This is a genomic window from Ruegeria sp. S84 (genome assembly GCF_056583445.1).
This window is the reverse complement of record NZ_JBWPVF010000001.1, coordinates 57,672-115,342: the sequence shown is the minus strand read 5'-3', so window position 1 is coordinate 115,342 and position 57,671 is coordinate 57,672. Positions and strand designations below refer to the sequence as shown.

Genomic DNA, 57,671 nt, shown 5'->3' with positions numbered 1-57,671 from the left:
TCGCCTCTTATGCCACCCATTCCGAAACCGGTGCAGCGGCCTCGTGAAGCGGTTGTGAGTAAATGTCGACCAATGTCGGGCCATCATGCTCGATAGCCAGTTTCAGAACTTTGGACAGGTCTTCGGGATCTTTGACAGTCCATGATTTCACACCAAAGGCGCTCGCAACAGCGGCGTGGTCGGTGCGGTTGAAATCAACATTGTAGTATCTCTGCCCAAACCCTGCGTCCTGTCCGGCCTTGATCCAGCCAAAGACCGAGTTCGAGAATACAATTGAGGTGATCGGCATGTTGTGCCGCACCATGGTTTCGAACTCACCACAGGCAAAGCCGAATGAGCCGTCTCCCATCACCGACAAGGTCTTGACCGAAGGCCGTCCAACATGTGCACCCATTGCGGCACCCAAGGAATATCCCAGCGCCCCATGCGCCCGGTTGGTGATGAAATGCCGCCCCGGTGTCCGCCAGCGGTAATGCGCGCTGAAATAGGGACAAGGCGTGCCGGGATCAGCGACAACAATCGCATCGTCATCAAGGATATCCATCAACGAGGCCATGACAGCCTCGGGCCGGATCGGCGTTTCGCGGCTGACCGCAAGCGGGGCAAACGCGGCCATCTTGGCCGCCCATGCTGCGCTTGATTTGGCCGTGCCACCCAGGCTGGGCAGGTCTTGGCGTGCCGCCAATGCGACCGCCAAGGCTTCCAGCGCGAGACGCGCGTCGGCACAAATAGCGACTTCGGTCGGATAGTTGGCTCCGATCACCATCGGGTCACTGTCGATATGAATGATGGTGGCATCGCGCGCAGGGCTTCTCCAGCGCTCGGTCGTGACGGATCCTGCGCGACATCCGATGAACAGAACGACATCCGCCGCATCTACCACAGCGCGGGTGGCAGGCACCCCGCCATTCGATCCGACAACACCAAGCGCGAGCGAGTCTGTCTCGGCAATCGAGCCCTGCCCCGACACGGTCGTGGCGACAGGCATATCCAACAGTCCCGCAACCCGGCGCAGTGCGTCGCTTGCCCCTGATAGAACGGGTCCACCGCCACAAACGGCTACGGCGGATTTAGACTTTGAAAGTATCTCTGCTGCCGCCTCGACCGCATCCATGTCGGGGCCTGCACGTTCCGCCGGATAGCTGCGATGTCTTGCATCCGCCCAGATCTCTGCCTCGTCCACCGGCGCTTTCTGAGTATCGAAGGGCAAGGCAAGATGTGTGGCCCCAGGTGTACCGGTGGTCATTGCACGGAATGCCGCACGAACCATGGCCGGCAATCGCGTGGCATCATCCAGCGACGCATTCCACTTGGCCAGCGGCTTGAACAGCGCGGGTTGGTCCAATTCGGTCAGCGGGTACTTTCCCCGGCTGGTTGTCGCCACATCCGAGGTGATCGCAAGAATAGGAACCGAGCTTTCGTTGGCTTCGACCACGCCAGGTAGAATATAGGTCGCCCCGCCTCCAGACGGGCCTTCGCAGACACCCGGCTTACCTGTCACCCTTGCATAACCATCCGCCATGTAGGCCGCATGACGTTCATCCCGCGTCAGAATGTGCTGAATACCGTGATCCATCCGAGATAGCGCATCATAGAATGGCAAGGTTGTATCACCACATAGGCCAAACATGTGCTTCACGCCATGCGCCTCAAGCATACGGACCATTGCCTCGGCTCCGGTCAGGTAATTCGTTCCTGTCATGGTCGGCGACTCCCTTAAACCAATCTGCACACAGACCTGTATACAGTTTTGTATATTGATTTCAAGACTGGCCTGTGGCACCTGTGGGGCAACGACCAAAAGGCAGTACCAATGGCAGGTCCACGCGTTGATGATATCTACGATCAGGTGAAGGCCATGGCGGTTTCATTCCGCCTGCGTCCCGGCGATCGTTTGAACGAGGTCGCCCTGTCGAAAGAGCTGGGCGTCAGCCGCACCCCTTTGCGCGAAGCACTGAACCGGCTGGTCGCCGAACGTTTATTCGACTTCCGCCCGGGACAGGGTTTCTTTTGCCGCCCATTGGATGCCCAAAGCATTTTTGACCTGTTCGAGCTGCGCCAAATCATCGAAACCGCCGCCGTCCGCGCAGCGTGCACCAAGGCCACCACAGAACAACTGCAGGCGCTTCACGACGAACTTTATGCGACGGGTATCGATATCACCGGGCTTACCGTTGAAGAGGCCGTCACGCGAGATGAAGCGTTTCATCTGGGCATCGCCCGGCTGTCTGGCAACATGGAATTGCTGCAAACCCTGATGCGGATTAATGAGCGCATTCGCTATATCCGATGGATTTCCATGAGTCTGGACCGGGTCCAACGCTCAAAAGACGAACATAAGCGCGTCATGCAGGCCTTGATGAACCGCGACGCTGATGAGGCCGCGCAGGCTTTGGGCACCCATATCAACAAGCGGATTGATCAGGTGCAGGACGCGGTGCGCCATGGGATATCAAGCATCTATATGGAAGGGTCCGACGATATCTCGACCCGCATCATTCAGGAGGCGCAGTCATGATCGCGCAGGGCGGAAAATCCATATACGGCGCATCTGTCGGCATCCTGATGTTGGACGCACAGTTTCCACGTATTCCCGGTGACATGGGCAACGCTCGGACATGGCCGTTTCCCGTGCTCTATCGCATCGTGCGCAACGCCTCGCCTGATCTGGTGGTCCGACAAGGTGCTGAAGGAATGCTTGGAGCGTTCATCGATGCCGCACGGGAACTTGTCAAAGACGGGGTAGACGGGATCACCACCAATTGCGGCTTTCTTTCGCTGTTTCAGGATGAACTGGCCGAGGCGGTTCCTGTTCCGGTCGCGACGTCCTCGATGATGCAGGTCGATATGGTGAACCGTATCCTTCCTGCAGGAAAGCGTGCCGGCATTCTAACCATCTCCGCCTCAACACTTACGGATGAGCACCTGCGAAAGGCACAGGTCCCCGACGGAACTCCAATTGGCACCACCGAAAGCGGCAGCGAATTCACAACCGCTATTCTCGAAAACGCATTGACGCTGGATGTGGACAAAGCCCGCGACGACAATGTCGAAGCAGCGCTTGCGCTGCAAGCGGGCAATCCCGACCTTGGTGCAATTGTACTGGAATGTACAAACATGTGCCCTTACGCGGCGGACATACAGCAGGCGACTGGTTTGCCAGTGTTTTCTATTGTTACTTTCATCAACTGGTTTCAGGCCGGGCTGACCCCGCCAAGGTTCTGATCGAGTGACCCCGTAAGTCCAGAGTAGCCGCCTCCTATAGCCAGATGGCGATTCTGGACCTATCGGCAACAGCTTGACGGTGAACCAGAACCAAGCAATCAAGAAACGAAATCGGAACAGCGCCAAAACGATCATCGTTAACCTCAAGGCACCTGTTCTGACACCGATTAACTACAGTTCAGGAACCGAGACGCATGACGAAAACACCGATCGAGTTGTTGGCGGCCAGTGCCTCGGAAACCCGCCCAGTTGTAGCGCTGAGCGAAGGCACCGATCCCCGCATTGTTGCCGGAGGATTAGCCGCCCATAAGGCTGGTCTGGCCGATATTATACTCGTTGGACCTGAGGCCGACGTTATAGCCGCGCTAGAGGCAGAGGGTGGCTCTGCCGGGGATGGTATTGCCATCCATGATCCTGCGCATTCGGAACTGACTGACGCTTTTGCGGCCGAGTATCATTCTCTGCGCAGACACAAAGGTGTCGACGAAGCCAAGGCACGCAAGGCCGCAGAAACTCCGCTGGTCTATGCAGCGATGCTGGTACGGCTGGGCCACGCAACCGGGACCGTGGGCGGCGCAGTCCATACCACGGGCGATGTCGTCAGAACTGCCATCCAAGTCATCGGGATGAAGCCCGATGCTGGAATGGTATCCTCGTTCTTCCTGATGTACCCACCCGAGGCCGCCGCTGTGGGCGCTCGCGCCATGCTCTATTCAGATTGCGGCTTGGTGATCGATCCGACATCCGAAGAACTGGCAAACATTGCGGCCGCTTCAGCGGTGTCCGCGCGGGCATTGCTGCAGGAAGAGCCAAAGATCGCGATGTTGAGTTTCTCAACAAAAGGCAGCGCCCAACACCCAGCGGTGGACAAGGTCGTCAACGCGACAGAAATTCTGCGGGCGAAACACCCAGAGTTGAATGTGGATGGAGAGCTGCAATTTGATGCCGCCTTCGTGCCGTCGATTGGTGAGCGAAAATCCCCCGGGTCCTCGGTCGCGGGTCAGTCGAACGTCAAGATTTTCCCAAATCTGGATGCCGGAAATATCGGGTACAAGATGACTCAACGGCTGGGCGGTTATCTGGCGATCGGTCCGGTTTTGCAGGGGCTCGCCAAACCGGCCAATGATCTATCGCGCGGATGCAGCGCGGAAGATGTGACGCAGATCATCGCGGTGACCATCCTGCAGGCGCGCGAACCCTAAACTCGGCAGCCCGCCTGCTTTATCGCGCAGGCCCGCGACCCATTCATTACAAACAAAGGACCATCCGTTATGGCGTCCGCCGATCCCTCAGCCCTATCCCTCACCGAGCGGAGCAAGGAGCGTGTTCGCACGCTCTTTCCCGGCGTCATGATTGCCGTAACCGTTGCCGTCGCCGCCAAGTTCCTGTCCGAGCATTACGCGACCCCGGCCATGCTGCTTGCCCTTCTTCTAGGGATTGCGGTCAGCTTTCTGGGCGAAGAAGGAAAAACCGTTGAGGGGATCGGATTCGCCGCACGCACACTTCTGCGCCTTGGCGTGGCCTTGTTGGGTGTGCGCGTGTCGATGACCCTGATGCTGGGTCTGGGCTGGGACCTGATTGCCCTTGTGATCGTCGGAGTGCTGTTGACCATAGGTTTTGGCCTGTCCGTAGCTCGTTTTTTTGGCCACAAATGGCGCTTTGCCTTTCTGACCGCCGGTTCGGTCGCAATTTGCGGTGCATCGGCGGCAATGGCGATCAGTGCAATCCTGCCCAAGGACGAACGCTCGGAAGAGCGTCTGATTTTCACGGTCATGGGCGTGACCGTTTTGTCCACCATCGCCATGATCGCCTATCCGATCCTCGTTCGCTCATTAGGGATGAACGATATTGCGGGCGGTGTGTTTCTGGGTGGCACCATCCATGATGTGGCTCAGGTTGTCGGCGCGGGATTTTCGATCTCGGAACAAACCGGAGATACAGCGACGCTGGTCAAATTGTTCCGCGTGGCGATGCTGGCACCGGTGGTTTTGGTCGCTTCACTGATTATTCGTGGCTTTGCTGAAATGGACGCAGACGGGAAACGCCCACCGCTGTTGCCGGGATTCGTGTTAGGATTTCTGGTTCTCGCTGCGGCATCCTCATTCGGATTGATCCCGCCAGCGATTTCAGAATTTCTAAGCCAATGCTCTCGATGGTTGTTGCTTGTTGCGATCGCAGCTGTTGGGATGAAGACAAACCTTAAACAGATCCTGTCGGTCGGTGCAGCCGCAATCGCCCTCATCATAGTGGAGACGTTGTTCATCGCCGTGGTAATTCTGGCCGGGATTAACCTATTAACCTGAAGCAGTTACCAAGAGTTTCCGCCGACTGCGACGGCTGAACGGCAACCCCTGACATTCCTGTGCGGGTTTGCCGATTGCCTTCGTGCGCGGTGTTTGGTTCATTGGCGACTGGCGCTTTGCAGCGCTTTTTCGTTCGATTCCGAATGGTCCCTCAAGCGAGATGAAGAATATGGACAACACCTTGCCTCTGCCACCCGGCCCGCATTCCGAACCGGGCTTTTGGCTTGATACATCTGAACACCGCACGTGGTTGAAAGATCAGGCTATGCGACAGTTGGCGTTTTTCAGCGCAAGTTGTCGGACCGAGCCAGGATTTTTCATCCTCGACCATGATGGCAGCCCGCTGCCAAACACATTGCAGGAACTGCACACGACTACACGCCTAGTGCATTCTTACGCTCTGGGGCATCTGATTGAATTTCAAGGCGCAGAGCGGATCATTGATCACGGTATGGCCTACCTCAACAGCCACCACAAAGACCGGGATCACGCCGGTTACCTTTGGGCTTTGGATGGCGACAACATCAAGGATGATCGCAAACTTGCCTACGGGCATGTCTTTGTTCTGCTCGCTGCCTCAAGCGCAAAACAGATAGGGCACCCGGAAGCTGACAAACTGCTGACCGAAGTCCGGGATATCCTTGATACACATTTCTGGGATGATGAGACCGGGTTGTTCCGCGACGAATGGAACCGCGATTGGACGCCGTTTTCCACATATCGCGGAATGAACGCGAATATGCACGGAGTTGAGGCACTGCTTGCAGCTTTTGAGGCGACAGGCGACGAAATCTATCTTACCCGCGCCGGTCGTATTCTGGATTTCTTTATCGGCCGGATCGCTCCTGCTGAAAACTGGCGCTTGCCCGAGCATTTCACCTCAGATTGGCAGATTGACCGGGGCTATGCCGGTGACCCGATGTTCCGTCCCGCAGGCACGACCCCGGGCCATTCGTTCGAGCTTGGGCGACTTCAGCTGCAGCATTGGGATTTATCAGGCCGACCAAACTCGGGCGCGCCCGAGTCATCGCGACGATTGATTGAGCAGGCCCTCAAGGATGCATGGCTGCCCGGCGGCGGCATGGCATATACGCTGGATTTTGGGGGTCGGGTCGCAAATGCGTCGCGGTTCTGGTGGCCAGTAGCTGAAGCCATTGGTGCGGTTGGAGCCCTGATCGCACTGGATAAAAGGCAAGAGGATGAAATTTGGTACAGAAAACTCTGGACCTTTGCGAATGAAACGTTCGTGGATCACCAACATGGCGGCTGGTTCCCGGCGGTGGATGAATCCGGTGACATCGTGACATCCATCTTTGACGGCAAACCGGATATCTATCATTCATTGCAGGCTTGCCTGTTCCCGCTATCGGGGCGCTTATCGCGGATGGTGCCGCTTTAGCGCGCGGATTCAAGCAAAGCGAGACCCGCATCGAGCCGGCTCAATTGAAGAGTCGGGGTAAATCTGCTATGTTAAATACATTCAACACCATCCGACGACCTGCGAATTCGGATGCGTTTCTTGACGAACGGATAGGAGAGTTGAATGGCAAATCAAGCACGTGGAAAGCGAACGACCCGAAAGGGCACACTTGAGGTGAGACCACAACCATCGGCCCATTCCGCCCTGAGCGAACGGGCCGGGGCGTCAGGCCTCATGACCCCGCAAATGCTGAGCGAACGCGATGAGCGCGTCTCAAAAACTCGCAAAAAGGGCGGGCCTGCTTTGGAAGAAGATAATTCGGATCAATCCGGCAATGACGCTGATCCGACGGAACTGGATTACTAATCAATTAAGCACATTTTTTTGACATGAATAGATTACGGAGGCTGCTATGCCCTCGACCCATCAGCCAAGGATTTTCAACACAATAAACCTTACGGATTTCGATACTAACGGCCAAACCTCTACTGTGGGCGAGCCGACAGTTTCCAGCAACGGAGGTCAGATTCTGGCCACTGGCAACTGGTATGCAAGTCGGTCACTGGACGGCGGCCAAAGCTGGTCTCACATGAGTCCTTTCACGTTGTTCCCACCAGTTGACGGGGGGTTTTGCTGCGACCAGACCACGATTTACGACCCAAGCCGGGATCTGCTTATCTGGCTGCTTCAATATATCGAACAGGGGGGCACCAACACACTGCGGGTTGCGGTCAAACAAGGGCGCACCTTGGGGAACGACACATGGAACATTTGGGATTTCACCCCCGCCGGGCTTGATCCCGCGTGGAACAATGAGTGGTTCGACTATAATCACGTTTCGTTGTCCGAAAACTATATGTATGCGGGCACCAATGTGTTCTCGGCCGGGGCTAACCAGTTTACCCGCTCGGTCATTCTGCGGATTTCACTGGACGAACTGGCGACCGCGGCAACGCTATCATTCGACATATTCGAAACAGAAGACAACTTCTCTCTGCGCTGCGTACAAGGCGCACGCGGCGCGATGTACTTTGCCAGCCACAACACGAACTCGCAGATCCGCGTATTCAGATGGGCCGAGAACGCCTCGGACGTAGATGAATTCGACATCGATGTCACGCCTTGGTCCGCAGGCAATTATTCCGCGCAGACCACCGGTGGCGACTGGATGTCGCGCACTGATCCACGCATTATGGCTGGTTGGCTGGGACGCGGCGTTCTGGGCTTTATGTGGACAGCTAATCGTCAGACCAACAGGCCACTCCCTTTCGTCAGGACCGTCCGCATTGACGAAGCAACCATGTCATTGATTGACGAACCGGATATCTGGAACAGTCAGATCGCGTTCGCCTACCCCTCAACAGCTGTAAACCGGGTTGGTGATGTAGGGCTTTCGGTCTTTGCGGGTGGTGGGAATTTGCATCCGAGCCATGTTGTTGGCTCATACGACGATATCGATCTGACTTGGCGGCTGGCCCTCGCTCGACGTGGCACAGACACTCCGGGTCTGGGAAAATGGGGCGACTACACCAACTGTGCCGAGGTTGCCGATGATGGCTTCACCTGGCTGGCAGCCGGGTACACGCTGCAGGGCGGGAACACCCAAACTGACATCGAACCAACCATGACCTGGTTCGCACAACAGCGCTATGACGCACCACGTCGCCATCCGCCCGTTATCGTCTAAAACATTATAACCATTTATAATTCAGGGATCTACATCATGCACAGAGCGATTAAATCACAAGGCGTAAAGTCATTCTTGCGGCAGGAAGCCCCCTGGCTACTTATCGCCTTTGTTATTGCTGACCTATTCTACAAATGGGGGTCATTCGCCCTGGAATGCGTCGGCTTTCTGTTGACTTGGTACGTCCTGAGCCTTCTAGCCAGCCTGGTGTCACGTATGCTGTGGGGGGAAAACTCAGCTGTCGGAGATTGAACCATCGATCAATCTTTTTAAGCTTGCGGACTATTGGTTTGCCTCCCGCCCTGGTACATTACGAGTTTGTTGCGCGTAGGTCTGAAATCACTTCGGACAACAGCTCAATCCCTTTTCGGATAGAACCGGGTTGGATTGACGAGACGCCAAGACGAAAGTGGTATCTCCCTGCGGTTTTATTTGAAAAACAGGGCCCGATCGGCTCCACAATAACACCGCGTTTTAGGGCGGCTTGACATATCGTCATGGCATCCAACCGGGCCTCGGGATCAGAAAGCACAAAAACCGTTCCGCCAAATTCGCCCGTTTTCAGGAAATGGGGTAGCTTTTCACGGATCGTCGTATCAGCCAGATGCCAGCGCAGCTCATAATTCTGGCGAACCCTGCGCAACAAGCCATCATAGTACCCCAAGTTGATAAACGCTGCAGCAGTGTGCTGAAGGATCATCGGCGGATGGCGCATCATCATGCCCCGGCAATCGCGCGCGGCGTCAATAAATTCTGGCGCAGCCGCCAGGTACCCCAGGCGCAAACCTGGTGAAAGACCTTTGGAAAGGCTGCCCAAATAGATCAGTCGATCCGTGTCATCCAGACTGCGCAGCGGCAGCAAAGTAGAATGCCGGTAATCCACATCGCATTCGTAATCGTCTTCGACGATGTAAAAATCATACTCTTCAGCGGCCTGCAGCAAGGCCTTGCGGCGGCGCTCGGACATCGTAACGGTGGTTGGGTGCTGGCGATTGGGGGTTACGAATACCAGGTCAGCCTCGCGCAGAAGTTCATCGACGATCAAACCCTCGCTATCAATGGGTTGAAACCTTACATTCCCAAAATTTGCCTGAAGGATCTTGCGTGCATCCGGATATCCCGGATCCTCCATAACCGCAGTTTTATCGCGCCCGCCGAACAACAGGCTGGTGATAAACAACCCGTTTTGCGAACCCAATGTGATCAGGATTGAATCGCTGGGTTCAAAAATACCGCGACGGGGCAGGATGCGCTGCCGGACCTGCTCGATAAGTTCAAAGCAATCCTCGTACAGCCCGTCTGCAGACCAGATTTTCAGATGCTTTCGATTCATGGCCAACCGAGTGCATTCGCGCCAATCCGCAACCGGGAATGCGCCATCATCGATTTGGTTGCACACAAACGGATAGTCGTACTTGTACCAGTCATTTGGGCGCTGGATGGTTTCGATCTCCTCGGTGCGGCGCAGTTTGTTCAGTTTCTGGCCAATCGATGTGCGCTGTCTGGTGCTGGTTCGCCCAATCGCATCACCGTCCGTGCGAATCCCTACGTCAGAGCAGACATAATAACCCGAGCGGGGCCGGGCCTCGATCAGTTGCTCTTCTTCAAGCTTTCGATAAGCCGCGACGACCGTATTGATCGAAACATCGAGATCCCGCGCCAACCCCCGACATGAGGCAAGCTTTAGTCCAGACGGCATCAAACCTTCAAAAATGAGTCGTGAAATCTGCGAGACGATCTGATCTCGCAAACCGCTGGACTGAGTTTTGTCGATGCTCAACCGTTGTGTCATGTCCTGTCGGGCTCTAGTCGCAAATTCTGCGACGCGATTTGCAAACTGTATCCATGTTTTCAAGTGCTCCATGCAAAGTGGAAACGACGCCAAATTCCCAAATTCTGTGCTGGCAATGCTGAAAGCAATAGCGCTCTTACTAAAAGCGGGTTGATGATAACTCAAAAAAGAGGCTTCAGCCAACGCTATGTTTTTAAATACTTATACCGACCTGAGATGTGCTTAAGCAACCTGCGCTGCCATTGTTGAACTTGTAACATCTTAACGCTCGGGACTGAATCGCGGCATCGAACAGTCACTTGGCGCGATGAAATCTGTACCCATTATTACAAACAACTGTATCTTTCTCAGTCGAACTCCTTCGCGTTTGCTGTAGCGATCCGGGAAGTTCCATGTCGAAATTAGGGATCACCCGGGCCGTTCGATGCGACTAGGGAGGGAGACCGTTCGCATGGTTTTGCAGGAGTGGGATATGCGTCGACTCTGTGAACAGCGATTCAGCAAACGTTTCTCTGATGTCCGTCCGGACCCCGACGCGAAGGGTCAAGTACATCAATTCAGCGCACAGATTTCTTGAGGGAGAACCAGATCCATGAAAAACACAACGAGGTTGGCATGCTGATGCGCGGTCTGGAAAAGCTGACAAGCGCAATCTCAGAAGTCATGGGCCGCATCGGCTGGTTTCTCATCTTGTATTGCATGGCGTTTGGCGTGTCGGACGTATTCATGCGCTATGTACTGAACGCGCCCTCCCAGTGGATCGGCACCACATTGCAAGCTGCGATGGTGTTGTTGGCCTGCACCGGCGGCGTCTATGCGTTGCAGCATGACAGTTTCGTCAAACTCGACCTGTTTTATGCAAACGCCAGCAAGCGGTCAAAGGCGATTTTGGATGTCCTGACGGCACCGATTGCAATCCTGTTTCTGGTCGCATTGATCTGGAAGGGTTACGAAGCCGCATCGCTGTCTCTGATGCTTAATCAGAAGACCCCCACATCCATTCCGATCCCGATTTATCCGATCAAATTTGCGATCCCACTCAGCGGAGCAATGGTTCTCTTGGTGGTCCTGAAACACTTGCTCCGCGACCTGCAAACGATCTTCGGGCGCAGTTAGGCACGCTGGCCTGGGCGCCTGCAAATACAAACGAAAATAGACTGATCCACTAACGAGGAGGAATTAACATGAAACCAAACAGGTTTGTGCACACAACCATGTGGGCAGGCGCCATAGCCGTGACCGCAAGCATTGCCGTCGCACAAGATGGGCCGCCGGATGAAGTAACCGAGTGGACCTTCCAGCCCGCATTTGACCAGACCGATGCCGGCTGGGACAATGGCCTGATCCCTTGGGTTGAAGCAGTTGAAAAAGCGACTGAAGGCACGGTCAAAATCCGTGTTGAGCCCGCAGGGGCGCTGGTCAGTGGTGCAGAGGCCTTTGGCGCAGCGGCTGCTGGTCTGACCGATGGCTACGCGGGCTGGGGTTCAGTCTATGGTGGCGACATGCCCGAAGGCATGCTGGCGTTTGGCATGGCCATGGGCGCCGACAACACCGAAGAAGCGTGGGAAGTGATGTGGGGCAACCCCGACTACCGCGTTGGGGACATCGTGCAAGAGGCCGCCAACGCGCGGAACCTGCAATGGGCAGGCTGGACCAACCAGGGACCGAACGCAATGTTCACCAAGTTCCGCGTCGAAAAACTGGAAGATCTGGAAGGCCGCAAGATGCGCGCCGGTGGACCCCAGGCCATCTTCCACTCGACCATGGGCGGCGCGCCGGTCTCGATGAACGGTGGTGAGATTTACACCGCAATCAAACTGGGCACCATCGAAGGCACCTACTGGGATACAGGCGGCATCGATGACATGTCGTTCCAGGAAGTTATCGACTATGCGATTATGCCCGGCTGGAACCCTGCTCAGCACCAGGAGATCTTCATCAACCTGCAGAGCTGGAACGCCCTGACCGACTGGCAGCGCGAAAAGATCAACGGTGTTTTCGAAGAAACCTATTTCGAAACCAGCCGCATGCATGCGGAAGGTGTCGAAGAAGCGCTTCAAATCCTGCGCGATGCCGGTGGTGAAGTAATCGAGCTGAGCGATGAAGAAGTTGCTCGTATGCGCGAGAAATCCATTGCCGAAGTGTGGCCGCAGGTTGCAGCCGCATCCGAGGGCAACGCCAAAGGCGTGGAAATCTTCAAGAGGTTCCTGGAAGACAAGGCGAACGCGCAATAATCCCGCGCAATGTCATCTTTCCAATATAGCTAAAACTCTTTCGCTGGCCTGATCGTCGGGCCAGCGGACCAGACGGGCGCATGTCAGTGTTAAAAGCACTGCTGACACACAACCCGGCAAAGACCGCGCGAACGGCCACTAGGTAGGGAAACTAAAGATCATGAGCCTCGAACTAATTACAGCGCTGTATTTCTTAATACTGTTTGGGATCCTTTTCATGGGGCTGCCGGTTGCGTTCGGCTTGGGCGGAACAGCGGTTCTATTTGCCCTGGTTTTCGAACCTCGCGCGCTGTTGTCCGTGCCCAGTGCATTCTATTCAACGCCTTGGAATTCGGTACTGGTCACAGTGCCATTGTTCTTGTTCATGGGCTCACTCATAAGATTTTCGGGGATAGCCGAAACGGCCTATGACGCCGTTTACAAGCTGATCGGCCACATTCATGGTGGTCTCGCGATGGGTACAGTTCAGGTCTGTACTGTTTTTGCTGCAATCACCGGCATCACACCACCGGCGACCACCACGATGGGTCAGATCGCCTATCCTTCGATGATGCGCTACAAATATGATCGCCGTATCGCGATCGGTTGTATCGCGGCAGGCGGTGCGTTGGGTGCTCTGATCCCACCAAGCGTTCCGTTCATCTTCTATGGATTGCTGGCCAAGGTTTCGATCGGTGACCTGTTCATGGCGGGGTTGCTACCCGGCCTGATGCTGGCCACGTTCTACACGATCTACATCGGCGTACGTTGTAAAATCCAGCCCGAGCTGGGCCCCGCCCTGCCCGCTGATCAGAAATTCACCCGCACCGAAAAACTGACCGCCGTTCTCAGCATCTGGCCGTTTGCCTTACTCATCATCATCGTTCTGGGCGTCATCTGGGGCGGTATCGCAACACCGGCGGAAGCTGCCGCATTTGGTGCCGCAGGCGCCTTTGTCATCAACCTGATCTACGGCAAACTGACCTGGGAGGTGCTGAGGGAATCGTTGGTGTCCACCTTGAAGCTCAGCGGTATGGGGCTTTGGATTCTGATTGGTGCCACTGTCTATCTTAATGTGTTCAACACGCTTGGCAGCCAGGACCTGCTGACCAATCTGGTTCTTTCCATGCCCGGCGGTGCAACCGGCATCCTGCTGATGATGATGCTGATCATCCTCGTCCTGGGTATGGTGATGGATGATTGGGCCATCATCATGCTGTGCACACCACTGTTCATCCCGATTATCGACGAATTGGGGATCGACAAGCTGTGGTTTGGCGCGCTGTTCATCGTGAACATCCAAATCGCTTACCTGACACCTCCGTTCGGTTTTGTGCTGTTCTGGATCAAAGGGGTTCTGCCCAAGGATGTCAGCATGGGGGATGTCTACAATTCGGTTGGCCCGTTTGTGGCACTCCAGTTCGTTGGCCTGACCCTAATCTTCATCTTCCCGCAGATCGCCACCTGGTTGCCCAACATCCTGAAATAATCCGGAGGTACAGATGTATAACCATATCCTCGTTCCAGTCGCCCCTGATCACATCAACGACTGTGCCAAATCTCTGGATGCAGCAAGCCGCTTGCTGTCGGATGGCGGGACAGTATCGGTGCTGTCCGTTCTCGAAGAACTACCTTCGTATATCGGGTCGTACTTTCCACCCGAGCAGGTTCAGAAAAGCGTTTCTGATTTTGAGGACAAACTGAACGCATCGATGGAGTCTCCGAAGATCGGCACTCATGTTGTTACAGGTCATCCAACAAATTCCATTCTGGATTGGGCCGAAGAACACAAAGTGGACTGCATAGTGGTGGCGTCACACCAACCGGGCCTTTCGGACTATCTGATCGGTTCAACGGCTGCACGTGTGGTCCGTCATGCACATTGCAGTGTCGTGGTACTGCGCGACAAGTAGAGCAGAAGCATAACACCTGACAGGTGTTATGCGCGCAAAGTGGCTGGCCAATGAGGCCAGCTATTGTCGTTCAGAACCCTTGCATCAGCATGTCTACAGCCACGGTGATCTGCTCGAAATCATCTTTCAGATGACCCACTGGTGATTTGAGGAGTCCCACAGGAACAGCAGCCATGAACTGGGTCACCATTACAACCTGCTCACCATCTATCAGGAATTCAGGGTTGAGGCGGGTCGCTGGTTTCGGCGCACGTGCTTTTGACAAAAGCGGCACCACTATGCGGGTATTCAGATCGCTCAGAAGATCGGTTTGCACATCCAGAAGATAGCCATCGCCGGATGGGTTGGGGAATACATCGTATTTTGGCATCAGAACTGACGAAAGCGGTCCAAGGGCAACCCGTGCCGTTCAACATACGAGTTTGAGCTTTGCAGTGCCTCCGCGTTTTCGGCCCTCCACTGTGCTGCCTTCGCAGCGGCAACGGCGGCACGCACTCCTTCTTCGGCGGCGCGCGACAGGTTCACGTTCAGCGCTCTGGCCTCGGTGAGTAAAGCGCTATCAAGTGATAGATTGGTCGGTTTGCGTGGTTGAGCGTTCATTCTGTCTTAGCCTCCATGTGCCCGATAATATCAATATACTATATGCGCGTCAAATATGCGCATATCTCCTAAAGGACTTCTCTGGCTTCGTGGCCCGTTCTTATGGTATTTCATTCAATGCTTATTGAACGAGAACCTAACGATTTCGGTTGAAATCGTCCTCTCATCCCCCTAATCACGACCCTACCTCGGGGTGCGCTAAAGACCGCGCTGAGATGCCAATTGGCAAACCCGTTGAACCTGAACCGGCTAGAACCGGCGGAGGGAAAGGTACAGGTTTTATCCATCCTTACCCTCTCGCCGCATTGGAGGATGATATGAAACATCTGGCAATTGCTGCGGGAATACTGACTGCGACTTCGGCTGTGGCAGCCGATAAGCCCACGTTGACCGTATATACTTACGACAGCTTCGTTTCGGACTGGGGCCCCGGCCCGAAGGTCGAAGAGGCGTTTGAAGCGCAATGCGAATGCGACCTGAACCTTGTCGGCGTCGAAGATGGCGCGGCACTGCTGTCACGCATTCGGCTGGAAGGCGAAAACAGCGACGCCGATATTGTATTGGGTTTGGATACCAACTTGATATCGGCGGCTAAAGAAACCGGCCTGTTTGCACCTCATTCAGTCACTGCCGAGTATGCTCTGCCCATCGAGTGGACCGACACAGTTTTTGCACCCTACGACTGGGGTTACTTTGCATTTGTTCACAATGCAGATTTTGCCGCTCCTACCAGCTTCCGCGAGTTGGCAGATAGTGACATCAAGATCATCATTCAGGATCCGCGTTCATCGACGCCGGGGCTGGGTCTTCTGCTGTGGGTCAAGGCCGCGTATGGCGATGAAGCCCAAGAAATCTGGGCTGACCTTGCTGACAATATCGTGACGGTGACCAAGGGCTGGTCCGAGTCATATGGCTTGTTCCTTGAAGGTGAGGCCGACATGGTTCTAAGCTATACGACCTCGCCAGCCTATCACCTGATTGCCGAGGAAGATGCCAGCAAAGCAGCGGCAGCCTTTGACGAAGGCCATTATATGCAGGTCGAGGTTGCAGCCAAGCTAGCCAATTCCGATCAGCCCGAGCTGGCAGATCAGTTTCTGAACTTCATGGTGTCTGACGCGTTTCAGATGATCATTCCAACAACCAACTGGATGTACCCGGCCGTAACCCCATCTTCCGGTCTGCCCGAAGGTTTTGAAACTCTAACGATCCCTCAGAAGTCCTTGCTGTTTGATCAGGACCAAGCCGCCATCGCGCGGGAACAGGCGCTTTCGGAATGGTTGGGCGCACTCAGCCAGTAAACCCACTCCCCGGTGTCAGTGCGGCGGCCATCGTTGCCGCACTGATATTTGGCACGTTGTTCATGGTGGCGGTGCGGGCAGATGCAGGCGGCGGGTTTGGTCCCGCCGACTGGGCTGCCTTACGCTTTACCCTGCTCCAGGCGACGCTCTCTGCAATGTTCAGCGCCGGTCTGGCTATTCCGGTCGCCCGCGCACTGGCGCGCCGCCGGTTCACCGGCAGGCGCGTCCTGATCACGCTGTTGGGTGCACCTTTCATCCTACCGGTCATCGTCGCCATTCTGGGATTGCTTCAGGTTTTTGGCCGGGCAGGATGGATCTCGGACGCGTTAGGCTATTTCGGCCTGCCGCCCATTCGAATCTATGGGCTGCATGGTGTCGTTCTGGCCCACGTATTTTTTAATCTACCTCTGGCAACACGCCTGATCTTGCAGGGTTGGCAGGAGATCCCTGCCGAGCGTTTCCGGCTAGCGGCCCAACTTGGGTGCGAAGGAATGGCAATGTTCCGTTTGATCGAATTGCCAATGCTTCGCCGCATTCTGCCCGGAGTGCTGGCCGTGATCTTCGCCATTTGCCTGACCAGTTTTGCGGTTGCCCTGACGCTGGGTGGAGGGCCGCGCGCCACCACGATTGAACTCGCGATCTATCAGGCCTTTACATATGATTTTGACTTAGGGCGCGCCGCCTTATTATCCGCTTTGCAACTTGTCCTGACTGCAGCGGCTGCGTTGGCAGCCTTGAAGTTCTCGCGCGGCGACGGGTTCGGTACCGGCCTGAATCGTGAGATCCGGCGCTGGGATGGCCGAGGACCACTGCTGGATGCGTTTTGGATTATCATCGCCGCCGCGTTCCTGCTGCTACCTCTGTCATCCGTCACGATTTCGGGTATCGCTGGGCTGTTTGAGATGCCGGTTTTGGTGTTCCGTGCCGCTATAATTTCAATCTGTGTTGCCGCCGCCAGTACCATGCTCCTATTACTGCTGGCACTGCCCATGGCGACAGCCGTCGCGACAGGCCGGTTCGGCATCGTCGAACTTGGCGGACTTCTTGGCCTCGCCGCCTCGCCCTTGGTCATTGGCACGGGTCTCTTTATTCTGATCCGCCCGCTGGCCAATCCTACAACTCTTGCGTTGCCGGTAACCGCGCTTGTGAACGCGGTCATGGCCTTGCCCTTCGCCCTTCGAATTTTGGTTCCCGCAGCGCGCGATGTGTTGGAACGGCACGGGCGGTTGGCACTGGCCCTGAACATGAACAACTGGTCCTTTTTCTTGCGTGTCATGCTTCCACGCCTGCGCCCCCAGATCGGTTTTGCCGCGGGCCTGACGGCGGCACTTTCCATGGGTGATCTGGGTGTGATCGCCCTGTTTGCAGATGCGCAGATCGCAACGCTGCCCCTGCAAATCTACCGCCTGATGGGCGCCTACCAGATGCAGGCCGCAGCAGGAGGCGCGCTGCTGCTGCTTATACTATCGATGGGTGTTTTCTGGGTTCTGGATCGAGGGGGTCGCTGGCATGCTGAAGCTTGACAATTGCATCATCGCAAATGGCGATTTCCAATTAAGCGCTGACTTTGAGGTCAAGGCCGGATCCAGCGTTGCGATCATCGGTCCGTCGGGGGCAGGAAAATCAACACTTCTTGAAACTATCGCCGGTTTTCGAGACCTGAGAAGTGGGCACATCCACTGGAAGGATCATGACCTATCGACATTACCACCAGGCAGTCGACCGATGGCAATGCTGTTTCAGGACGGAAACCTGTTTCCTCACCTGAGCGCCGAACAGAATGTCGCCCTGGGCCTAAGGCCCAATGGAGGTTTGACTGCAGACGACCAACACCACATTCAATCGGCCCTCGGCCGCGTTGGCCTGCAGGGAATGGCGGCCAGAAAGCCCGCCGAATTGTCAGGTGGTCAGCAAAGCCGCGTGGCGCTGGCGAGGATCCTTGTGCAAAAGCGTCAGGTGTTATTGCTCGACGAACCTTTCGCCGCCCTTGGCCCTGCCCTGAAAACAGAGATGCTCGATCTGGTCGCTGAATTAGTCGCCGAGACCAAAACCACCCTGCTTATGGTCAGCCACGACCCACGGGATGCGCTTCGGATAACCGACCAAACCGTATTGGTTGCAGATCAAATCGCACATCCACCTGCTGAGACCGAGACACTCTTCAACAATCCTCCGCCAGCACTGCGCGATTACTTGGGCTGAACAAACTGATCCAGACAGTTGTCCAGTACCTTGCGCACGCGCGGGCCAATCTCGGGGGCCTCCGAAGCGCGCGGGCCTGCAATGTTCAGAACAGTTACAGGGATGGCACTCAGCCAAGTCCGCATCTGTTGCGCGCAATCGGCCTTTCCTTTTCTTATATCCACCACCAGATGCGGTTTTTCAGCATCAACTGCAAACTCAACCGTTTTCCGCGTGCCGGGACTGTCTGATCCGTCGATAAAAACAAGCGTGGCGTCACTGGCAAAGACGTTGAGCCTTGTCCGTTCAGCGACATCTTCAGACTTCGTTTCAACAAGCCCGCTGAGATGCGCCGGAATCAGCCCACCCTCATTGGTTCGGCCCTTCGGCACCCAGCCGCCATAGGGGATGCCGTTTGCGCGGGCAAACTCCAATGCGGCAGTGTCTACGCCGGTTTGTCCACCTGATACGATTTTCTGAACACAACGCCCGAATGGGATTCCGTCTTGCTCGTCTCCCTGCGTCAACGCGCAATACCAAATTGAAACGGATCATTCTGCGCAAAGAAGAGCTTACCCTCTGCCATCACATGCGCCTGGCCAGTTAGCTGAGGGACAATGCCCCCGCCATGCCCCGGCTGATAGGACAGCCTGTACGAACTTCCGATGATGCTTTCCTGAACGATTTCTTCTCCAGCGGACAAGCGCCGACTAGCCGCGAGGCAGGCCAGCCGGGCCGAGCTGCCGGTGCCGCAAGGCGAACGGTCATAGTCATCGTCGGGGCACAGAACAAAGTTTCTGCTATGAATACCTGCATTCGGTGAGGTGCCCTGAAAGATCACATGATCAACCGGCTCGCCATTTTCGCCACCAACTTCTTGCGCAATGCAGGCTTCGCGAATTGCGATAGCCATATCGGTCAGCGGGCGAATGTTCTCAGGCGTAACCGGGATCGGGCTTGGTTCAACAATGAAGAACCAATTGCCGCCATAAGCGACATCGCCGGTGACGGGGCCATACCCTGCAGTCTCGACCGTCACGGACTGATGTACGCGGCGGCTTTCAATGTTGGTGACCTGCACGGTGTTGGCGTCCAGCAGATCAATCTTAACCTCACCTACCGGAGTTTCGATTCGGTGCGCGCCAACCTCGATCTGTCCAAGATGCGCCAATGTTACGCCCAACCCGATCGTCCCATGGCCGCACATGCCCAGTACCGCATCCGCGTCAAAGTAGATCACGCCCGCTTTGCATTCAGCACTGACCGGTTCGACAAGGAGCGCCCCGACCATGCCGGGCTGGCCGCGTGGCTCCAGTAGAACAGACTTGTAGAACCGCTCATGTTCCGTTGCCAGTCGCTTGGCGCGTTCAGCCAGTGATCCTGAACCCAAATCAGGCCCCCCGTCCAGAATGACCCGTGTGGGCATTCCACCGGTATGGCTGTCAATCACATGCATTCCGCAATGACCCCACCCTGACGAACCCAATCGGTAAACCACGACTTAAACAAGTTGTACTGTTGCTCGCAGTAATTTCGCTGGGCGTCAGATAACACGTCGGTTTCATTGAAATGCAGGCGGTATTCCTCTTCGCCGTTCAGCACCAGAAGATGCTTGTAGTAAAGAACAAGATCCGTGCCTTCGTCAAAACTTGCCAGAACGCCAAATGCCTCGTCCAACTCCCGCGCGCGCAACCGTGCTTGGGCATGTCCCTCTGCTGCCTTTTTCGAAAGCGCCGCAAGCAACAATGCCTCTTTGGGCAGCGCCGTTCCTATCCCGGTGATCGATCCGGTGGCGCCGCAATTCACAAACCCATGGTAGACTTCAGTATCGACGCCGACCATCAAAGTGACCTGATCGTCCTGCGATGTAATATGTTCGGCGGCATAGCGCAGGTCGCTCTTGCCCCCGAACTCCTTAAAGCCAACCAATTTCGGATGCTCGGCCCGCAGTGCAAAAAACAAATCCGCACGAGTGGCAAACCCATAGACAGGGCTGTTGTAGATGATCGCAGGCACGTCCGGTGCCGCAGAAAGAATAGCCTTGAAGTGGTTCTTTTGCGCGGCAACCGATGAGCCTCGTGACAGAACCCGAGGGATAACCATCAACCCTGCCGCGCCGACCTTCTGTGCATGTGCTGCGTGCGCCACAGCGGAATTCGAGTTGATGGCACCCGTCCCCACGACAACCGGCAAGCCAGCGTCGACCAGTCGTTCCACGCCCTCCATCCGTTGGGCATCCGTCAGAAGCGGCCAATCCCCCATCGAGCCACAATAGACGACAGCGGACATGCCGGCCGCGATCATCTCTTTGCCCTTTTCGACCAGCGCGTCAAAGTCAGGTGTCCTGTCGGCCTTACACGGCGTCATAAGGGCAGGCATAGTTCCAGTGAAAATAGTCCGGTCCATGAGATATCCGTTTGCTCAGGTTGGTATTGGTATTCTGCGCGAAAGCGCCGTGGCCTGACATGTCATTCCAGCGAAACCCACAGGACCCTGGCGTCTTCCTTACTCGTAGAAATACAGCCATGCCCCATACCGCTATCGTAGTACAGAGAATCTCCGGGTTTCATCGGTAAGGGGCGGTAATGCTCGGATACGAATATCAACTCGCCACTGATAACGTACATAAATTCTTCGCCTGTGTGCCTGATCCAGTTCTCATATTCTGATATGTCACGCGCTTTTATCGTCGCGATATAAGGAAGCATTCGCTTACTGGTCAGGTCCGAGCACAGCAATTCGTGCATGTAGGTCGGCGTATTTCTTATCTCGCCTTGCCCTTTCGGCGTAAAATCACGTCGCCCCGAAATTCCCGATTGTGCGGACTGCAAGAACAGCTGTGGCGTGTTCATGTCCAAGGCCTGTGTCAGCCGCCGCACGATCTCGAAACTTGGACGTGTCTGGTTGTTTTCTATCTTTGAAAGTGTTGATCGACCGATTCCCGCTTCGCGCCCGGCCTCCTCCAATGTCCAGCCTTTTGCGCGGCGTGCATCCCGGATCGACCGACCCAAAGCCGCCCCCTCGTCCTGTTCTTCCGGTCCGGCACCATCTTTCAGGTTGTCCTCAGACATGGGAATCTCCTTGTTTTATCAAAGCTTACTCATTTCCCCCGAGCCAAACAACTTTACTGTGATGAAATTTTTGTTGCCTTGCGTACACAAATTCCACTATAGGAAACAAAATTTCGTACACTGGAAACGAGATTACAGGAGGAGATCATGTTCACAAAACCGCTCACCGAGGCTGATCCCGTCATCGCAGCATCGATCGCACGCGAGGGCATACGCCAGGCTGAACAGATCGAACTGATCGCTTCCGAGAACATCGTCTCTCAGGCAGTGATCGATGCGCAGGGTTCCGTACTTACAAACAAATACGCCGAGGGCTATCCGGGTCGCCGCTATTATGGCGGGTGTGAATATGTGGATGAGGTTGAGGCCGAAGCCATTGACCGATTGAAGAAGCTGTTTGGCTGCGAATATGCAAACGTTCAGCCGCACTCGGGCGCGCAAGCCAACGGGGCGGTTAAGCTGGCACTACTCAGCCCGGGTGACACGATTCTTGGTATGTCGTTGGATGCTGGGGGTCACCTGACCCATGGCGCAAAACCTGCCCAGTCCGGCAAGTGGTTCCGTCCGGTTCAATATGGCCTGACCCAGGCCGGGCTGATTGACTATGATCAGGTTGAAGAATTAGCGAAAGCCGAAAAGCCCAAACTGATCATTGCAGGCGCATCGGCCTATTCGCAAAAGATCGATTTCGCACGCTTCCGCGCCATTGCCGACGAAGTTGGCGCATGGCTTCTGGCAGACATGGCCCACATCGCCGGCTTGGTTGCGACTGGCCTGCATCCCTCGCCCATCGGGCACGCACACATTGTTACGTCGACTACGCACAAGACGCTACGCGGTCCGCGCGGTGGGATTGTTCTTACAAACGATGAAGCGCTGGCAAAAAAGATCAACTCGGCTGTTTTCCCGGGTCTGCAGGGCGGCCCCCTGATGCATGTGATCGCAGGCAAGGCAGTCGCCTTTGGTGAAGCGCTGCAGCCTGAATTCAAAGAATATATGCAGCGCGTTGTCGACAGTGCCTCGGCACTGGCCAACGTGATGATGGCGCGCGGGTGCGACATCGTTTCGGGCGGCACTGAAAACCACCTTATGCTGGTTGATCTGCGCCCAGTCGGCGTAACCGGCAAAGACGCCGAAGCGGCGCTAGAGCGTGCAGGATTCACCTGCAACAAAAACAGCGTTCCGGGTGATCCCGAAAAGCCCACTGTCACCAGCGGCATCCGTCTTGGTACGGCCGCAGGCTGCAGCCGTGGGTTTGGACCAGAAGAGTTCAAACAGATTGGCCACATGATCGGTGATGTGTTGGACGCGCTGGCACAATCGTCTGACGGTGACAAGACCGTCGAAAAGGAAACCCGTGAAAAGGTCCGCGCGCTCTGCGCAAGCCACCCGATCTACTGAAAGAAGACCAAATGACTTACGATCTTATTGTCATCGGGGGCGGTCCGGGCGGCTATGTCGCCGCGATCCGCGCGGCACAGCTGGGCCTGAAAGTCGCTTGCGTTGAAGGCCGCAGTGCGCTTGGCGGGACCTGTTTGAATGTGGGGTGCATACCCTCCAAAGCGTTGCTGACCTCCTCGGCCAAATATGCCGAACTTGCACATCTCTCCTCCCACGGTATTGCGGTCGAGGGGGCCAGCATCGATGTGCCCGCAATGATGGGACGCAAGGACAAGATCGTAGGCGACCTGACCAAGGGCATTGCGTTTTTGTTCAAGAAAAACGGCGTTGATCTGATCGAAGGGTGGGCCAGTATTCCGGCCGCTGGTCAGGTCAAGGTAGGTGACGAAGTCCATGAGGCCAAGAACATCCTCATTGCCACTGGTTCCGAACCTACTCCGTTGCCAGGAATTGAGATTGACGAGCAAGATATCCTCAGTTCGACGAGCGCGATTGCGCTGGAGAGTGTGCCCGAGCATCTGGTGGTGATCGGTGCCGGTGTCATCGGACTGGAACTTGGGCAAGTTTGGGCGCGTCTCGGAGCTAAAGTTACGGTCGTCGAATATCTGGACCGCGTGCTGCCCGGCATGGATGGTGAAATTGCCAAACTGGCGCAACGCGCGCTGTCAAAACGTGGCCTGAAATTCCAGCTGGGCCGGGCACTGAAATCCGTCGACAAAACGGATACTGGTCTGACACTAACTGTGGACCGCGTCGGCAAGGACAAAGAAGAAGTGATCGAGGCCGACAAGGTGTTGATCGCCGTGGGTCGCCGCCCAGTCACACGTGGCCTTGGCTTGGAAGAGCTGGGCGTGGCCGTGAACCAACGCGGTTTCATTGAAGTTGATGGCGCATTTCAGACATCTGTCCCGGGCATCTACGCCATCGGTGATTGCGTTCCCGGACCTATGCTGGCGCACAAGGCCGAAGAAGATGGTGTCGCCTGTGTAGAAATGCTGGCAGGCGAAGCTGGCCACGTCGATTACAACACTGTTCCCGGCGTGGTGTACACCGACCCCGAAGTCGCCTCGGTTGGTTTGACCGAAGAAGCACTGAAAGAATCCGGTGCCGAGTATTCGGTCGGCAAATTCGCCTTCATGGCGAACTCGCGCGCGCGTTCGACCGGTGAAACAGACGGTGCAGTGAAGGTTCTGGCAGACCCGAACGGCCAGATCCTGGGTGCGCATATATGCGGAGCCCATGGCGGCGATCTAATCGCTGAACTGGTTCTGGCGATGACAAAGGGCGCAACGGTGTCCGAAGTCGCTGCAACCTGCCATGCGCACCCGGCCATGGGCGAGGCCGTCAAAGAAGCCTGCCTCGACGCCTTGGGCCGCGCGATCCACGCATAAGGGAGACCAGCCAGATGACCATCCAGCTTCGCCCTCGCCACCCGGAAAAAGCCAAAAAGGCCGACAGTGTCATCCCGCGCAAGCCCAAGTGGATTCGCAAGAAAAAGGGCGACAGCGCTGAATACTATGAAACACGACGCCTCATGCGCGAGCATGATCTGGCGACGGTCTGCGAAGAAGCCGCCTGCCCCAATATCGGCGAATGCTGGTCCAAGCGCCACGCCACCATGATGATCATGGGTGAGGTTTGCACGCGGGGTTGTTCGTTCTGCAATGTCTCAACGGGTCGCCCGGATGCTCTGGATGTGTTTGAACCCGGGCGAGTCGCCGCCGCCGTCAAGAAACTGGGCCTGCTTCATGTGGTGATCACCTCGGTCGATCGCGATGATCTAGCAGATGGTGGGGCCGAGCATATCGCTCAGACCATCCGTGCCGTGCGCCATCAGAACCCCGGTACGACTGTCGAGGTTCTGACACCCGATTTTCTTGGAAAAGGCACTGCGTCAGAGATCGTATTTGAAGCGGCGCCGGACGTTTTCAACCACAATCTGGAAACTGTGCCGCACCTTTATCCAACTGTGCGACCGGGTGCACGCTACTACACCTCGCTGCGTCTGCTGGATGATGCCAAACGCGCGAACCCGGAGCTTTTTACCAAATCTGGCCTGATGGTCGGGCTTGGCGAAAGTCTGGACGATGTCCGTCAGGTCATGGACGACCTGCGCGCGGCCAATGTCGATTTCTTAACCGTCGGCCAATATCTGCAACCGACCCCTAAACACCATCCGATTGACCGGTTCTGGACACCGGAAGAATTTGCCAAACTGGAACAGATCGCGCGTTCCAAGGGCTTTTTGCACGTGTCGGCAACGCCGCTGACCCGATCATCGTTCCACGCGGACGAAGACTTTGCCGCCCTCAAGCAGGCCCGCCAGCGGGCTTTGGCGAACAGGGCATAAACCTAACGCAAATGGGAGGGAATCCATGGAAGCGTTAAATTCAATCGTAGGGGCCATCAATGGCGTCGTGTGGGGGCCGCTGATGCTGGTTCTCATTCTCGGCGTTGGCTTCTTCCTGCAGGTCGGCCTGAAGTTCATGCCGATCCTGCGCATTGGCACAGGCTTCAGCCTGCTGTTCAAAGGCCGCGAAGGTCAGGGCGAGGGCCAGATCAGCCCGTTCAACGCACTGATGACCTCGCTATCTGCGACTATCGGTACGGGCAACATCGCTGGTGTGGCCACTGCTGTCTTCCTGGGCGGTCCGGGCGCCTTGTTCTGGATGTGGATGACCGCCCTGGTGGGCATGGCCACCAAATATGCAGAAGCTGTCTGCGCGGTGAAATACCGCGAAAAAGACGAGCTTGGTAACTATGTAGGCGGCCCGATGTACTACATCAAAAATGGCCTCGGCGCGAAATGGGCCTGGCTGGGTGTTGCATTTGCTCTGTTCGGCGCAATCGCGGCGTTCGGCATCGGCAACGGTGTACAGGCCAATGGTGTTGCACAGGTTCTGGAGTCGAACTTCGGCCTGAACACTTCGGTTACCGGCGTTGTCCTGATGGTTCTGACCGCGGCCGTGATCCTGGGCGGCATCACCCGCATCGGTGCGGTTGCAGGTAAACTGGTTCCGTTCATGGCGATTGCCTACATCGTCGCAGGCCTGCTGGTTCTACTGATCAACATCGGTAACATCGGCTCCGCTCTGTCGCTTGTTTTCACCTACGCCTTCACCCCGTCGGCCGCCGAAGGTGGTTTCGCGGGTGCTGCCGTTTGGGCCGCGATCCGCTTTGGTGTGGCACGTGGTGTCTTCTCGAACGAAGCCGGTCTGGGTTCCGCTCCGATCGCACACGCCGCAGCCGAGACCAAAGGTCCGGTCAACCAGGGCCTGATCGCGATGTTGGGTACGTTCATCGACACGATCATCGTCTGCACCATCACCGGTCTTGCTATCATCTCGTCGGGTGCCTGGACATCGGGTGAATCCGGTGCAGCACTAACCAGTCACGCGTTCGAACTGTCGCTGCCGGGTATCGGTGGGTATCTGATCGCCATCGCTCTGTCGATCTTTGCCTTTACCACCATTTTAGGCTGGTCCTTTTATGGCGAGAAATGTGTTGAGTTCCTGCTAGGCGTGAAATCCCTGATGCCATACCGCGTCCTGTGGATCGTCATGATCTATTTTGGCGCAACAGCGGATCTGGGCTTCATCTGGCTGCTGGCCGATACGCTGAACGCGATGATGGCCATTCCGAACCTGATCGCCCTGGCGCTGCTGAGCCCGATCGTCTTCAAACTGACGAAAGAGTTCTTTGCCTCAGGTGGCAAGTCCGAGGAGCCAGGCGGCACACCCGCCGAATAATCTCGGATGAAAATACGGGGGGCCATCCCGGCCCCCGGCTTCAAACAGAATTCCATTTCTCGAGGAGAGACGTGATGGCCACGAAAATCCTGCTGCCGATTGATCACACCGACGACCGTTCGTGGAAGAACGCCCTGCCGCTCGCACAAGAACAAGCAAAGTTCTACGGTGCCGAATTGCACGCGATTGCCGTCATTCCTGAGATCATCCAGTTGCCGAACCTGCCCGCCAACTATGGCGCAGGCGCAAAAGACCACGTGCGCAATGCGGTGCAGGCCATACTGGATCACAACGGTGCATCTGATGTGGCGATCCATATCGAAGAAGGCAGCGTCTATCGTGAGATACTGAAGCTCGCCTACAAAGAGGGCTTTGATCTGATCGTTATGGCTTCGACCAAAGGCGATTTTCCGAACTACGAGATTGGCCCGAACCTGGCCCGTGTCGTGCGCAACGCGCATTGCACCGTCACGGTTGTTCGCGACCAGTCCCGCTGATTGAAAGGTTAGTCTGATGACCGAATTAAAACGCACGCCTCTTTACGCTTTGCATGTTGAGTTGGGGGGTAAGTTGGTTGATTTTGCGGGATGGGAGATGCCTGTTCAGTATCCTTTGGGGATTATGGGGGAGCATAAGCAGTGCCGTGAGAAGGCGGCGGTGTTTGATGTGAGCCATATGGGTCAGGTGATTTTGCGGGGCGAGAATGTGGGTGAGAAGCTGGAAGCGCTTTGCCCGCAGGCTTATGCGACGCTGAAGGAAGGCAAGGCGCGGTACGGGTTCTTTACGAACGCAGAAGGCGGGATCATGGATGACCTGATCGTGTCGAACGCGGGGGATCATTACTTTGTGGTGGTGAACGCGGCGCTGCGGCATCAGGACATTCCGCATATGCGTGAGCACCTCGAAGGCGTTGAAGTGATCGAGATTTTCGACCGCGCGCTGGTGGCGGTTCAGGGCCCTGCGGCGGAAAACGTTGTGGGCGAACTGTGCCCCGCCGCGCGTGATCTAAAGTTCATGGAAACCACGGTGGCCGATATCAACGGTGTTGAGTGCCGTATCTCGCGGCTGGGCTATACCGGCGAGGATGGCTACGAGATCTCGATCCCCGAGGACAAGGCGATCGAGATCACCAAGGCGTTTCTGGCGCATGAGGATTGCGAAGCGGCCGGTCTGGGCGCGCGCGACAGCCTGCGGCTGGAGGCAGGTCTGTGCCTTTATGGCAATGACATCGACCAAAGCACCTCGCCGGTCGAGGCCTCGCTGGGCTGGGCGATGCAAAAGCGCCGCAAGGAAGAGGGCGGTTTCCCGGGCGCGGACCGCGTGCAGAAGGAACTGGCCGAAGGTCCCGCCAAAAAGCTGGTGGGCATCAAGCCCGAAGGCCGTGCGCCTGCGCGTCAGGGCGTGGAAGTGCAGTGCCTTGAGGGCAACAGCATCGGTCAGATCACCTCGGGCGTGTTTGGCCCCACGGTGGGTGGACCGGTGGCGATGGGCTATGTGAGCAAAGGCCATGGCGAGCCGGGCGAGAAGGTGAACCTGATCATCCGGGGCAAGCCGCAACCGGCTGAGATCGTGGCGCTGCCCTTCGTCAAACAGAATTACAAGCGTTGAAGTCAGGAGAGAGAGACATGGCAACCTATTATTCCGAAGAGCATGAATGGCTGAGCGTTGACGGCGACACCGCCACGCTGGGCATCACCAAACACGCCGCCGAGCAGTTGGGTGACGTGGTGTTCGTGGAACAGCAGGAAGCAGGCGACGAGTTCGAAAAAGGCGGCGAGATCGGCGTGATTGAATCCGTCAAGGCGGCGTCCGAGCTTTACGCACCGGTCGACGGCGAGATCACCGAGGTGAACGAGGCACTGGCCGACAATCCCGGCGCGCTGAACGAAGACCCCGAAGGCGAGGCCTGGATCTACAAGATCAAGATCGCGGACGCCTCGCAGCTCGAAGACCTGATGGACGAGGCCGGCTACAAGGCCTTCATCGGTTAACTCAGGCGGCGGGTCCGTGCGCGGCCCCGCCCCTTCATCTGTTTCCAAATACTTCCGCCGGAGGCTCCTGCCGTCTCCGCCGGGCCTGACCTATCCTTGAGGAGCGCACACATGGCCTTCAAACTGACCGATTACGAAGCCTATGACTTCGCCAACCGCCGCCATATCGGGCCCAGCCCGACCGAGATGCGCGACATGCTCAAGGTGATCGGCTTCAAGACGCTGGACGAGCTGATCGACGCCACCGTCCCGCCGGCGATCCGGCAGAAAGAGCCGCTGGACTGGGGTCCGGCGATGACCGAGCGCGATGCGCTCTTTCACATGAAAGAGGTGGCGAGCAAGAACAAGGTTCTGACCTCGCTGATCGGTCAGGGCTATTATGGCACCACCACGCCGGCGCCGATCCTGCGCAACATTCTGGAAAACCCGGCCTGGTACACGGCCTACACGCCTTATCAGCCCGAGATCAGCCAGGGCCGACTTGAGGCGCTCTTGAACTTCCAGACCATGGTCAGCGACCTGACCGGGCTGGACGTGGCCAACGCGTCCTTGCTGGACGAAGCGACTGCTGCGGCGGAAGCCATGGCGATGGCCAAGCGCGGCGGCCGGTCCAAGGCCAACAATGCAGCCTTCTTTGTCGACAAGAACTGCCACCCGCAGACCATCGCGGTGATTAAAACGCGCGCCGAGCCTCTGGGCATCGAGGTGCAGGTGGCTGATCCGGACACGCTGGATGCGGGCGCGGTCTTTGGCGCCATCTTCCAGTACCCCGGCACCCATGGCCATGTGCGCGACTTCACCGCCGAGATTGCGGCCCTGCATGAACACAAGGCGATTGCCATCGTCGCCGCCGATATCCTGTCGCTGGCGCTGCTGAAGTCGCCCGGTGAGATGGGCGCGGATATCGCCATCGGCTCGACCCAGCGCTTTGGTGTGCCGATGGGCTATGGTGGCCCGCACGCCGCGTATATGGCGACCACCGACAAGCTGAAGCGCTCGATGCCGGGCCGGATCATCGGTGTCAGCATCGACAGCCGGGGCAACAAGGCTTACCGCCTGGCGCTGCAGACCCGCGAACAGCACATCCGGCGTGAGAAAGCCAACTCGAATGTCTGCACCGCGCAGGCGCTGCTGGCGGTGATTGCCTCGATGTATGCCGTGTATCACGGCCCCGACGGCATCAAGGCCATCGCGCAATCGGTGCACCGCAAGACCTCGCGTTTGGCCGCCGGTCTGGAAGAGGCAGGCTTTGCTGTGGAGCCGGAAGTGTTCTTCGACACGATCACGGTTGAGGTTGGCCATCTGCAGAAAACGGTCATGGAGGCCGCTGTGGCCCGGGGCGTCAACCTGCGTAAGGTCGGCGACACGAAAGTGGGCATCAGCCTGGACGAACAGACCCGGCCCGAGACCATCGAGGCGGTCTGGGGGGCCTTCGGCATCGACCGCAAGGATGACAGCTCGAACGTGGCCTATCGCCTGCCGGATTACGCGCTGCGCGAAAGCGAGTACCTGACCCACCCGATCTTCCACAAGAACCGGGCCGAGGCCGAGATCACGCGCTACATGCGCCGTCTGGCCGACCGCGACCTGGCGCTGGACCGGGCGATGATCCCGCTGGGCTCGTGCACCATGAAGCTGAACGCCACGATCGAGATGATCCCGGTCACCTGGCCCGAGTTCGGCAACCTGCACCCGTTCTGCCCCGAAGATCAGGCGCAGGGCTATCATGAGATGATCGATGATCTGAACGACAAGTTGTGCCAGATCACCGGCTATGACGCGATCAGCCAGCAGCCCAACTCGGGCGCGCAGGGTGAGTACGCAGGCCTCTTGACCATCCGCAACTATCACTTCGCCCGGGGCGAAGGGCAGCGCAATGTCTGCCTGATCCCGACCTCGGCGCATGGGACCAACCCGGCCTCGGCCCAGATGGTGGGCTGGCAGGTTGTGCCTGTGCAGGCGGATGAGAAGGGCAACATTGATCTGAATGATTTCCGCGCCAAGGCCGAAAAGCACTCGGACCATCTGGCCGCCTGCATGATCACCTACCCCTCGACCCATGGCGTGTTTGAGACCACCGTGCAGGAGGTCTGCCAGATCACCCATGATCATGGCGGTCAGGTTTATATCGACGGCGCCAACATGAACGCCATGGTGGGTCTGTCGCGTCCCGGAGACATCGGCGGTGACGTCAGCCACCTGAACCTGCACAAGACCTTCTGCATCCCCCATGGCGGCGGCGGCCCCGGCATGGGTCCGATCGGCGTCAAAGCGCATCTGACCGAGCATCTGCCCGGCCACCCGGAATACGGCACTGCCGTGGGTCCGGTCTCGGCGGCGCCCTTTGGGTCGCCCTCGATCTTGCCGGTTAGCTGGGCCTATGTGCTGCTGATGGGCGGCGCGGGTCTGACGCAGGCCACGAAAGTGGCGATCCTGAACGCCAACTACATCGCGGCGCGGCTCAAGGATGCCTACCCGATCCTCTACACCTCGGAAACGGGTCGCGTGGCGCATGAATGCATCCTCGACACCCGCCCGCTGGACGAGGCGGCCCATGTCAGCGTCGATGACATTGCCAAACGTCTGGTGGACAGCGGCTTCCACGCGCCCACCATGTCCTGGCCGGTGGCCGGCACCCTGATGGTCGAGCCCACGGAATCGGAACCCATGGATGAGCTGGACCGCTTCTGCGACGCCATGCTGTCCATCCGCTCCGAGGCACAGGACATCATCGACGGCAAGATCGACGCGGAAAACAACCCGCTGAAAAACGCCCCCCACACGGTGCGCGATCTGGTCGGCGACTGGGACCGTCCCTACACCCGTGAACAGGCCTGCTTCCCCCCAGGCTCCATGGGCGTCGACAAATACTGGTCCCCCGTCAACCGCGTCGACAACGCATACGGCGACAGAAACCTCATCTGCACATGCCCGCCAATGACCGAATACATGGACGCAGCAGAATAAACCTCAATCAATAAACCCCCGCCAACTGGCGGGGGTTTCAATCCGAGTTCGGGAACGACTGCTCGCGGCCGAAGCGCTAAAGAAGGTGGAGGAGAAATGAAGCATTATGTCCCTGCAAATGACCATGCGCATTTGACCGAAACCACGTTGGCAAGACCTAAACGAGATCATCATATCGAGATCATTCTTTGCGAGGCCGAAGCGGAAGCATCGGCAGATATGCTGGTTGATTTCTATCGTGCCCTGAATGAACTGAACGAAGGCCATACATACATTACAAATATCCGCACCATTGCCGACGGCGCGGCGGGCGGACCCTTGCACTGGGCCGGGCGAACCGCGATTTTCTGGGGGGACATCTACAAAAGCTGGCCTCTGACACCGTCGGACAAAACCTGGATCGCCCAAGTATTGAACCTGTCCTACCGATCAATTCTCGTTGGCGGTGCAGCGTTTCTTCTCGCCCAGACTAGTCGCGCAACCAAGCGGATTGCATCGGTTCACCCCAATTTTTCTGCCGCAGCGCAAGAGGTTGGCCTGATCGACGTCGGTTCGGGTACATATTGGTCCTCAGATAGCCGCACCCATAGCGCATCAACCAGATTGGGCACGTTGCGTTTGTTGTCCGATTTTGTTGCCTTTGATCACGGCGAGCATCTGGCCGAGTCAGTACGCAGCTATATCGGGTTGGCCGACAGGCAAACTACATGCGCAAGCCAACTGGCAGCTCGATTGATCAGACGTTCAAAAGCCGACCCAATGGTGCGACAGGTTGTTGAAAAGATGCAGAACAATCTGGAGGATCCGCTTAGGATACCGGAACTTGCGATGGCGCTTGGTGCATCAACGCGCCAGTTACAGCGGCGGTTTCTGGACAGAACGGGTGTAAAACTGCTGACGACGTATCGGGAACTTCGCCTAGAACGGGCCTATGGTCTGCTTCAATTTACCGAGATGACCTATCTTGAAGTGGCGACCGCTACGGGCTTTTCTTCCACAAGTGCATTGGTGCGTGCGTTCCGGGATCACTATGATGCATCGCCCGAAAGTGTACGAAATCGGCGATTTGCAGGCAAAACTCAGGCTGTTTAGCTTGATCGTGTGAATCGACAGCGCAGTCGAATGCGGTTGATATCACACTGGGCCTGAACTTTTGGCATTCACCATTCATGAGGTTGACGACAGATACGATTGTTAGTCCAGTTAACAATGCTTTGCCACCGGCCCAAATATTGGCCCGGCTAAATCCTCAGTTGCCGTCTTTCAGACAAGCTCGCAGCTACGCGCTGGCCAATTGTTGTCGTAGGACCTCTCGCTTGAGATCTGCGAAGTTGATACGCTGGTGTTTCGATCGATACGATATTGTACGGGCCGGTTATCCATCCAGGTCCGCACTGGGAAAAGAGAGCATGAAACCTAGGAATTTCGTTCCGAAAGGGGCCGCGACGTTCGACATCGATTATGACGGATCATCCAACGAGATCTATTTTCTGTTGCTGCCGAAACTCACCATGCTTGCCTTTAGCGCAGCGGTTGAACCGCTGAGGATCGCCAATCAGGTCACCAACAAAGAGCTCTACAAGTGGTTTCTGATCTCTGAGGATGGGAACCCTGTTCGATGCTCCAATGGAGTCGAAATAGCAGCTGACTTGGCTCTGCATAATTTACCGCGATCATCCAGATTGTTTGTGTGTTCAGGGATCGAACCATCGGAAAGCATTAATTCAACGATCCTTTCGTGGATCAGCCGTCAGAAAGCGTTTGGCTGCAAGCTTGGTGGAATTTGTACCGGCGCATTTACGCTGGCCAAGGCAGGCATGCTGACCGGCAAGAGGTTCACACTGCATTGGGAAAACCAACCCGCCTTTGTTGAACACTTCGAACACCTGACACCATCGGCTAACCTGTATGAGATTGACAATGATCTGATGACCTGCGGTGGAGGTAACGCGGCAACCGACATGGTACTGGACATGATTGAAACCGACTTCGGAAAGGATCTGGCCATCATCGTCTCGGACATGTGCATCCACTCACGATCCAACAATCAAAAAACGCTCCAGAAATCCGCGTTTTCTGTCGCGTTGGGCAGTCGGAACCAATACCTGATCAACGCCATCCAGATCATGCATGAGAATCTGGAAGAGCCTCTGGATATCTCTGAGATCGCCAAGATCGTTCAGATTTCTCGCCGACAGTTGGAGCGGCTGTTTCAAAAGTATGTCGAGGTTTCCCCGGTACAATTCTACATCGAGTTGCGTGTGGCGCGCGCCTACGCGTTGCTAAGCGAAACAGAAATGACCGTTGCTGAAATTGCGGCCGCCACGGGTTTTGGCAGCGCGACCCAACTGACAGTTCGGTTCAAGAAACGATACGGCGCAGCGCCGACTTCATTCAGGCGGGGCTGGTCGGGACAGAACGATTGAGAGATGCCGTGCCGGTGGACCCGTCTGCCATCGTACTCTACCAATCAGGGCTAGAGTCCGAGTTCGCCCCGCTCGGATAGCACCTATAATCTGGGAACATTAACCGCCATGGAATTGAACCAACCCGAACTTCGCCAACTTAGGCGGTCATTCCACAGACACCCCGAATTGGGCTTCAATGAAACGAAAACCAAAGCCAAAGTTGCGGCGCTGCTACGTCAATACGGGCTTGAAGTTCATGAAGGCGTGGGCGTGGTGGGTATCCTCAGGGCCGGTCAAGGCAACCGCGCGATCGGATTACGCGCAGATATGGACGCGCTACCCATTCAGGAAGCCAGCGATCATGATTACGTGTCACAAAATACCGGCATTATGCACGCCTGTGGCCATGATGGTCACATGACGATGCTGTTGGGCGCAGCAAAGACTTTGTCCTCGGATCCCGGTTTCAGCGGCACGGTGGTGTTCCTGTTTCAACCGAATGAAGAGCTTGGCCTGGGGGCCAAAGCGATGCTGGACGAAGATGTCCTAACGCGATTTCCAATCGAAGAAGTCTACGCCATACATAACCTGCCCGGGGCACCCGTCGGGCAGATGTCGACCCGAACCGGTTTAATATGCACATCGGAAAGCCTTTTCGAAATTACGATCAATGGGCAAGGCGGCCATGCGTCCATGCCGCAGTCTGGACGTGATGCGCTAACCGTGGGGGCAGAAATCGTTCTGGCGCTTCAGACAATTGTCGCACGCAAGCTGGCCCCGGGCGCCGGGGCGGTTGTGTCAGTGACCGAATTTCTGACCGACGGGCAGCGCAACGTTCTACCTGGAACGGCAACGCTAAAGGGTGATGCGCGGGCTCGCAGCCCTGAAGATCGAAACAAGATCGAAGAACACATGCGCAAGATTGCACATGGCATCGCATCCGCCCATGGCGTCGAAGTCCAAGTGGATTTCAAAACCGAATTCATCGAAACAGTCAACGCACCGACCCCGACCGAGGCTGCCATCCGCGTCGCGCAGCTATCCGGGCTGGACACACTTCCCAATCGTCAACCGATGAGCTTTTCAGAGGATTTCGCGCATTTTTGCAAAGCCGTACCCGGCTGCTTTATCCTATTGGGCAACGGTGAATCCGGCCCCAACGGTCAACCGCTGCATTCGAACGACTACGATTTCAACGATGCGTTACTGCCGATCGGCGCGGAATTCTGGGCAAATCTCGTGCACGATAGGCTTCCGCTTCAAGACGAAGACTGAACGGGGCCCAGCAACATAGCACCTTCGAACGGCCGTCAGATGAATGATCTAAGACGGCCGCTCACACTATAATTTGGACCTTACCCTTGCTAGAGCCTGATGCGGAATGCCGCAAACCCATCAGCGCCTTCACCGGCATCCTCGATGGTGACGCCTTTGACTTCGCCCATGTAGTCGCGTGCTTTTGGACCAGTTTCAAACAACACGGTAGTGTCAGAAAGCGGCGCGAACGACCAGTTTGCATCGGCCTTGGGATCGATTGTTCCTTGCTCGACGATATACCGCACGATCACGTCGCGGTTGGTGTCAGGGGCTTCGAACACGACGGTATCACCCATTGCGCCCGGGAAAGAGCCGCCGCCCGAAGCACGATAGTTGTTGGTGGCAATGATGAACTCCATGTCATCCGTGACCGCCTCACCGTTGAAGGCCAAATCTACGATACGGGCTGCATCCGGGTTGATCTCTTCCCCCTTGGGTCCAAAGCGCGACGGTTGCGATAAGTCGATCTGGTAGGTCACACCGTCCATCACGTCGAAATTGTAAGACGGGAAGTCCGGGTTTAGCAAAATCGCATCCTCTGATCCCGCCTCGATCTGGTTGAACATACCCGCCGAGCGTTCCAACCAACCCCGAACCTGTGCACCGTTCACCCGCACCGCGCGCACGGTATTGGGATACAGGTAAAGATCAGCCACGTTTTTGATCGCAACATCGCCCACCGGAACATCTGTGTAATAGTCCGGGCCGCCGCGACCCCCTGCCTTGAACGGCGCTGCAGCCGATAGAATGGGCAGACCCTCATGTTCGGTGCCCTTCATCATCTCTTCGACGTACCATTTCTGCGCGATCGAGACGATTTGCACCGATGGGTCATCCGCAACTAACGCGAAGTAGCTGTGCAGCGGAGCCGAAGTCTTGCCGACCGCGCGGCGTACATAGGCCAGTGTTTCGTCGTGATCTTTCGCGACCGAGTCCAGCACCTTCTGATCGTCGCCAACAAGTGCCGTGATCGAACGATCTTCGTTGCGCTTTGAAATCGGGCGCGCTTCAGACGTGGTCGTCACCACGCGCCATTCGTTTCCGTCGCGCTCAAGCAGCAGGTCCAGCAGGCCAAGATGCGACCCCCAGAAGCCGCCCATGACCGCAGGTTTACCCATCAAGGTCCCCGTTTCGACATCAATTCCAGGGCGATCCGCAAAGGTAGCGGACGGGAATACCAGGTGATTATGCCCGGTCACCAGCGCATCGATGCCATCAACCCCCGCCAAAACGACCGAAGCATTTTCCATTCCATCAGCATGATCAGCATCCCCAATGCCTGAATGCGACAGGGCAATGATCAGGTCACACCCTTGTTCTTGCATCTCGGGTACGTAAGCCTGCGCCGTTTCGACTATGTCACGCGCCTGCACGTTGCCTTCCAGATGCTTGCGATCCCAGTTCATGATCTGAGGCGGAGTAAATCCGATGACACCAACCTTGATCGGATGCTTGCTGCCATCCCCCATTTCAATCTCACGCTCAAGGATGGCATAGGGCTTCACCAGAGTCGTATCATCGCGGGGGGATGCCCCAGTCTCTTTTGCAACATTGGCCAGAACCACGGGGAATTCTGCACCAGCAAGCGCTTTATCAAGGAAATCTAGGCCATAGTTGAACTCGTGATTGCCCAAAGTGGCAGCGTCATAACCAACAGTATTGAAGGCAGTGATGATCGGATGGCTGTCGCCTTCTTTCATGCCCCGCTCATAGGCGATGTAATCGCCCATCGGATTGCCTTGCAGAAAATCTCCATTATCGACGAGCAGCGAATTTGTCGCCTCGGAACGAATCTCATTGATGATCGAAGCGGTCCGCGACAGCCCGACAGTATCGCGCGGTTTGTCCGCATAGTAATCGTATGGGAACACGTGAACATGGATGTCAGTGGTTTCCATGATCCTCAGATGCGCCTGATTGTTGGCCGCCGCCGCCGAAAAGGGATGCAAGGTGATGGCAGCAGCGCTGGCGGTCGTAGTGGCAAGAAACTGACGGCGCGAAATCAAACTACGATTGGAATAGGACATAAGGCACCTCTCAGGTTTGTAGATCGACGCGTGTTCTGGATGCTTTTCACAACAAGGGTATGACAGTGAAGATCTTTGCATCAAACATGTCGAACTTGGGGGTAGGATCCTAAAAGCCTATTGTATTGAATTGCTCAGTCCAAGCCACTTTACGCACCAAAGGCGATTGCAGCGAACTGCCCCCATCGTCAGTCCATCCAACCAATGGATGGCGGTTTCCGCGAGAGCGCTAGCTGAAAGTCAGACCCCCGAACAGCGGTCAAAGAGCGCCGCAACGCGCATTAGACCCTTGAGCCTACCGGACGTGATCTCGACGCGGTTTTGCCGTCTGTACCAACGCTTGTCATATTTGACCGGGGTCTTGCGCGGACCATAAACGGCATGAGCGGCACGTCAGCGCATATCATTGTGAATGAAAAAGACTATTTCTCTCAATACACACCTATCGTCGAACCGGGGCTTTCTAGGCGACTTCGGGATGAAGGGTCTAGGCGTGCTATCTGCGCGTCAGCCAGCCGATGAACTCAATCATGATTTCAGTTCAATTTTCCAATCGGGAAAAAAGTGAAAGCTGCAAGTCAATGGCTTCCGAACTTGACGAAGTTACAATGGCCAAAACTGTTTGCAAAGCAAATACCCATTGCCTTTTCCACCAAAGCAACTAGTAGAGACGCGACTTCGTATTCGGGCCCCCTCTGACTTTCCTGCGCAGACTTAGATAATGAGCGATTTTGTCATGACACAGACATCACTGGACAACCTGCTACACAAACTTAATGCGAAGCAGGCTGTGATCGGGATTGTTGGACTGGGATATGTCGGACAGCCCCTGGCCCTCAGATATACCGAAATTGGATACCGGGTCATTGGCTTCGACCTGGATGCCACAAAGGTGCAGGACTTAAACTCCGGTCACAGTTCGATTGAGCATATCGACGATGCCCGCATCACAGCGGCACGGGAAAATAGGTTCGAGGCTACCACGGATTTTTCGCGTATCGCTGAGGCGGATGGCATTATGCTTTGCGTGCCAACGCCACTCAACAAATATCGCGAGCCTGATCTGAGCTTTGTCACCGACACGTGCGATCAGATAGCAGATCATTTGCGTCCGGGTCAGGTTATTGCGCTGGAAAGCACAACTTATCCAGGCACAACCAAAGAAGAAGTTTTGCCTCGGCTTGAGAAGAACGGCCTCAAGGTCGGCGAGGATATTTTTGCGGTCTACTCACCTGAACGGGAAGACCCAGCCAACCCGGATTTTACCACCAATACCATCCCAAAGGTTGTCGGCGGGCATACAGGCGCCTGCCTGAAAGCGGGTATCGCGCTTTATGAACACGCAATTGATAAACTTGTACCAGTAAGCTCGACTGAAACTGCCGAGATGACAAAGCTTCTGGAAAATATCCACCGGGCGGTAAACATTGGCCTTGTGAACGAGATGAAAATCGTTGCTGACCGCATGGGGATCGATATTTTTGAGGTTATCGACGCGGCCGCGACCAAACCCTTCGGGTTCACGCCTTACTATCCGGGTCCGGGACTTGGAGGGCACTGCATCCCTATCGATCCATTTTACCTGACCTGGAAAGCACGTGAATACGGCATCAACACACGCTTCATCGAATTGGCCGGTGAAGTGAACACGGCGATGCCGGAATATGTGTTTGGCAAACTCGCCAATGCGCTGAATGATCGCAGCAAAGCGATTCGTGGCAGTAAAATTATGGTTTTGGGCATCGCGTACAAAAAAAATGTCGACGACATGCGTGAGAGCCCTTCTGTCAGCTTGATGGAGCTGATCCGAGACAATGGCGGAGACCTCAGCTACTCGGACCCCCATGTGCCCGAGTTTCCCACGATGCGGGAACACTTCTTCGAATTGTCATCTGAGACCCTTACCCCTGAGGTTCTGTCGGAGCAGGATGCAGTTATTCTGGCGACTAATCACGATGCCTTTGATTATGAGTTGATCAAAAAACACGCGAAGCTCCTCATCGACACCCGCGGTAAATACCGTACCTCTGAGCAAAATATTGTTCGTGCTTAAATGAAACTGCGACCGGCTCTGCGTAGCTGGGCCGGAACATCTGGCGGATGGTACTTAGGAACGGCTGTCGCTCGTATGACCGCTTACGCGGGACCAAAACTCTGAATGGTTTGACGGTGTCCTAAGCGCTGGATGAATGCGCTGAGAATTGGACCCGCAAGGTAAAAATGTCGGCACTTTCCTGCCATTCCAATCAATTCATCGGTACGAACACCGCCTAAACAACTGGCGCCGCATGAAACGCGCGTTGTTCCGGTGCAGGTAGGCAGATATAGTTGCGGGAAATGTCAGGCCGCCTTCGGGTACAGGAAGATTGGCTGTTGACGAGTTCCAATTGTGAGCAATCAAGGGCCAAAACGCGTGAGCTTGAAAAACCGCAACACCCCGCCTCAGCGCCATGAGCTGCGAAAGGTGCGTAATCAGGGGAACAGTTTCCTGGCGCTTGCCTTCATTTTCAGCGTTTTTGTCAATCTGCTTATGCTGACCGGACCGCTGTTCATGCTGCAAGTGTATGATCGGGTCCTTGGGTCACGCTCGGTCGAGACTTTATCAGCGCTATTTCTGCTTGTCGCGCTGCTTTATGCGCTGATGGCGATGTTGGACTATGCGCGCGGCCGAATTGTGGCTCGGTTCGGAGCGCGATTTCAATCAGCACTCGATGAACGCGTGTTTGAAGGGACCATGCGACGCGCATTGTTCCCACAGGTTCGATCAGCACCTGCGACAGCATTGCGAGATCTAGAATCGATTCGTGCATTATGTGCCTCGCCCGTTTTGTTGGCGGTAATGGACATCCCTTGGACTCCAATCTTTGTGGCTGCAATTTTCCTGTTCCACCCGTTGCTAGGCTGGTTGGCCGTCGCAGGCGGAACGCTTCTGGTTGTTATCGCCCTACTAAACCAAGCGTTGACCCATCGCAAAGTGGCAGATGCTCAAATCGCCTCTGCCAAAGCAAATGCATTTTCTGAACACGCCAGACAAGCTGCCGAGGTCGTCAGATCTCAGGGCATGCAGGAAGATGTCTCAAAACGCTGGTTGAACCAACGCACCGAGGCGCTTTCTCAATCCATATCCGCAAGCGACTGGACCGGCAGCTTTACTTCGTTGACCAAGTCTCTGCGGCTGTTTTTGCAATCCGCCATGCTGGCGCTTGGCGCGTTGCTGGTTCTGCGCAACGAAATGACGCCCGGTGCTATGATTGCTGGCACGATCCTTCTAGGTCGCGCTTTGGCTCCGGTCGAAATGGCGGTGGGTCAATGGTCGATGATCGAACGCGCGCGCACGGCATGGATTAACCTGAACACATTTCTTGATTCAACGCCCCCCGAGGCGTCGCGCACCAAACTGCCCGTTCCCAAAGCACATCTTGTCGCAAAGGGCCTGACGGTGATCCCTCCGGGCGCGAAGACACCGACACTACGGAATGCGGCACTTGAGTTGCGCCCCGGCACAGCTCTGGGTGTGATTGGTAAAAGTGGGTCTGGCAAAACAACCCTAGCCAAAGCGTTGTTGGGCCTTTGGCAACCGGCGGCAGGGGAAATCCGTTTGGCCGGCGCTACACTTGATCAATACGACCCTGATGATCTTGGGCAACATATTGGCTATTTGCCACAGCAAGTGACCCTCTTTAACGGAACGGTTGCTGAAAACATCGCCCGGATGTCACAAACCCCTGATCCCGAAGCTGTAGTTGCCGCAGCGAAAACAGCCAATGCGCATGAGCTGATTCTGGGGCTTGAGAAAGGATACGATACCTTCCTTGAGGGCAATGACAGCCAGCTTTCCGGTGGGCAGAAACAGCGGATCGCATTGGCGCGCGCTCTCTATGGTAATCCGGTATTGTTGATTCTGGATGAGCCAAACTCGGCCCTGGATGCAGACGGAACCCTCGCCCTGAACAATGCGGTCCGCGAGCTCAAGAGCGCGGGCAAATCCACGATTATCATGACGCACCGGCCTCAAGCGATCTCGGAATGCGACGATCTTGTCGTTGTCGAGAAAGGCCAGATCGTCAAATCCGGTGGGCGCGATGAAGTTTTGAACACGATGGTCCAAAACGCCAACGTTATCAAAAGGCACCTGAACAAGGTGGGTGAATAATGGCAGATAAGAGTTCACGTCCCGTTTGGAGTATCAAAGCGCCCGCTTTTGTCGGCCTTTTGGCTCTGGCAGTTTTGATCCTGGGACTGGGATTATGGAGCGTCCGCACTGAGCTGGCCGGTGCTATTATCTCGCAAGGTGTGATCGAAGTTCAGAGCAATCGTCAGGTCATCGAACACCCCGATGGTGGCGTTGTAGGCGAGATATTCGTACGTGACGGTGACGCAGTGGCGCGTGGGGACATGATGCTGCGGCTTGACGATACGTTTTTGGCCTCGGAGCAAACGATCGTGGAATCTCAGCTATTTGAGTTACTTGCCCGAAAGACCCGGCTAGAGGCTGAACGGGATGGTGCGAACGCAGATACGTTAAAGCAAAATCTGCAAGAGCTCAAAGCCCGCGAATCGATCGACGACGATCTGTTGGAAGGCCAACAACGTCTGTTCAACGCCAGGTTGGAAACGCTGACCCAGCAGATCGACCAGCTTGGGAAACAGAAAATACAGATCCAGAACGAGATTGAGGGGACGCAGGCGCAATTGGCGTCACTGAATACTCAGGTCGAATTGATCAGAACGGAGCTCGAAGATCAGCAAGGTTTGCTTGATCGCGGCCTGACACAGGCCAGCCGCGTTTCTGCATTGCAGCGGGAAGAGGCAAATCTAACAGGGCAAATCGGCAGCCTCGAATCCACAGTTGCGCGACTGACAGGCCAGATCGCCACGACCGAGATTCAAATTGTTGAATTGCAGGCCACGCGGCGCGAAGAAGCCATCACCGAGCTTCGGGATGTGCAGTCTCGCGTTGTAGAACTGGCGGAACGTCGTCTTTCCCTTTCCGAGCGTTTGTCGCGTCTAGACATCCGTGCACCCGTCGCTGGCACAGTTTATGACAGTCAGGTTTTTGCCATCCAGTCTGTGATCCAGCCGGGTGAGCCGATGATGTATGTAGTGCCGCAGGATACGCCCTTGTTGGTCGCAGCACGGGTGGATGCGTTGCATGTGGATCAGTTACATCGCGGACAGGAAGTCGCCCTGCGCTTTCCCGCATTCAATCAACGCGACACGCCCGAGCTGAATGGCCGTGTGATCAATGTCTCAGCAGATTCATTCACAGATGAGACGAGCGGCTTTACCTTCTACCGTGCTGAAGTTGTGCCTGACGAAGGACAACTGGACCGTTTGAATGGTCAGGAACTGTTGCCGGGTATGCCTGTCGAAGCCATGATCAAAACTGATGAACGCACTCCGCTTTCCTACCTGGTCAAACCATTGGCAGATTACTTCTACCGCGCGTTTCGAGAATAGCACCGATCACGCAATCGCATTCAAACTGCCTCGATATTGCCAAGCAGTATTGAGGTCATGTCGACCGACAGATCACTATCAACAATTGTGACCTCTGCTCCGGTTTCGTAGGTGACGTTGCTGCGTGAAATTCCGGATAGATCCGCATTTGCATCCAGAAAAACCCACTCAGCGTTGTGCGCAGAAGGCTGGCCGACCGCAACCTGAAGAATTGCCAGTGCATCCAACGCGTTTACCGATCCGTCCCGGGTGATATCGGCCGCAATGTAATTTTCGGCCGTTGCCGGACCCCATGTCGGATCAAGTCCAACCGACATGCGCAAAACCTGCAATGCATCCAGCGCTGTTATCTCGCTGCTTGCCGTTAAATACGATTTGATGATGTCCAATTGGCCGGAAAACGCGCCGTCTGGTAGATCCAGATCAAATTCACCTTGTGCATTTGCCTGCGCAACAACTGCAGACCCTCCGTCTGGGGTGAACCGGATTTCAGCATTTCCCAACGCTGCGTTTGGAGTCGTCGAATTCAGCGTGAACCCACCAGCTACCCCGTCTGATGAGTTGTTATCCGGCCCGCTACCCAGATTGACAGGAATATGATCGGGACCACCAAACCCTGCGCCGAATACCTGCTCATTTGTCAGGGACGTGCCATTAGCTGAAACAAGTTCTATCGTTTCGTCGCGATAAGCGATTTGGGCGCCTCGAGCGGTGGAAGTGAAATCCAACTGCGCTGGGGTGCGCAGAAAAGGATAATCCGTCAGATCCAAACGGTCGGTGCCGGCCTGAAAGTCCGTGATCACAGTCGGGCCACTTGTTTGACGGATCACAAAGATGTCCGCGCCAGCACCACCCGTCATGGTCGTGGAACTGGTGCCCGTAATCAGCATATCGTCCCCTGCTCCGCCGTCCAGAATAGTGTCCAGTACACCGCCTTTTAGCATGTCGTCCTGCGCGGTTCCGGTTACTGTTCCGAACCCTTCGGCAACAATTCCAAGGTCGGCAATCGGTACGCTCAGCTGAGTGAGCCCTGCATCCTGTTGAGATGATACAAAAATCTGCAGCTCATCCCCCATATGCGCAACGCTGATCGTTTGGACATTTTGCAATCCACTGTCCAGGGTATCAGCAAAACTATCCATATGGATGAGCTGCCCGTCCGGCGTCATTGTAAACAGCGTGATCCCATCATCCCCGCCCCCAGCCACCACGAAAACCCGACCATTAACTTCAAGAATTGAAAGATCCTGTACGGCCCCAAACCGGGTATGCAGGGTATCCAGAATATGATCCGTCGGCTTTAACTGCCCGCTGGCGTCCAATTCCATAACGCTTAGCGAATTGCTCTGCGATCCGGCCACAACAATCCATGACTTTCCATAGGCTTGAATTGTCTCAACCGCCGTAGGAGAACTGATGCCCAGCGTTTGGATATCGTCATTACCGGCAACCTCAGAGAGCACGCCACTGCCTTGATCGATCGAATATGACGAGATTGTTCCACTGGTTGCATCTGCGCCAACAATGAAATGATTCGACCCCGATTGCAGGGTCTGAAGCGTACTGGCAGACGCGTTGATGCTATGCGCCGGGCTCAGCGATCCATCACCATTGATACTATAGGTGCCGATCTGGCCTGTGTCCTCATGCGCAAGCGCAAGCAAGTCGCCAGCCCCAATCGTTACCTGGACCGCTGCAGCAATATCCCCGCCGCCCGACAAGGCATTGGTTTCTTGCAAGGCACCGATAGTGCCATCCGCGTTTAGTTCATAACCCACAAGCCCTGTGGCAGTATCGACGTCGAGGACCAGTTGATCATTGCCCGCCAGATGAATCGGGGTTCCGCTGTGCCCGACCTGATAGGCAATCGAGGCATCGAAATATTGTTGGTCCTGTTCTTGTGGGCCAGCCCCCTCCACAAGGCGCCAAGACACGAGCCCTCCCCGGATCCGCTCGTGCTGTAAAGATACGTTTCCCCGTTAAACGTTTTTAAAGCCGTATCGCCGATACCTGAATCGAGCGCTGCGGTCCCCGTTGCCACCACTCTTTCGAACTGAAGCATCATCGCCCGTTACCCCCTGCCACCCCTGGCAACACATTCAGGATGAAGCGATGTTCGGTTCTGAACCAGAACAGAAATGTGGTGAAAACAAGGACTTCAGTTCCAGATTAACTCAAATTTTTCGCAGCGGTCGAATGGCTCAGAAGATCAAACCACAGACCAGATCGGCCGAAAACAGCATATCACGCAACGACCAGCGTCCATCTAATGAGAGGGCAAAATGACCAAAGATACCGTTTCGACCAATAAATCGACCACGGACGCCGGGCCCGATGCGCAACGTACGCGCCATATCCGCAAATGGTTCGACAAAAAACTTCAGCGATGGATAGGACGCGGGGTTGCTGGCGGCCTTGGCTCGACACTATTCGCATTACCAGCTCTTGCGCAGGCCACCGATGAACAGCTTGCGTCTCATCAGTTTGCTGAGTCAATTCCGGGCGTTCGGGTGGCAAAGCTGCTTTCGAATGGCGACGTGCAGCTGAAACTGACAGATGGGCGGACGATTGTTGTCTCTGCCGAGAACGTACAGATTCTGGAAAACGGCACCATAATGGTCGCAGATGAAGTCGTCGGCGAAATTGCACAATTAGGTCTAGCCGCAGAGGCCGCAGGTGCGACCGCAGCGACCGCAGGTGGCGTAAGCGGTGCCGGGCTGGCCTTGGGCGGGCTGGGAATAGCCGGTGCTGCAGCTGCCGGTGGCGGAGGCGGCGGCGGTGGAGACAGCGACGATGAAACTGATGCCGAACCCACCGTTACCCCCTCACCTCCTCGACCGCCCAGCCTGAACCTGGCTGAGCTGCAATCAAACGCATTGAGCAATCTCAGCAGCCAAACAACAGCGCCGGATGGAACAACGACTGTCGAAGTTACCATCGGATCGGTGACAAAATCAGTCACTCCTGCAGGCGACGGAAGCTGGAGCGTTTCACTGACGCAGGCCGAGGCAGCGGCCCTGCCTCAGGGGATCTCGGATGTTTCCGTGCGCCATCTGGATGGTAGCGGGATGGAGCTATCGGCTGAAACCGCAAGGTTCGACGTTGATACCATTCCGCCGGTCCTGACCATCGATACATTCTCGGCGGGTGCGGTAATGAATGCTGCAGAACAAGGTACAAATCTCGAAATCTCTGGCACAACGGATGCCGAGAATGGGCAGACCGTAACGGTAGCGATTGGTGGGCAATCCTATAGTGGCACCGTTTCGGGCGGCGGCTGGAGCGTTTCGGTGCCCGCTTCAGATCTTACCACGCTGCCAGACGGGTCAAGCGTCACGGTGACGGCTGATGTATCGGATCGCGCTGGGAACCCAGCAGCTCAGGCCAATGGAAGTTTTGACACTGATCTGACCGCGCCTGATCTGACATTAAACCCAGTGGGTGGCGGTTCAATAGATCTGGCCGATGTCGTTGGGGATCTTGTCTTGTCGGGCACGACCACAGCTGAAAACGGCCAGATGGTCAATGTATCTTTCGACGGTCAGGATTACACGGGTTCTGTATCGGGCGGCAGTTGGTCAGTGACGATCCCGAATGCCGATTTGTCTGGTTTGACTACCGCTGTGCCCGCATCCGTTTCAGTTGCCGTCAGCGACACTGCAGGCAATCCGGCAACACCGATATCAGTATCCGTTCCGGTCGATCTTACGGGCCCATCAATTGCAATCACTCCCTTGTCGGTCGGGGCTATCCTGAATGCGGTCGAAACCGGATCTGACCTGGTCGTAAGCGGGACAACAGGGAACGTAACCGACGGGCAGCAGGTAACAGTAACCCTTGATGGGCAGACTTATACCGACTCGGTCTCGGGCGGCAGTTGGAGTGTGACAATCCCCAGCGCCGATCTCATTGCGCTTGCCGATGGCGGAGACTTCAATATCACAGGCGACGTGACGGACGCCGACGGCCTTGTCGCCCCGCAAGCCAGCGTCAACTTATCCAAAGATGTCACCGCCCCAACTCTGAGTATCGACAGTTTTTCGGACGGAGCGGTTTTGAATGCTGCGGAACGTAGTACGAATTTGACCATTGCGGGCACTACATCCGCCGAAGATGGTCAGACAATCACCGTAAATCTGAACGGCCAATCCTACACTGGACAGGCCTCAACCGGGGGTTGGTCGGTGAGTGTCCCCTCGGCGGATTTGGCGGCGCTACCCGATGGGGCCACGATCAGCGTGACAGCGGATGTCTCGGATGCCGCCGGCAATCTGGCGATACAGGCGACCAACAGCTTTGACACGGACTTCACCGCCCCGTCGCTCGCCATATCATCACTGTCAGGTGGAGCGGTAGTCAACCTGACCGAACAAGCAACGGATCTGGTGATCTCGGGAACTTCTGATGCGGCCAATGGTACGCAAGTTTCGGTACAGATCATCCAATCCGGAGGTGCGATTCTGACCGGCGGAACCGCCACTGTAAATGGTGGCATCTGGACATTCACAGCGGCTGCTGCCGATTTGAGCAGCCTGCAGGACGGGCAAACGTATGACGTGAACGCCTCAATCACGGATGCGGCTGGCAACACGAATGCTGCGACTACCAGTTTCAGCACCGACCTCAGCGCACCAACAATTGCATTGAACCCGCTTTCGGTTGGATCGGTTCTGGATATCGTTGAACAGGGAACAGACCTCAATGTGTCGGGGACAACAAATGCCGAGGACGGGCAGATTGTAACGATTAGCCTTAATAACCAGACCTACAGTGCGGTGGTTTCCGGTGGCTTGTGGAGCACAAGCATTCCTTCGGCGGATTTGGCCAGTTTGGCCGATGGAGGCAATTTTGCGGTCACGGCATCGGTTCAAGACACCGCAGGAAACCCGGCAAACGATGCGACAATCATGTTGGCCACGGATTTCAAACCTATCCTCTACATCGATGATCTTGGTGCCAATAGTGCCGTGTCGCTGAGCGATGCACAAAACACTGGAATGACCGTATCAGGCAGTTCCGCAGGCCTGTCAGCCGGACAAGCGGTCGATGTTACACTTAACTCGGTCTCGCTTGGTTCGGCGACGGTTGCGGCCGATGGGAGCTGGACCCTGTCCGCGCCTGCCGCAAGCTTTGCCTCGATTGAAGCGGGAGACGCCCTCGATTTCGCGGCACAGGCGACAGTCGCAGGCGGCCCCGATCCTGATCCGGTGTCCGAACACGCGATTGCTCATGTTCCGGCGGCCTACACCATCGTTGAAGCCGGTCGCAGTGGAACGACAGTGACGTTCGAGGTCTACGCAGATTCCGATCGCGATATCTCAAGCGGTCTGGCCTTTACCGCCGAGCTGGGGTTCGATCCTTCGGTGGCGACCTACGATAGCGGCTCCGAGACAGAAAACCCTGACTTCAATCTCTTTCTGGCTAACCCGAATGGAGGTTCCGCAATCAGTTTCGCGGGCGCGGCCACGAGCTATGGGGACTTATCGGAGCCTGTGGTGACATTTGCCATGACAGTTCAGGACGCGAGCCAACCCATCGTTTTGACGTTGACCACTCCAGACGGAGGGCCATCACAGCTCCATCTCGGCACCAGTGGGAATGATACCATTACGGGCTCGGATGTTGATGATGTCATCCGCGGCAACCAGGGCGACGACACCATAGATGTGTCCGGGGCGGGTCGAGACGTCATCGTTTTCGAAGCTGACCCATCTTCAAATGGCATTGATACGATCAATGGTTTCACACTGGGCCCAGCAGCCAGCGTTTCTGACGCCTTGATGTTCCAGGGGTTGAATACCACATCGCTTCGCGGCGACGGGACCGGTGTGGAGACCTTGGTGGCCGGCGGCACAATTGGTGCCAACACCGGGTTCGTCGGGCTGGAGACCACGCTTTCGGACCTTGATCTGGATACAATCACTAGCGCAGCCGAAAACCTGAATGGTGCTCAATCAGGTGATGAGATGTATCTGCTGGCAACGGACGGCACTGACAGCATTCTGGTCAAGGTTGACTACTCTGGCCCAGATTCGGCGTCGGTCGAAGCGCTTGCACAGTTCGATGGCCTTTCCGATCTGAGCAGTTTGTCCGACGACAACATCCTGATCACTGACCCAACTGGCGCTTCAGCCTAAACGGCGCTCGTAGCTTGGGGCGATGCACAAATGTAGCCTCGCCTCTTCAGAACAAGAGGATCACATGGCAGAGAACGGCCTTTTCCCAGTCAGCCTTGTACGGCACAGGAATCGATTCTGGCGCCGGTTCACATCATACCAATTTGTTGCAGAGATGGACGCCTGTCCCATCGTCATCTCAGAAGTTCCGCAAATTGCCACATCTTTTCCGATTGTGTTCCTGTCAAACCAAACAGGTTTTTCTCCCGTCGCACTATTCTCAGTCATCCCGGAAATGGCACCGCCCTTCGTCGACCAAAACGGTCGCTGGCTTGCGCCTTATGTGCCCTCAGCGTTGCGTTGCTTTCCATTCCAGGCAGAAGCTTTAAAAAAGGGCGACTCTCGGTCACGTCTGTTTGTCGACGAGGATTCAGGGTTGGTAACACATGACCCTAAGGACCAACCAATTTTTACAGTGGACGGACTTTTGACGCAGGATCTCTGCCGTGTGCGCCGCTTTCTGCAAAATCGCCTGGCCTCGGCAAACAAAACGGACCAAGTCTGCTCTTTGATCGCTGAAATGGGTCTGCTTGTACCACTGGACGAACAGAATGGCATCACTTTGACCGAGGGTTACTGGGGCGTTGATCCAATTCTGCTGGAACGATTGCCCGAGTCTAACAAATTGGCCCTGCTTTCCAGCGGCGCGCTACGGCTGATTCACGCTCATCAAGTATCCCTGTCGCATTGCACGTGGCTGTCCAGTGCGCAGAGCCAATCAGGCACGAGGAGTTCAGAACAAAACGACACCTTTGGCGGATTCATGACTGCACTTGCTGAAGAGGTTCGGCACGGGCAATGCAAGGAGGGCGCGATCCATGCAATGGGTTAAGTTCGGGCTTGGAATCCTTGGCATAACAGCGGAGTTGCTGTCAGTTTCAGCCTGCACCTCAACGCCCAACCTAGCCGATGTCGAGACATCTTTAACGCGAGGAACGACCGGAGCAAGCGCAACAGCACGATCTAAAAAACTGTCAAAGAACGCTTTTGACCAACAAGTGCGAAAGGCTGTTCAGAGCAGTTCGATTGTGGCACGAAGTGGGTCCAAAACAAGGACAATCCAAGCTTACCAGAATGCCGCTGGCGGTGCATTTTTGGCTCAGGCTTTATTGGGGTTGATAGCACGGCCCGTTCAGACGAACTCCATTAGTAGTGAAGTGCCGTCTTACTTGCGGGTATCAAACGGTCATGAATCTAGAATGGGTGTATTGACCGCGAAATCCCGAGTGTCGGGTACGAAACGCAACTACATGCAGCTACAGGAACGGCTGATTCTGGCAGAGCAGAACTTCGCTTTGGCCAATCACGCCTCATCGAGCCTACCCGAGACCATTCTGGGTTCTCCGGGGTTCACGATGGACACGCTGGATAAGTCGCTATGAATGTTGATCGTGCAACTCTGACCGAATTGGAAGCTTGCTTGTTGAATGTCGCAGCGACACTTGAGCGGCCATTGACAGTTGCAGCACTGAACGCCTGCCAATCTGGTGATACAGGTGAGTTGACCGTGCGCGATGCGATGTACGCGGCACAACGAGCAGGCCTGCAGGTCGGGTTTGGTGCGCGAAAGCTGTCGGCATTTGATGCACCGCTGGCACCCGCGATCTTGTTGTTGGAAGGCGATCGCGCCGTTGTGTACCACGGGCGCACGCGCAATGGCGATCTATTGCTTTACGACCCCACTTTGGATGACGGTATCGGAGAGGTTCCCGAAAGCGGCGTGGACGAAGTCTACACGGGCTATGCATTGTTGTTTCGACCCTTGCACCGCGACGAGGTTAACGCAGATCAAGCGGATCAGCGGGGTCATTGGTTCTGGTCGTCCCTTTCCGCAAACCGCTGGTCTTATGTTCAGGTGGCGCTGGCTGCGGCGATGGCAAACGTTCTGGGGCTTACGACCTCAGTCTTTATCATGATCGTCTACGACCGGGTCTTGCCCAACGAGGCGACCGAGTCGCTGATTGCTTTGACGCTTGGCGTGGGGTTGGCGCTTCTTTTTGACTTCGCGCTGAAGCTCCTTCGCGCGGGGTTCATAGATCGCGCCGGCCAGAATGCTGACATGTCCATGGGACGGCGAGTATTTGACCAGGTGCTGAATATTCGCATGTCGTCCCGAACGGGCTCAACGGGTGCAATGGCCAGTACCATCCGCGAATTCGAAACTTTGCGTGAATTCTTTACTTCTGCCACACTCGTCGCTGTCGTAGACTTGCCATTCATCGCGGTATTCATATTCGCGATCTATATGGTGGGCGGCCCGCTGGCGCTTGTTCCGGCACTCGCTGTACCAGTCGTTCTTCTCAGCGGACTGGCTGTTCAACCGATCCTGTCGCGTCTTGCTGAACAAAGTTTTGCAGACGGACAATCCAAGCAATCTGTTCTGGTTGAGGCTGTATCAGGCTTGGAAACCATCAAGACAACCGCCGCCAGTCGGCAGATGCGAATGCGGTGGGAAGGTGCAATTGCACGCCAGTCAAACTACGGATCACGCAGCAGGGCCGTTACTCAATTTGCCCTGAACCTAACTGGATTTACTCAGCAGGCCGCGCAAGTACTTATCGTCTTTTATGGTGTATTTCTGATCACGGATGGCCTGACGAGCATGGGGGCACTTGTTGCGTCGGTGATGCTGACCGGCCGTGCCCTGGCACCGCTGGGACAATTGGCGCAAACCCTGACACGTGTCAATCAGGCACGCAGTGCCTACCGCAATCTGGACACGTTAATGCAGGCAAGCAATGAGCGGCCTGAAGGCAAATCTTGGATCAGCAGATCCGAGTTTTCCGGGCGGATAACGTTTAACAATGTTCATTTCGCATATCCCGATCAATCGGAAGACGCGATGAAAGGTGTTTCATTTACAATCGAACCCGGTGAAAAAGTCGCTGTCCTGGGCCAGATCGGGTCGGGCAAGAGTACGATTGCGCGACTGCTGTTGGGCCTCTACCAACCGCGCGTGGGCTCGGTGATGTTGGACGGGCTGGACATTCGCCAGATTGATCCCGGCGACTTGCGGCGAAATATTGGTTCAGTCTTGCAAGACATCTGGCTGTTTTCCGGTACCGTCCGGGAAAACATTGCCAGCGGGTCGGTGCGCCCGCGTGATGATGAACTGATCCGTGCAGGGCGCATTGCAGGTGTCGAAGATTTTATCGCGCAGCACCCACGGGGCTATGATCAGCCTGTAGCCGAACGAGGAGAAGGATTGTCAGGTGGTCAAAGGCAGGCGATTGCATTGGCCCGGGCGCTTATCGGGCATCCTCCTGTCCTGCTGCTGGATGAGCCTACGAGTGCGATGGACGTCAAATCCGAATCCGAAATTATACGCCGCCTTAAAAAGACCACGCCAGATACCACGATGATCATTGTGACGCACCGAACCAGCCTGCTGGAACTGGTTGATCGGGTCATAGTGATTGAGGATGGCAAAATTGCGATGGATGGACCCAAAAACATCCTGACGCAGGCAGTTCGCAAACCCGGGAGGCATCTGAATGTCGCGGCATCCTGATCTGGAAAGCCTCGCCCGTGAAATGCGTGGAGGGTCACCGCTGCGGGGATCATTGCTGCTGCTCCTGATACTCAGTTGTTTGATAAGCGCCGTCGCCTGGGCTCATTTAACTGAACTCGACGATGTCGTGAGGGCAGATGGGCGTATCGTGCCATCCGGCGATATTCAGGTGATCGAAGCGACCGAACCCGGTGTTTTGCGGTCCGTTCACGTGCGCGAGGGTCTGGTGGTTGAGGCTGGTACATTGCTGATGGAGCTGAATACTACTCAGATCGAACGAGAGTTGAGCCAAGAGCAACAGCGTGCCTTTGGTTTGATGGCCCGCGCACAACGACTACGTGCCGAAATCGATGGGGCTGAGCTTGAGTTCGACGACGATCTTCTGACTGGCGCGCCAGATGTCGTGCGGTCGGAGACTGCGCTGTACCACGGTCGGCAAGCAGAACTTGAAGCTGAGATTGCAATTCTCTCTCGACAGCGCGAACAGCGGCAACGCGAGTACGAAGAGGGATTGGTTGACCAGGTCACGTCAACCGAGACCCTGAATGTGTTGGCCGATGAGCGCGCTATGATGGTGCCGTTGGTCGAACAGAAGATGGAACCGGCAACAACCCTTTTGGCCCTGCGCCGTAGCGAGGCGGAATGGAAAGGCCGCAAGGTCAGAGCAGAGGCGATGATCAACCGGTTGAAGGCCGGGCTGGATGAAGTGGATGACAAGGTCCGCGCGACGCGCAGTCGGTTTCGTAGTGCCGCACTAACTGATCTGGCTTTGGTTTCGGCAGAGCTTGCTGCCTTGCAACCTGCCCTGCCCTCTTTGCGTGACCGTGCGTCTCGCGCGCTGATCCGGGCCCCCGTACGGGGTGTCGTAAACCGGGTTCACCGGACGACGATCGGCGGGATGGCCCGAAGCGGTGAGGAACTGATTGAGATTGTTCCGTTGGACGACAGATTGTTGGTGGAAGCCTATGTCCGGCCCAAGGACATCGCCTTCCTGCACCCAGAGCAAAAGGTCAAAATCAAGATCACGGCCTACGATTTTTCGCGGTACGGCAGTCTGGATGGTGAGATCGTTCGAATCGGTGCCGACACCATCACTCGCTCGGAACGAAGTGAAGAAGAGGTTTTCGTCGTCGAAATTCAGACTTCAGACACGATGTTGGATGCGGGTGGTACAGCGGTTGAAATCATCCCAGGAATGATCGCTCAAGTCGATATTCTGTCAGGCCAAAAGTCAGTTCTTGATTATCTGATCCAACCTGTTCTGAAGATAAAAGACGAGGCGCTGCGCGATTGAAGAGAACGACAGATGGGCAGCAGATAGCCAAGCGCCAGCCGATAGACATCTTAGGCGTCGGGGGGGACCGACGACTAAGACCAGGTCACGTCACCAAGAAAGATATATCCCGCACCATATATCGTTTTAATAAGGCGCGGGTTTTTGGGATCTTCGCCCAGCTTCGTTCGCAAGCGGGAAATCCGAACATCCATAGCGCGGTCAAAGCTGTCACCTGCCCCGCCACCCAACATGTCCTGCATGCGCGCGCGGCTGATCAGGCGTTTGGGACTTTCAAGAAACAATCGCAGAACCTCACCTTCGGCGTGGCTGAAAGGTGTCTCGACGCCATCGGCATTGATCAAGACATATCGATCAAACTGTGCGGTCCAACCATTGAATTCGGCTATGTCTGAATTCGGCGTTGCTGGTCCAGTAGAGCGTAGCCGGGCGCGGACCCGAGCAATTACTTCGGCTGGATCAAATGGTTTGGTGATGTAATCATCTGCGCCAAGCTCCAATCCCGTTACCCGGTCCTGTACCTGAGCGCGGCCTGAAATGATGATGACGGCAGCACCTTGCTCAAGCGCCAGTTTGTGCACAAGTGCAAGACCGTCGGTATCCGGCAATGATAAATCCACCAAACACAGATCCGGAGTGACCCTTTTCAGCGAAGCTTCAAATTCACGGGCACGTGAAAAGCTCTGAGTTTGAAACCCGGCATCTTCCAGCGCTTCCGTTAGGATACGGCGGATTTCAGGTTCGTCATCGAGAATGGTCACCAAAGGTTGTGTCATTCAGGCGGCCTCGGTTCGGATCAACGCCGACAATTGCGACGATGTGAATGGTTTGCTTAGGACAGGTGCACGGGTCAATGCCTGATGATGCAGCGGGTCATTTAGCGGCAGCGACGTCATCAGTATACAGGGCAACGCACCATTCAGGCGGTCGACAATGTCGATCCCAGTGCCTTCGCCCTCCAGCTTAATATCTGATAGAACCAGCGCGATATCACCGATTTCCGACGTCAATGTCAAAGCTTCATCGACCGAGCTTGCCTCGATCACCGAACACCCCAAATCGACCAGCATGTCCCGGAACTGACTGCGCAGTTCATCGCTGTCTTCAACCAACAATACGAGACCCGCTTGCGCGGACGGGGCAGGACGGTAGGGCAAACGTATCACGACCGAAGCACCAGAAGGCGTGTTGCGCAAATTAAGGTCACCGCCCGCCAGCTTTACCGTGTCGTAGACCATTGGAAGTCCCAACCCCGAGCCATCGCTGCCTTTGGTGGAAAAGAATGGGTTTAACGCCTTCTTTAATGCTTCCCCGGTAAACCCCGGGCCAGTGTCCGACACCGTGATCTCAACCCATATTGTCCCGATTGCATGCGCAGTGATCGTGATCTGGCCCGATGTGCCGCAAGCATCCCGCGCATTCAGAACCAGGTTCAGCAGTGCATCCTGAACCATGCCGGGATCGAGCATCAGCGCCTTGTCGGGTAGAGTATTGACCACCGACAACCCCATGCCCCGCGGCAAGGACGGGGTGGCGAGGATCCGCAAATCCTCAAGTAAACCGCGCATATCCGTCGCCTGAGGTTGAGGCGTGCGATTGCCGGTCATGTCTGCGATGCGATTCAGCAATTGCCCCCCGCGTCGGGCAGTTTGTTGCGTAGCCGTGACTAGCTGATCGGCTTCCTCGGGCAGATTCATCCTCTCTAATCGCGCCTGCATGCCCAGAATGATGGTCAGCAAATTAGAAAAGTCATGGGCAAGCCCGCTTGTCATCTGCGCCGCCATGGCTCTGCGCCGCGTTTGCTGAAGGGCTACACGGGCTTGAGTTTCTTCGGTGATATCCACCGACATGACATAAACACCACCCGCTTTGTCCGGGGTGAATGATACCCGAATGCGGCGTGAATCCTGATCTTCGGTAAACTCGAAAACCGAAGGTTGGCCTCCATAGGCCTGTTCCAGATGTGGCTTTACCCGGTCATAGGCAGATGACCCCAAAGCCTTTGATATATGAAGGCCCAGAATGTCAGACGGACGGCCGGGCATGACCGAACTGAGGCGGCGGTTTGAGTAATCGTATCGTCCATCGGCATCCAGATGCGCGATATGAGCCGGCATCATCTCGGTCGTCATCCGCGTACGGGCCTCGATCTCGGTCAGTTGACGCTTGGCTTCTTCCAGCGCGGTGATGGTTGCGGCCAGTTTGCGGTTTGTTGCGGAAAGCTCTTCGGCATGGCTCAGAAGTTGGCCAGACAGTTCTTCTGAACGGGCACGCAGCAAATCTTCTACCCGCTTCGTACGAGTTATGTCGGTATAGACGGCCACCCAACCCCCATTGGGCAAAGGTGCACCTTCGACCGAGATCACCTGACCATTGGGCCGGGTGCGCTCCATATAATGCGGCTCGAACGCGAGGGCCTGTGAAACGCGTAGCTCGACCATCTCGTCAACATCGCCGACCGAACCGTATTCCCCGCGGCTAGCGAGAAAATATATGGTGTCGCGAAACAGAGCCCCCGGCTCGACAAGTTCGTTTGGCAGGTCGAACATTTCCTGAAACCGCAGGTTGCTGACCACGAGACGCAATTGGCTGTCATAAATTGACAGCGCCTGACCGATCAGGTTCAGGCCAGCCGTGGTCATCGCCTTGATGCGCTGTTCGGAAATGTCCAAATTCATCCTCCCCTGCGCCCATGGGTATCACCAGTTCAGGCGCAGGTGTAGGGAGATTTACCTATCCGTGCAGCGGCAAATTGTTCGCGGCACGGTAGGCTTGAACATAGCCGCGTGCCACTGATCGAACGGCTGTCCCGATCTGAGAATACGCCTCGTCCGGCAGGTTCGCAAAGGACACGCGAGCCGACCAGCCCGGAGCATCAAATCCGCTGCCGTTCAGCAGAACGATCCCATAGTCTTCCGCCAATTTGAACGCAATATCCAATGGGTGAACATTCTGCTTGATCCAAGCCACGACATCTTCACCGACATATTTTCGCAACCAATATTCGAAATCGATGATGCCGTAATAGGCGTCGTAATGCTCACCTGCCTGCACCTCGACGCCCATCGCTTCGGTCAGCAGTTTGAAACGGCGATGAACCAGCTCCATGCAGGCGGTCTGATAGATTTTCTTGCTGTCGACCAATTCACTGAGTGAAAACAGCGTCATCATCACCTGCTGCGGCAGCGACAGGCCTGCTGTGTGGTTCAGGGCCACATCGCGGCTATCGGCCACAAGCCGGTCGATAAAGCGAATGTCGCGCGGTGTCAGGCTAAGCGTGCCATAGCGCTTGTCCAGGGCCTGTTTGATCTCATCCGGGTGATCCGCCAGTTTCAGATCGAAGATGTTGTCTTGCGCGACAGCAATCACGCCAAGACGCCAGCCGGTGCAGCCAAAGTACTTGGAATAGGAATACACCCCGATCGTGTTGCGTGGCAGATGGCCCATGACCGAGGTAAAATCATGCACAAAGGTGCCATAGACATCATCCGTCAACACGATCAGATCGGGACGGTGGTTTTCCACCAAATCCGCCAGTTTGCGCAGTGATGCGGTGCTTAGTGCAACCGAAGACGGATTGCCCGGGTTGACCAGAAAGAACGCCTTTACCTTGGGATCTTTCAGCTTTTCCACTGCGGCATCCGTCAGTTGGAAGCCGTCTTCCTCG

The 57,671-nt window shown here is 56.0% G+C and carries 47 protein-coding genes, 2 pseudogenes and 1 riboswitch (2 of these 50 cut by a window edge); of the genes and pseudogenes, 34 read left to right on the top strand and 15 right to left on the bottom strand.

Annotated elements, in window-relative coordinates:
- Window positions 1-47 carry the end of a LysR family transcriptional regulator gene (locus AC1DFB_RS19285; protein ID WP_480922788.1) on the top strand. It extends 874 nt beyond the left edge of the window, so the window shows 47 of its 921 coding nt (coding positions 875-921); the start codon falls outside the window, past its left edge; it ends in the stop codon at window positions 45-47.
- Here AC1DFB_RS19285 and AC1DFB_RS19280 read toward each other — a convergent pair.
- A complete protein-coding gene (locus AC1DFB_RS19280) occupies window positions 8-1,702 on the bottom strand; it encodes a thiamine pyrophosphate-binding protein (protein ID WP_480922787.1) in 1,695 nt (564 codons plus the stop codon). The two genes, AC1DFB_RS19285 and AC1DFB_RS19280, sit on opposite strands and share 40 nt — an antisense overlap.
- Window positions 1,703-1,813: 111 nt before the next feature.
- Here AC1DFB_RS19280 and AC1DFB_RS19275 point away from each other — a divergent pair, with 111 nt between their 5' ends.
- Window positions 1,814-2,518: a GntR family transcriptional regulator gene (locus tag AC1DFB_RS19275; RefSeq protein ID WP_480922786.1), complete on the top strand. Its 705-nt coding sequence runs from the start codon at window positions 1,814-1,816 to the stop codon at window positions 2,516-2,518.
- On the opposite strand, the pseudogene AC1DFB_RS19270 reads toward AC1DFB_RS19275, so the two are convergent.
- Window positions 2,513-2,605 (bottom strand): annotated as a pseudogene (locus AC1DFB_RS19270) (hypothetical protein); the annotation flags it as partial. The gene AC1DFB_RS19275 and the pseudogene AC1DFB_RS19270 overlap by 6 nt on opposite strands.
- Here AC1DFB_RS19270 and AC1DFB_RS19265 point away from each other — a divergent pair.
- From AC1DFB_RS19265 to AC1DFB_RS19240, 6 genes are all read left to right on the top strand, one after another.
- Complete coding sequence (locus AC1DFB_RS19265; RefSeq protein WP_480922785.1) at window positions 2,566-3,225, top strand: aspartate/glutamate racemase family protein; 660 nt, start codon at window positions 2,566-2,568, stop codon at window positions 3,223-3,225. The pseudogene AC1DFB_RS19270 and the gene AC1DFB_RS19265 overlap by 40 nt on opposite strands.
- 194 nt (window positions 3,226-3,419) lie before the next feature.
- Window positions 3,420-4,427 (top strand): phosphate acetyltransferase, encoded by a 1,008-nt coding sequence (gene pta / locus AC1DFB_RS19260; RefSeq protein ID WP_480922784.1) that lies wholly within the window; start codon window positions 3,420-3,422, stop codon window positions 4,425-4,427.
- 69 nt (window positions 4,428-4,496) lie between these two features.
- The gene (locus AC1DFB_RS19255) at window positions 4,497-5,528 is read left to right on the top strand and encodes a putative sulfate exporter family transporter (protein WP_170406937.1); all 1,032 of its coding nucleotides are present in this window, start codon (window positions 4,497-4,499) and stop codon (window positions 5,526-5,528) included.
- Between the two features lie 169 nt (window positions 5,529-5,697).
- A complete protein-coding gene (locus tag AC1DFB_RS19250; protein ID WP_170635733.1) occupies window positions 5,698-6,927 on the top strand; it encodes an AGE family epimerase/isomerase in 1,230 nt (409 codons plus the stop codon).
- A 144-nt stretch (window positions 6,928-7,071) separates the two neighbouring features.
- Entirely contained in the window at window positions 7,072-7,314 is a 243-nt protein-coding gene (locus tag AC1DFB_RS19245) for a hypothetical protein (protein WP_170393778.1), read from the top strand.
- 46 nt (window positions 7,315-7,360) lie between these two features.
- The gene (locus AC1DFB_RS19240) at window positions 7,361-8,635 is read left to right on the top strand and encodes a hypothetical protein (RefSeq protein ID WP_170406931.1); all 1,275 of its coding nucleotides are present in this window, start codon (window positions 7,361-7,363) and stop codon (window positions 8,633-8,635) included.
- A gap of 310 nt (window positions 8,636-8,945) precedes the next feature.
- On the opposite strand, the gene AC1DFB_RS19235 is transcribed toward AC1DFB_RS19240, so the two are convergent.
- Window positions 8,946-10,427: an aminotransferase-like domain-containing protein gene (locus AC1DFB_RS19235; RefSeq protein WP_170406928.1), complete on the bottom strand. Its 1,482-nt coding sequence runs from the start codon at window positions 10,425-10,427 to the stop codon at window positions 8,946-8,948.
- A 615-nt stretch (window positions 10,428-11,042) separates the two neighbouring features.
- On the opposite strand from AC1DFB_RS19235, the gene AC1DFB_RS19230 reads away from it, so the two are divergent.
- From AC1DFB_RS19230 to AC1DFB_RS19215, 4 genes are all read left to right on the top strand, one after another.
- Window positions 11,043-11,543, top strand: coding sequence for a TRAP transporter small permease subunit (locus AC1DFB_RS19230; RefSeq protein ID WP_170393772.1), 501 nt, complete (start codon window positions 11,043-11,045; stop codon window positions 11,541-11,543).
- A gap of 68 nt (window positions 11,544-11,611) precedes the next feature.
- The gene (locus AC1DFB_RS19225) at window positions 11,612-12,661 is read left to right on the top strand and encodes a TRAP transporter substrate-binding protein (protein WP_170393770.1); all 1,050 of its coding nucleotides are present in this window, start codon (window positions 11,612-11,614) and stop codon (window positions 12,659-12,661) included.
- A 160-nt stretch (window positions 12,662-12,821) separates the two neighbouring features.
- A complete protein-coding gene (locus AC1DFB_RS19220) occupies window positions 12,822-14,129 on the top strand; it encodes a TRAP transporter large permease (protein WP_170393768.1) in 1,308 nt (435 codons plus the stop codon).
- 13 nt (window positions 14,130-14,142) lie between these two features.
- Window positions 14,143-14,553, top strand: coding sequence for a universal stress protein (locus tag AC1DFB_RS19215; RefSeq protein ID WP_170393765.1), 411 nt, complete (start codon window positions 14,143-14,145; stop codon window positions 14,551-14,553).
- Between the two features lie 70 nt (window positions 14,554-14,623).
- On the opposite strand, the gene AC1DFB_RS19210 is transcribed toward AC1DFB_RS19215, so the two are convergent.
- Together AC1DFB_RS19210 and AC1DFB_RS19205 are read right to left on the bottom strand one after the other, a co-directional pair.
- Window positions 14,624-14,923, bottom strand: a complete 300-nt coding sequence (locus tag AC1DFB_RS19210; RefSeq protein ID WP_170509040.1) for a CcdB family protein — start codon at window positions 14,921-14,923, stop codon at window positions 14,624-14,626.
- Entirely contained in the window at window positions 14,923-15,153 is a 231-nt protein-coding gene (locus AC1DFB_RS19205) for a type II toxin-antitoxin system CcdA family antitoxin (protein ID WP_170406922.1), read from the bottom strand. The genes AC1DFB_RS19210 and AC1DFB_RS19205 overlap by 1 nt, the downstream gene beginning before the upstream one ends.
- Window positions 15,154-15,332: 179 nt before the next feature.
- Window positions 15,333-15,438: riboswitch (TPP riboswitch) on the top strand.
- Between the two features lie 32 nt (window positions 15,439-15,470).
- On the opposite strand from AC1DFB_RS19205, the gene thiB reads away from it, so the two are divergent.
- From thiB to AC1DFB_RS19190, 3 genes are read left to right on the top strand one after another with little or no spacing between them, the layout of a single operon-like run.
- Window positions 15,471-16,451, top strand: a complete 981-nt coding sequence (gene thiB / locus AC1DFB_RS19200; RefSeq protein WP_170646802.1) for a thiamine ABC transporter substrate binding subunit — start codon at window positions 15,471-15,473, stop codon at window positions 16,449-16,451.
- Complete coding sequence (locus tag AC1DFB_RS19195; protein WP_480922783.1) at window positions 16,427-17,974, top strand: thiamine/thiamine pyrophosphate ABC transporter permease ThiP; 1,548 nt, start codon at window positions 16,427-16,429, stop codon at window positions 17,972-17,974. Before thiB ends, AC1DFB_RS19195 begins: the two co-directional genes overlap by 25 nt.
- Entirely contained in the window at window positions 17,961-18,653 is a 693-nt protein-coding gene (locus AC1DFB_RS19190; RefSeq protein WP_170393755.1) for a thiamine ABC transporter ATP-binding protein, read from the top strand. The genes AC1DFB_RS19195 and AC1DFB_RS19190 overlap by 14 nt, the downstream gene beginning before the upstream one ends.
- Here the strand turns inward: AC1DFB_RS19190 and AC1DFB_RS19185 are convergent.
- The 4 genes from AC1DFB_RS19185 to AC1DFB_RS19170 form a co-directional block, all read right to left on the bottom strand.
- Window positions 18,641-19,159 carry a putative molybdenum carrier protein gene (locus AC1DFB_RS19185; RefSeq protein WP_480922782.1) on the bottom strand — a complete coding sequence of 173 codons (519 nt, stop codon included), beginning with the start codon at window positions 19,157-19,159 and terminating at the stop codon, window positions 18,641-18,643. The two genes, AC1DFB_RS19190 and AC1DFB_RS19185, sit on opposite strands and share 13 nt — an antisense overlap.
- Window positions 19,156-20,088, bottom strand: coding sequence for a 4-hydroxyproline epimerase (locus tag AC1DFB_RS19180; protein ID WP_170801549.1), 933 nt, complete (start codon window positions 20,086-20,088; stop codon window positions 19,156-19,158). The genes AC1DFB_RS19185 and AC1DFB_RS19180 overlap by 4 nt, the downstream gene beginning before the upstream one ends.
- Entirely contained in the window at window positions 20,079-21,038 is a 960-nt protein-coding gene (locus tag AC1DFB_RS19175; protein WP_480922781.1) for a dihydrodipicolinate synthase family protein, read from the bottom strand. The genes AC1DFB_RS19180 and AC1DFB_RS19175 overlap by 10 nt, the downstream gene beginning before the upstream one ends.
- A 62-nt stretch (window positions 21,039-21,100) precedes the next feature.
- Window positions 21,101-21,703: a helix-turn-helix domain-containing protein gene (locus tag AC1DFB_RS19170; protein ID WP_170393747.1), complete on the bottom strand. Its 603-nt coding sequence runs from the start codon at window positions 21,701-21,703 to the stop codon at window positions 21,101-21,103.
- 147 nt (window positions 21,704-21,850) lie between these two features.
- Between AC1DFB_RS19170 and glyA the strand changes: the two genes are divergently transcribed.
- From glyA to AC1DFB_RS19115, 11 genes are all read left to right on the top strand, one after another.
- Window positions 21,851-23,104: a serine hydroxymethyltransferase gene (glyA, locus tag AC1DFB_RS19165; RefSeq protein WP_480922780.1), complete on the top strand. Its 1,254-nt coding sequence runs from the start codon at window positions 21,851-21,853 to the stop codon at window positions 23,102-23,104.
- Window positions 23,105-23,115: 11 nt separating this feature from the next.
- Complete coding sequence (gene lpdA / locus AC1DFB_RS19160) at window positions 23,116-24,495, top strand: dihydrolipoyl dehydrogenase (RefSeq protein WP_170736205.1); 1,380 nt, start codon at window positions 23,116-23,118, stop codon at window positions 24,493-24,495.
- Window positions 24,496-24,509: 14 nt separating this feature from the next.
- Window positions 24,510-25,454 carry a lipoyl synthase gene (gene lipA, locus AC1DFB_RS19155; RefSeq protein ID WP_480922779.1) on the top strand — a complete coding sequence of 315 codons (945 nt, stop codon included), beginning with the start codon at window positions 24,510-24,512 and terminating at the stop codon, window positions 25,452-25,454.
- A gap of 25 nt (window positions 25,455-25,479) precedes the next feature.
- A complete protein-coding gene (locus tag AC1DFB_RS19150; protein WP_170393738.1) occupies window positions 25,480-26,853 on the top strand; it encodes an alanine/glycine:cation symporter family protein in 1,374 nt (457 codons plus the stop codon).
- 74 nt (window positions 26,854-26,927) lie between these two features.
- Window positions 26,928-27,350, top strand: coding sequence for a universal stress protein (locus tag AC1DFB_RS19145; RefSeq protein ID WP_170393736.1), 423 nt, complete (start codon window positions 26,928-26,930; stop codon window positions 27,348-27,350).
- Between the two features lie 16 nt (window positions 27,351-27,366).
- Window positions 27,367-28,461 carry a glycine cleavage system aminomethyltransferase GcvT gene (gene gcvT / locus AC1DFB_RS19140; protein WP_480922778.1) on the top strand — a complete coding sequence of 365 codons (1,095 nt, stop codon included), beginning with the start codon at window positions 27,367-27,369 and terminating at the stop codon, window positions 28,459-28,461.
- Between the two features lie 17 nt (window positions 28,462-28,478).
- The gene (gcvH, locus tag AC1DFB_RS19135; protein ID WP_170393732.1) at window positions 28,479-28,844 is read left to right on the top strand and encodes a glycine cleavage system protein GcvH; all 366 of its coding nucleotides are present in this window, start codon (window positions 28,479-28,481) and stop codon (window positions 28,842-28,844) included.
- A gap of 111 nt (window positions 28,845-28,955) precedes the next feature.
- Window positions 28,956-31,811 carry an aminomethyl-transferring glycine dehydrogenase gene (gcvP, locus tag AC1DFB_RS19130; protein WP_170393730.1) on the top strand — a complete coding sequence of 952 codons (2,856 nt, stop codon included), beginning with the start codon at window positions 28,956-28,958 and terminating at the stop codon, window positions 31,809-31,811.
- Between the two features lie 96 nt (window positions 31,812-31,907).
- Window positions 31,908-32,903, top strand: coding sequence for a helix-turn-helix domain-containing protein (locus tag AC1DFB_RS19125; RefSeq protein WP_480922777.1), 996 nt, complete (start codon window positions 31,908-31,910; stop codon window positions 32,901-32,903).
- 317 nt (window positions 32,904-33,220) lie between these two features.
- A complete protein-coding gene (locus AC1DFB_RS19120) occupies window positions 33,221-34,237 on the top strand; it encodes a GlxA family transcriptional regulator (RefSeq protein ID WP_170394570.1) in 1,017 nt (338 codons plus the stop codon).
- Between the two features lie 108 nt (window positions 34,238-34,345).
- Window positions 34,346-35,494 carry an amidohydrolase gene (locus AC1DFB_RS19115; protein WP_480887530.1) on the top strand — a complete coding sequence of 383 codons (1,149 nt, stop codon included), beginning with the start codon at window positions 34,346-34,348 and terminating at the stop codon, window positions 35,492-35,494.
- Window positions 35,495-35,583: 89 nt separating this feature from the next.
- Here the strand turns inward: AC1DFB_RS19115 and AC1DFB_RS19110 are convergent, their stop codons facing one another.
- A complete protein-coding gene (locus AC1DFB_RS19110) occupies window positions 35,584-37,563 on the bottom strand; it encodes a bifunctional 2',3'-cyclic-nucleotide 2'-phosphodiesterase/3'-nucleotidase (RefSeq protein WP_170611928.1) in 1,980 nt (659 codons plus the stop codon).
- 240 nt (window positions 37,564-37,803) lie between these two features.
- Window positions 37,804-37,929 (bottom strand): annotated as a pseudogene (locus tag AC1DFB_RS19105) (IS5/IS1182 family transposase); the annotation flags it as partial.
- A 355-nt stretch (window positions 37,930-38,284) separates the two neighbouring features.
- Between AC1DFB_RS19105 and AC1DFB_RS19100 the strand changes: the two are divergent.
- From AC1DFB_RS19100 to AC1DFB_RS19090, 3 genes are all read left to right on the top strand, one after another.
- Window positions 38,285-39,616 carry a nucleotide sugar dehydrogenase gene (locus AC1DFB_RS19100; protein WP_480760921.1) on the top strand — a complete coding sequence of 444 codons (1,332 nt, stop codon included), beginning with the start codon at window positions 38,285-38,287 and terminating at the stop codon, window positions 39,614-39,616.
- 360 nt (window positions 39,617-39,976) lie between these two features.
- A complete protein-coding gene (locus tag AC1DFB_RS19095; protein ID WP_170394562.1) occupies window positions 39,977-41,716 on the top strand; it encodes a type I secretion system permease/ATPase in 1,740 nt (579 codons plus the stop codon).
- On the top strand, window positions 41,716-43,023 hold the full coding sequence (locus tag AC1DFB_RS19090) for an HlyD family type I secretion periplasmic adaptor subunit (protein ID WP_170394559.1): 1,308 nt from the start codon (window positions 41,716-41,718) through the stop codon (window positions 43,021-43,023). The genes AC1DFB_RS19095 and AC1DFB_RS19090 overlap by 1 nt, the downstream gene beginning before the upstream one ends.
- A gap of 20 nt (window positions 43,024-43,043) precedes the next feature.
- Here AC1DFB_RS19090 and AC1DFB_RS19085 read toward each other — a convergent pair whose 3' ends face one another.
- Complete coding sequence (locus tag AC1DFB_RS19085; RefSeq protein WP_480922776.1) at window positions 43,044-44,957, bottom strand: dockerin type I domain-containing protein; 1,914 nt, start codon at window positions 44,955-44,957, stop codon at window positions 43,044-43,046.
- 348 nt (window positions 44,958-45,305) lie between these two features.
- Between AC1DFB_RS19085 and AC1DFB_RS19080 the strand changes: the two genes are divergently transcribed.
- The 5 genes from AC1DFB_RS19080 to AC1DFB_RS19060 all read left to right on the top strand — a co-directional run bounded on the left by AC1DFB_RS19080 (window position 45,306) and on the right by AC1DFB_RS19060 (window position 54,004).
- On the top strand, window positions 45,306-49,160 hold the full coding sequence (locus AC1DFB_RS19080; RefSeq protein WP_480922775.1) for an Ig-like domain-containing protein: 3,855 nt from the start codon (window positions 45,306-45,308) through the stop codon (window positions 49,158-49,160).
- Between the two features lie 64 nt (window positions 49,161-49,224).
- On the top strand, window positions 49,225-50,031 hold the full coding sequence (locus AC1DFB_RS19075) for a SapC family protein (RefSeq protein WP_480922774.1): 807 nt from the start codon (window positions 49,225-49,227) through the stop codon (window positions 50,029-50,031).
- A 367-nt stretch (window positions 50,032-50,398) separates the two neighbouring features.
- Window positions 50,399-50,581: a hypothetical protein gene (locus AC1DFB_RS19070; RefSeq protein WP_480922773.1), complete on the top strand. Its 183-nt coding sequence runs from the start codon at window positions 50,399-50,401 to the stop codon at window positions 50,579-50,581.
- Complete coding sequence (locus AC1DFB_RS19065; protein ID WP_480922772.1) at window positions 50,578-52,710, top strand: type I secretion system permease/ATPase; 2,133 nt, start codon at window positions 50,578-50,580, stop codon at window positions 52,708-52,710. Before AC1DFB_RS19070 ends, AC1DFB_RS19065 begins: the two co-directional genes overlap by 4 nt.
- Window positions 52,694-54,004 (top strand): HlyD family type I secretion periplasmic adaptor subunit, encoded by a 1,311-nt coding sequence (locus tag AC1DFB_RS19060; protein WP_170407840.1) that lies wholly within the window; start codon window positions 52,694-52,696, stop codon window positions 54,002-54,004. The genes AC1DFB_RS19065 and AC1DFB_RS19060 overlap by 17 nt, the downstream gene beginning before the upstream one ends.
- Before the next feature lie 74 nt (window positions 54,005-54,078).
- Here AC1DFB_RS19060 and AC1DFB_RS19055 read toward each other — a convergent pair whose 3' ends face one another.
- The 3 genes in view from AC1DFB_RS19055 to AC1DFB_RS19045 are tightly spaced (at most 55 nt apart) and all read right to left on the bottom strand, a layout consistent with a single transcriptional unit that may run on beyond the window.
- The gene (locus tag AC1DFB_RS19055; RefSeq protein ID WP_170394537.1) at window positions 54,079-54,780 is read right to left on the bottom strand and encodes a response regulator transcription factor; all 702 of its coding nucleotides are present in this window, start codon (window positions 54,778-54,780) and stop codon (window positions 54,079-54,081) included.
- Complete coding sequence (locus AC1DFB_RS19050; RefSeq protein WP_480887540.1) at window positions 54,781-56,682, bottom strand: PAS-domain containing protein; 1,902 nt, start codon at window positions 56,680-56,682, stop codon at window positions 54,781-54,783.
- A 55-nt stretch (window positions 56,683-56,737) separates the two neighbouring features.
- A protein-coding gene (locus AC1DFB_RS19045; RefSeq protein ID WP_480922771.1) for a bifunctional aspartate transaminase/aspartate 4-decarboxylase crosses the window boundary here: on the bottom strand, window positions 56,738-57,671 show its 3' portion. Its footprint extends 683 nt past the window's final position; the window shows 934 of its 1,617 coding nt (coding positions 684-1,617); its start codon lies beyond the right edge, outside the window; it ends in the stop codon at window positions 56,738-56,740.

What these genes read in the sequence shown, in the direction of transcription:
- gcvP (WP_170393730.1), top strand. Translation starts at nt 28,956, where the DNA reads ATGGCCTTCAAACTGACCGATTACGAAGCCTATGACTTCGCCAACCGC.
- AC1DFB_RS19245 (WP_170393778.1), top strand. Translation starts at nt 7,072, where the DNA reads ATGGCAAATCAAGCACGTGGAAAGCGAACGACCCGAAAGGGCACACTT.
- AC1DFB_RS19205 (WP_170406922.1), bottom strand. Translation starts at nt 15,153, where the DNA reads ATGAACGCTCAACCACGCAAACCGACCAATCTATCACTTGATAGCGCT.
- AC1DFB_RS19070 (WP_480922773.1), top strand. Translation starts at nt 50,399, where the DNA reads ATGGGTGTATTGACCGCGAAATCCCGAGTGTCGGGTACGAAACGCAAC.
- AC1DFB_RS19115 (WP_480887530.1), top strand. Translation starts at nt 34,346, where the DNA reads ATGGAATTGAACCAACCCGAACTTCGCCAACTTAGGCGGTCATTCCAC.
- AC1DFB_RS19280 (WP_480922787.1), bottom strand. Translation starts at nt 1,702, where the DNA reads ATGACAGGAACGAATTACCTGACCGGAGCCGAGGCAATGGTCCGTATG.
- glyA (WP_480922780.1), top strand. Translation starts at nt 21,851, where the DNA reads ATGTTCACAAAACCGCTCACCGAGGCTGATCCCGTCATCGCAGCATCG.
- AC1DFB_RS19110 (WP_170611928.1), bottom strand. Translation starts at nt 37,563, where the DNA reads ATGTCCTATTCCAATCGTAGTTTGATTTCGCGCCGTCAGTTTCTTGCC.
- gcvH (WP_170393732.1), top strand. Translation starts at nt 28,479, where the DNA reads ATGGCAACCTATTATTCCGAAGAGCATGAATGGCTGAGCGTTGACGGC.
- AC1DFB_RS19180 (WP_170801549.1), bottom strand. Translation starts at nt 20,088, where the DNA reads ATGCATGTGATTGACAGCCATACCGGTGGAATGCCCACACGGGTCATT.
- AC1DFB_RS19175 (WP_480922781.1), bottom strand. Translation starts at nt 21,038, where the DNA reads ATGGACCGGACTATTTTCACTGGAACTATGCCTGCCCTTATGACGCCG.
- AC1DFB_RS19065 (WP_480922772.1), top strand. Translation starts at nt 50,578, where the DNA reads ATGAATGTTGATCGTGCAACTCTGACCGAATTGGAAGCTTGCTTGTTG.
- lipA (WP_480922779.1), top strand. Translation starts at nt 24,510, where the DNA reads ATGACCATCCAGCTTCGCCCTCGCCACCCGGAAAAAGCCAAAAAGGCC.
- AC1DFB_RS19235 (WP_170406928.1), bottom strand. Translation starts at nt 10,427, where the DNA reads ATGACACAACGGTTGAGCATCGACAAAACTCAGTCCAGCGGTTTGCGA.
- AC1DFB_RS19080 (WP_480922775.1), top strand. Translation starts at nt 45,306, where the DNA reads ATGACCAAAGATACCGTTTCGACCAATAAATCGACCACGGACGCCGGG.
- AC1DFB_RS19150 (WP_170393738.1), top strand. Translation starts at nt 25,480, where the DNA reads ATGGAAGCGTTAAATTCAATCGTAGGGGCCATCAATGGCGTCGTGTGG.
- AC1DFB_RS19250 (WP_170635733.1), top strand. Translation starts at nt 5,698, where the DNA reads ATGGACAACACCTTGCCTCTGCCACCCGGCCCGCATTCCGAACCGGGC.
- gcvT (WP_480922778.1), top strand. Translation starts at nt 27,367, where the DNA reads ATGACCGAATTAAAACGCACGCCTCTTTACGCTTTGCATGTTGAGTTG.
- AC1DFB_RS19210 (WP_170509040.1), bottom strand. Translation starts at nt 14,923, where the DNA reads ATGCCAAAATACGATGTATTCCCCAACCCATCCGGCGATGGCTATCTT.
- AC1DFB_RS19215 (WP_170393765.1), top strand. Translation starts at nt 14,143, where the DNA reads ATGTATAACCATATCCTCGTTCCAGTCGCCCCTGATCACATCAACGAC.
- AC1DFB_RS19090 (WP_170394559.1), top strand. Translation starts at nt 41,716, where the DNA reads ATGGCAGATAAGAGTTCACGTCCCGTTTGGAGTATCAAAGCGCCCGCT.
- AC1DFB_RS19240 (WP_170406931.1), top strand. Translation starts at nt 7,361, where the DNA reads ATGCCCTCGACCCATCAGCCAAGGATTTTCAACACAATAAACCTTACG.
- AC1DFB_RS19190 (WP_170393755.1), top strand. Translation starts at nt 17,961, where the DNA reads ATGCTGAAGCTTGACAATTGCATCATCGCAAATGGCGATTTCCAATTA.
- AC1DFB_RS19220 (WP_170393768.1), top strand. Translation starts at nt 12,822, where the DNA reads ATGAGCCTCGAACTAATTACAGCGCTGTATTTCTTAATACTGTTTGGG.
- AC1DFB_RS19145 (WP_170393736.1), top strand. Translation starts at nt 26,928, where the DNA reads ATGGCCACGAAAATCCTGCTGCCGATTGATCACACCGACGACCGTTCG.
- AC1DFB_RS19050 (WP_480887540.1), bottom strand. Translation starts at nt 56,682, where the DNA reads ATGAATTTGGACATTTCCGAACAGCGCATCAAGGCGATGACCACGGCT.
- lpdA (WP_170736205.1), top strand. Translation starts at nt 23,116, where the DNA reads ATGACTTACGATCTTATTGTCATCGGGGGCGGTCCGGGCGGCTATGTC.
- pta (WP_480922784.1), top strand. Translation starts at nt 3,420, where the DNA reads ATGACGAAAACACCGATCGAGTTGTTGGCGGCCAGTGCCTCGGAAACC.
- AC1DFB_RS19125 (WP_480922777.1), top strand. Translation starts at nt 31,908, where the DNA reads ATGAAGCATTATGTCCCTGCAAATGACCATGCGCATTTGACCGAAACC.
- AC1DFB_RS19195 (WP_480922783.1), top strand. Translation starts at nt 16,427, where the DNA reads ATGGTTGGGCGCACTCAGCCAGTAAACCCACTCCCCGGTGTCAGTGCG.
- AC1DFB_RS19230 (WP_170393772.1), top strand. Translation starts at nt 11,043, where the DNA reads ATGCTGATGCGCGGTCTGGAAAAGCTGACAAGCGCAATCTCAGAAGTC.
- AC1DFB_RS19075 (WP_480922774.1), top strand. Translation starts at nt 49,225, where the DNA reads ATGGCAGAGAACGGCCTTTTCCCAGTCAGCCTTGTACGGCACAGGAAT.
- AC1DFB_RS19265 (WP_480922785.1), top strand. Translation starts at nt 2,566, where the DNA reads ATGTTGGACGCACAGTTTCCACGTATTCCCGGTGACATGGGCAACGCT.
- AC1DFB_RS19170 (WP_170393747.1), bottom strand. Translation starts at nt 21,703, where the DNA reads ATGTCTGAGGACAACCTGAAAGATGGTGCCGGACCGGAAGAACAGGAC.
- AC1DFB_RS19225 (WP_170393770.1), top strand. Translation starts at nt 11,612, where the DNA reads ATGAAACCAAACAGGTTTGTGCACACAACCATGTGGGCAGGCGCCATA.
- thiB (WP_170646802.1), top strand. Translation starts at nt 15,471, where the DNA reads ATGAAACATCTGGCAATTGCTGCGGGAATACTGACTGCGACTTCGGCT.
- AC1DFB_RS19100 (WP_480760921.1), top strand. Translation starts at nt 38,285, where the DNA reads ATGAGCGATTTTGTCATGACACAGACATCACTGGACAACCTGCTACAC.
- AC1DFB_RS19060 (WP_170407840.1), top strand. Translation starts at nt 52,694, where the DNA reads ATGTCGCGGCATCCTGATCTGGAAAGCCTCGCCCGTGAAATGCGTGGA.
- AC1DFB_RS19055 (WP_170394537.1), bottom strand. Translation starts at nt 54,780, where the DNA reads ATGACACAACCTTTGGTGACCATTCTCGATGACGAACCTGAAATCCGC.
- AC1DFB_RS19275 (WP_480922786.1), top strand. Translation starts at nt 1,814, where the DNA reads ATGGCAGGTCCACGCGTTGATGATATCTACGATCAGGTGAAGGCCATG.
- AC1DFB_RS19120 (WP_170394570.1), top strand. Translation starts at nt 33,221, where the DNA reads ATGAAACCTAGGAATTTCGTTCCGAAAGGGGCCGCGACGTTCGACATC.
- AC1DFB_RS19255 (WP_170406937.1), top strand. Translation starts at nt 4,497, where the DNA reads ATGGCGTCCGCCGATCCCTCAGCCCTATCCCTCACCGAGCGGAGCAAG.